This window comes from Lentihominibacter hominis (assembly GCF_014385065.1).
Taxonomy (GTDB): Bacteria; Bacillota; Clostridia; order Peptostreptococcales; family Anaerovoracaceae; genus Lentihominibacter; species Lentihominibacter hominis.
Map to the genome: position 1 here is coordinate 403,700 of NZ_JACRTA010000003.1, position 57,671 is coordinate 461,370.

Annotated in this window: 55 protein-coding genes (2 of these 55 running past the window's edge); 14 read left to right on the forward strand and 41 right to left on the reverse strand. The window is 38.9% G+C overall.

The genetic code is table 11. The features are described 5' to 3' along the window. From glnA to H8692_RS09995, 4 genes are all read right to left on the reverse strand, one after another. Nucleotides 1–1,228: the 5' portion of a type I glutamate--ammonia ligase gene (gene glnA, locus H8692_RS09980; protein WP_177270720.1), read on the reverse strand. 203 nt of this gene lie to the left of the window's left edge; the window shows 1,228 of its 1,431 coding nt (coding positions 1–1,228); the start codon lies at nt 1,226–1,228; the stop codon falls past the left edge of the window. A 157-nt stretch (nt 1,229–1,385) separates the two neighbouring features. Next, a complete protein-coding gene (gene nrdG, locus H8692_RS09985; protein ID WP_177270719.1) occupies nt 1,386–1,898 on the reverse strand; it encodes an anaerobic ribonucleoside-triphosphate reductase activating protein in 513 nt (170 codons plus the stop codon). Continuing rightward, the gene (locus H8692_RS09990) at nt 1,898–4,243 is read right to left on the reverse strand and encodes an anaerobic ribonucleoside triphosphate reductase (RefSeq protein WP_177270718.1); all 2,346 of its coding nucleotides are present in this window, start codon (nt 4,241–4,243) and stop codon (nt 1,898–1,900) included. Before H8692_RS09990 ends, nrdG begins: the two co-directional genes overlap by 1 nt. 262 nt (nt 4,244–4,505) lie before the next feature. Next, entirely contained in the window at nt 4,506–5,039 is a 534-nt protein-coding gene (locus H8692_RS09995) for a GNAT family N-acetyltransferase (protein ID WP_177270717.1), read from the reverse strand. Between the two features lie 118 nt (nt 5,040–5,157). Between H8692_RS09995 and H8692_RS10000 the strand changes: the two genes are divergently transcribed. Next, nucleotides 5,158–6,546 (forward strand): zinc-binding metallopeptidase family protein, encoded by a 1,389-nt coding sequence (locus H8692_RS10000; protein ID WP_177270716.1) that lies wholly within the window; start codon nt 5,158–5,160, stop codon nt 6,544–6,546. Nucleotides 6,547–6,654: 108 nt separating this feature from the next. On the opposite strand, the gene H8692_RS10005 is transcribed toward H8692_RS10000, so the two are convergent. The 9 genes from H8692_RS10005 to cls all read right to left on the reverse strand — a co-directional run bounded on the left by H8692_RS10005 (nt 6,655) and on the right by cls (nt 15,447). Beyond that, nucleotides 6,655–7,092: a PaaI family thioesterase gene (locus H8692_RS10005; protein WP_177270715.1), complete on the reverse strand. Its 438-nt coding sequence runs from the start codon at nt 7,090–7,092 to the stop codon at nt 6,655–6,657. Between the two features lie 62 nt (nt 7,093–7,154). Next, nucleotides 7,155–8,099, reverse strand: coding sequence for an acyl-CoA dehydratase activase (locus tag H8692_RS10010; protein ID WP_177270714.1), 945 nt, complete (start codon nt 8,097–8,099; stop codon nt 7,155–7,157). After that, a complete protein-coding gene (locus H8692_RS10015) occupies nt 8,041–9,183 on the reverse strand; it encodes an acyl-CoA dehydratase activase-related protein (RefSeq protein WP_187525623.1) in 1,143 nt (380 codons plus the stop codon). The genes H8692_RS10010 and H8692_RS10015 overlap by 59 nt, the downstream gene beginning before the upstream one ends. Then, complete coding sequence (locus H8692_RS10020) at nt 9,180–10,136, reverse strand: acyl-CoA dehydratase activase-related protein (protein ID WP_187525624.1); 957 nt, start codon at nt 10,134–10,136, stop codon at nt 9,180–9,182. The genes H8692_RS10015 and H8692_RS10020 overlap by 4 nt, the downstream gene beginning before the upstream one ends. 53 nt (nt 10,137–10,189) lie before the next feature. Further along, nucleotides 10,190–10,432: an RNA-binding S4 domain-containing protein gene (locus tag H8692_RS10025; protein WP_177270711.1), complete on the reverse strand. Its 243-nt coding sequence runs from the start codon at nt 10,430–10,432 to the stop codon at nt 10,190–10,192. 59 nt (nt 10,433–10,491) lie between these two features. Beyond that, complete coding sequence (locus H8692_RS10030) at nt 10,492–10,770, reverse strand: HU family DNA-binding protein (protein ID WP_177270710.1); 279 nt, start codon at nt 10,768–10,770, stop codon at nt 10,492–10,494. Between the two features lie 185 nt (nt 10,771–10,955). Further along, the gene (locus H8692_RS10035) at nt 10,956–12,584 is read right to left on the reverse strand and encodes a putative polysaccharide biosynthesis protein (protein WP_177270709.1); all 1,629 of its coding nucleotides are present in this window, start codon (nt 12,582–12,584) and stop codon (nt 10,956–10,958) included. 2 nt (nt 12,585–12,586) lie between these two features. Continuing rightward, entirely contained in the window at nt 12,587–13,876 is a 1,290-nt protein-coding gene (locus H8692_RS10040) for an amidohydrolase (RefSeq protein WP_177270708.1), read from the reverse strand. A 20-nt stretch (nt 13,877–13,896) separates the two neighbouring features. Continuing rightward, nucleotides 13,897–15,447 carry a cardiolipin synthase gene (gene cls / locus H8692_RS10045; protein ID WP_177270707.1) on the reverse strand — a complete coding sequence of 517 codons (1,551 nt, stop codon included), beginning with the start codon at nt 15,445–15,447 and terminating at the stop codon, nt 13,897–13,899. 164 nt (nt 15,448–15,611) lie between these two features. Here cls and H8692_RS10050 point away from each other — a divergent pair, with 164 nt between their 5' ends. After that, the gene (locus H8692_RS10050) at nt 15,612–16,103 is read left to right on the forward strand and encodes a stage V sporulation T C-terminal domain-containing protein (protein ID WP_177270706.1); all 492 of its coding nucleotides are present in this window, start codon (nt 15,612–15,614) and stop codon (nt 16,101–16,103) included. 84 nt (nt 16,104–16,187) lie between these two features. Here H8692_RS10050 and hpt read toward each other — a convergent pair whose 3' ends face one another. The 9 genes from hpt to H8692_RS10095 all read right to left on the reverse strand — a co-directional run bounded on the left by hpt (nt 16,188) and on the right by H8692_RS10095 (nt 25,765). After that, nucleotides 16,188–16,715 carry a hypoxanthine phosphoribosyltransferase gene (gene hpt, locus H8692_RS10055; RefSeq protein ID WP_177270705.1) on the reverse strand — a complete coding sequence of 176 codons (528 nt, stop codon included), beginning with the start codon at nt 16,713–16,715 and terminating at the stop codon, nt 16,188–16,190. Beyond that, complete coding sequence (locus H8692_RS10060) at nt 16,705–17,064, reverse strand: YkvA family protein (protein ID WP_177270704.1); 360 nt, start codon at nt 17,062–17,064, stop codon at nt 16,705–16,707. The genes hpt and H8692_RS10060 overlap by 11 nt, the downstream gene beginning before the upstream one ends. Before the next feature lie 7 nt (nt 17,065–17,071). Next, nucleotides 17,072–17,659, reverse strand: a complete 588-nt coding sequence (gene yihA / locus H8692_RS10065; RefSeq protein WP_177270703.1) for a ribosome biogenesis GTP-binding protein YihA/YsxC — start codon at nt 17,657–17,659, stop codon at nt 17,072–17,074. Then, a complete protein-coding gene (gene lon / locus H8692_RS10070) occupies nt 17,640–19,970 on the reverse strand; it encodes an endopeptidase La (RefSeq protein WP_187525669.1) in 2,331 nt (776 codons plus the stop codon). Before lon ends, yihA begins: the two co-directional genes overlap by 20 nt. Nucleotides 19,971–20,209: 239 nt before the next feature. Then, complete coding sequence (gene clpX / locus H8692_RS10075; RefSeq protein ID WP_177270702.1) at nt 20,210–21,499, reverse strand: ATP-dependent protease ATP-binding subunit ClpX; 1,290 nt, start codon at nt 21,497–21,499, stop codon at nt 20,210–20,212. Nucleotides 21,500–21,515: 16 nt separating this feature from the next. Beyond that, nucleotides 21,516–22,097 (reverse strand): ATP-dependent Clp endopeptidase proteolytic subunit ClpP, encoded by a 582-nt coding sequence (gene clpP, locus H8692_RS10080; protein WP_187525625.1) that lies wholly within the window; start codon nt 22,095–22,097, stop codon nt 21,516–21,518. 24 nt (nt 22,098–22,121) lie between these two features. Next, nucleotides 22,122–23,405 carry a trigger factor gene (gene tig, locus H8692_RS10085; RefSeq protein ID WP_177267783.1) on the reverse strand — a complete coding sequence of 428 codons (1,284 nt, stop codon included), beginning with the start codon at nt 23,403–23,405 and terminating at the stop codon, nt 22,122–22,124. Between the two features lie 139 nt (nt 23,406–23,544). Further along, complete coding sequence (locus tag H8692_RS10090; protein ID WP_187525626.1) at nt 23,545–24,441, reverse strand: YitT family protein; 897 nt, start codon at nt 24,439–24,441, stop codon at nt 23,545–23,547. 121 nt (nt 24,442–24,562) lie between these two features. After that, the gene (locus tag H8692_RS10095) at nt 24,563–25,765 is read right to left on the reverse strand and encodes a PucR family transcriptional regulator (RefSeq protein WP_177267781.1); all 1,203 of its coding nucleotides are present in this window, start codon (nt 25,763–25,765) and stop codon (nt 24,563–24,565) included. Between the two features lie 187 nt (nt 25,766–25,952). Here H8692_RS10095 and H8692_RS10100 point away from each other — a divergent pair, with 187 nt between their 5' ends. The 4 genes from H8692_RS10100 to mnmM all read left to right on the forward strand — a co-directional run bounded on the left by H8692_RS10100 (nt 25,953) and on the right by mnmM (nt 30,609). Then, entirely contained in the window at nt 25,953–27,239 is a 1,287-nt protein-coding gene (locus H8692_RS10100; protein WP_177267780.1) for a cysteine desulfurase-like protein, read from the forward strand. A 2-nt stretch (nt 27,240–27,241) separates the two neighbouring features. Further along, nucleotides 27,242–28,357, forward strand: a complete 1,116-nt coding sequence (locus H8692_RS10105) for an alanine racemase (protein WP_187525627.1) — start codon at nt 27,242–27,244, stop codon at nt 28,355–28,357. A 22-nt stretch (nt 28,358–28,379) separates the two neighbouring features. After that, on the forward strand, nt 28,380–29,885 hold the full coding sequence (locus H8692_RS10110; protein ID WP_177267779.1) for a Na+/H+ antiporter NhaC family protein: 1,506 nt from the start codon (nt 28,380–28,382) through the stop codon (nt 29,883–29,885). Nucleotides 29,886–30,030: 145 nt separating this feature from the next. Further along, nucleotides 30,031–30,609 carry a tRNA 5-(aminomethyl)-2-thiouridylate-methyltransferase MnmM gene (gene mnmM, locus H8692_RS10115; RefSeq protein WP_177267778.1) on the forward strand — a complete coding sequence of 193 codons (579 nt, stop codon included), beginning with the start codon at nt 30,031–30,033 and terminating at the stop codon, nt 30,607–30,609. A 67-nt stretch (nt 30,610–30,676) separates the two neighbouring features. On the opposite strand, the gene H8692_RS10120 is transcribed toward mnmM, so the two are convergent. The 6 genes from H8692_RS10120 to mreB all read right to left on the reverse strand — a co-directional run bounded on the left by H8692_RS10120 (nt 30,677) and on the right by mreB (nt 36,962). Continuing rightward, nucleotides 30,677–31,294 carry a CYTH domain-containing protein gene (locus H8692_RS10120; protein ID WP_177267777.1) on the reverse strand — a complete coding sequence of 206 codons (618 nt, stop codon included), beginning with the start codon at nt 31,292–31,294 and terminating at the stop codon, nt 30,677–30,679. Between the two features lie 134 nt (nt 31,295–31,428). Further along, entirely contained in the window at nt 31,429–32,376 is a 948-nt protein-coding gene (gene arcC, locus H8692_RS10125) for a carbamate kinase (protein WP_177267776.1), read from the reverse strand. Nucleotides 32,377–32,387: 11 nt separating this feature from the next. Next, the gene (gene arcA / locus H8692_RS10130) at nt 32,388–33,605 is read right to left on the reverse strand and encodes an arginine deiminase (RefSeq protein WP_177267775.1); all 1,218 of its coding nucleotides are present in this window, start codon (nt 33,603–33,605) and stop codon (nt 32,388–32,390) included. Between the two features lie 92 nt (nt 33,606–33,697). Next, entirely contained in the window at nt 33,698–34,693 is a 996-nt protein-coding gene (gene argF, locus H8692_RS10135; protein WP_177267774.1) for an ornithine carbamoyltransferase, read from the reverse strand. A 122-nt stretch (nt 34,694–34,815) separates the two neighbouring features. Next, complete coding sequence (locus tag H8692_RS10140; RefSeq protein ID WP_177267773.1) at nt 34,816–35,943, reverse strand: THUMP domain-containing class I SAM-dependent RNA methyltransferase; 1,128 nt, start codon at nt 35,941–35,943, stop codon at nt 34,816–34,818. Then, nucleotides 35,940–36,962 carry a rod shape-determining protein gene (gene mreB, locus H8692_RS10145; protein WP_177267772.1) on the reverse strand — a complete coding sequence of 341 codons (1,023 nt, stop codon included), beginning with the start codon at nt 36,960–36,962 and terminating at the stop codon, nt 35,940–35,942. Before mreB ends, H8692_RS10140 begins: the two co-directional genes overlap by 4 nt. A 242-nt stretch (nt 36,963–37,204) precedes the next feature. Here mreB and spoIIID point away from each other — a divergent pair, with 242 nt between their 5' ends. Then, complete coding sequence (spoIIID, locus tag H8692_RS10150; RefSeq protein ID WP_177267771.1) at nt 37,205–37,462, forward strand: sporulation transcriptional regulator SpoIIID; 258 nt, start codon at nt 37,205–37,207, stop codon at nt 37,460–37,462. 65 nt (nt 37,463–37,527) lie between these two features. Here the strand turns inward: spoIIID and H8692_RS10155 are convergent, their stop codons facing one another. The 8 genes from H8692_RS10155 to rpsU all read right to left on the reverse strand — a co-directional run bounded on the left by H8692_RS10155 (nt 37,528) and on the right by rpsU (nt 45,513). Continuing rightward, on the reverse strand, nt 37,528–38,115 hold the full coding sequence (locus H8692_RS10155) for a hypothetical protein (protein ID WP_187525628.1): 588 nt from the start codon (nt 38,113–38,115) through the stop codon (nt 37,528–37,530). 29 nt (nt 38,116–38,144) lie between these two features. Beyond that, entirely contained in the window at nt 38,145–39,743 is a 1,599-nt protein-coding gene (locus H8692_RS10160) for a CTP synthase (RefSeq protein WP_177270171.1), read from the reverse strand. Between the two features lie 190 nt (nt 39,744–39,933). Continuing rightward, nucleotides 39,934–41,244, reverse strand: coding sequence for a DNA methyltransferase (locus H8692_RS10165; protein WP_177270169.1), 1,311 nt, complete (start codon nt 41,242–41,244; stop codon nt 39,934–39,936). After that, nucleotides 41,241–43,010: a YgiQ family radical SAM protein gene (locus H8692_RS10170; protein ID WP_177270167.1), complete on the reverse strand. Its 1,770-nt coding sequence runs from the start codon at nt 43,008–43,010 to the stop codon at nt 41,241–41,243. The genes H8692_RS10165 and H8692_RS10170 overlap by 4 nt, the downstream gene beginning before the upstream one ends. Before the next feature lie 79 nt (nt 43,011–43,089). Further along, entirely contained in the window at nt 43,090–44,487 is a 1,398-nt protein-coding gene (locus tag H8692_RS10175; protein WP_177270165.1) for a CHAP domain-containing protein, read from the reverse strand. Beyond that, the gene (locus tag H8692_RS10180) at nt 44,484–44,690 is read right to left on the reverse strand and encodes an AbrB/MazE/SpoVT family DNA-binding domain-containing protein (RefSeq protein ID WP_243206965.1); all 207 of its coding nucleotides are present in this window, start codon (nt 44,688–44,690) and stop codon (nt 44,484–44,486) included. Before H8692_RS10180 ends, H8692_RS10175 begins: the two co-directional genes overlap by 4 nt. Before the next feature lie 157 nt (nt 44,691–44,847). Continuing rightward, nucleotides 44,848–45,300 carry a GatB/YqeY domain-containing protein gene (locus tag H8692_RS10185; RefSeq protein ID WP_177270163.1) on the reverse strand — a complete coding sequence of 151 codons (453 nt, stop codon included), beginning with the start codon at nt 45,298–45,300 and terminating at the stop codon, nt 44,848–44,850. A gap of 33 nt (nt 45,301–45,333) precedes the next feature. Then, nucleotides 45,334–45,513 carry a 30S ribosomal protein S21 gene (rpsU, locus tag H8692_RS10190; protein WP_022146591.1) on the reverse strand — a complete coding sequence of 60 codons (180 nt, stop codon included), beginning with the start codon at nt 45,511–45,513 and terminating at the stop codon, nt 45,334–45,336. 359 nt (nt 45,514–45,872) lie between these two features. Between rpsU and nadA the strand changes: the two genes are divergently transcribed. From nadA to nadC, 3 genes are all read left to right on the forward strand, one after another. Beyond that, on the forward strand, nt 45,873–46,781 hold the full coding sequence (gene nadA / locus H8692_RS10195) for a quinolinate synthase NadA (RefSeq protein ID WP_177270161.1): 909 nt from the start codon (nt 45,873–45,875) through the stop codon (nt 46,779–46,781). Between the two features lie 104 nt (nt 46,782–46,885). After that, a complete protein-coding gene (locus H8692_RS10200) occupies nt 46,886–48,214 on the forward strand; it encodes an L-aspartate oxidase (RefSeq protein ID WP_187525629.1) in 1,329 nt (442 codons plus the stop codon). Further along, on the forward strand, nt 48,214–49,065 hold the full coding sequence (gene nadC, locus H8692_RS10205; RefSeq protein WP_187525630.1) for a carboxylating nicotinate-nucleotide diphosphorylase: 852 nt from the start codon (nt 48,214–48,216) through the stop codon (nt 49,063–49,065). Before H8692_RS10200 ends, nadC begins: the two co-directional genes overlap by 1 nt. 30 nt (nt 49,066–49,095) lie before the next feature. Here the strand turns inward: nadC and H8692_RS10210 are convergent, their stop codons facing one another. From H8692_RS10210 to mtaB, 4 genes are all read right to left on the reverse strand, one after another. Next, nucleotides 49,096–49,806: a TIGR01906 family membrane protein gene (locus H8692_RS10210; RefSeq protein WP_187525631.1), complete on the reverse strand. Its 711-nt coding sequence runs from the start codon at nt 49,804–49,806 to the stop codon at nt 49,096–49,098. Between the two features lie 18 nt (nt 49,807–49,824). After that, nucleotides 49,825–50,304, reverse strand: a complete 480-nt coding sequence (locus H8692_RS10215) for a CBS domain-containing protein (protein WP_187525632.1) — start codon at nt 50,302–50,304, stop codon at nt 49,825–49,827. A gap of 90 nt (nt 50,305–50,394) precedes the next feature. Further along, complete coding sequence (locus tag H8692_RS10220; protein ID WP_177270151.1) at nt 50,395–50,736, reverse strand: histidine triad nucleotide-binding protein; 342 nt, start codon at nt 50,734–50,736, stop codon at nt 50,395–50,397. Nucleotides 50,737–50,819: 83 nt separating this feature from the next. Beyond that, nucleotides 50,820–52,154: a tRNA (N(6)-L-threonylcarbamoyladenosine(37)-C(2))-methylthiotransferase MtaB gene (gene mtaB, locus H8692_RS10225; protein WP_187525633.1), complete on the reverse strand. Its 1,335-nt coding sequence runs from the start codon at nt 52,152–52,154 to the stop codon at nt 50,820–50,822. An 86-nt stretch (nt 52,155–52,240) separates the two neighbouring features. Between mtaB and H8692_RS10230 the strand changes: the two genes are divergently transcribed. The 4 genes from H8692_RS10230 to H8692_RS10245 all read left to right on the forward strand — a co-directional run bounded on the left by H8692_RS10230 (nt 52,241) and on the right by H8692_RS10245 (nt 56,940). Further along, entirely contained in the window at nt 52,241–54,055 is a 1,815-nt protein-coding gene (locus H8692_RS10230) for a polysaccharide deacetylase family protein (protein WP_187525634.1), read from the forward strand. Between the two features lie 196 nt (nt 54,056–54,251). Then, nucleotides 54,252–54,872: a DUF4342 domain-containing protein gene (locus tag H8692_RS10235; protein WP_187525635.1), complete on the forward strand. Its 621-nt coding sequence runs from the start codon at nt 54,252–54,254 to the stop codon at nt 54,870–54,872. A gap of 29 nt (nt 54,873–54,901) precedes the next feature. Then, a complete protein-coding gene (locus H8692_RS10240; protein ID WP_177270143.1) occupies nt 54,902–55,576 on the forward strand; it encodes a response regulator transcription factor in 675 nt (224 codons plus the stop codon). Next, nucleotides 55,573–56,940 (forward strand): sensor histidine kinase, encoded by a 1,368-nt coding sequence (locus tag H8692_RS10245; RefSeq protein ID WP_243206968.1) that lies wholly within the window; start codon nt 55,573–55,575, stop codon nt 56,938–56,940. Before H8692_RS10240 ends, H8692_RS10245 begins: the two co-directional genes overlap by 4 nt. Nucleotides 56,941–56,952: 12 nt before the next feature. On the opposite strand, the gene H8692_RS10250 is transcribed toward H8692_RS10245, so the two are convergent. Then, nucleotides 56,953–57,671 carry the 3' portion of an NAD(P)-dependent oxidoreductase gene (locus H8692_RS10250; RefSeq protein WP_177270141.1) on the reverse strand. It continues 193 nt past the right edge of the window, so the window shows 719 of its 912 coding nt (coding positions 194–912); the start codon falls outside the window, past its right edge; its stop codon occupies nt 56,953–56,955.

Sequence of the window (57,671 nt, forward strand, 5' to 3'; positions counted from 1 at the left end):
GATCGCTTAAAGTATACAGATTAAAGTCATACGGACCAAATCCTGCTTCAACAGGATCCATCTTATTCTTAATACCATCAATACCCGCCATTAGGATAGCTGCATATGCATAATACGGATTACATGTTCCATCGGGATTTCTGACCTCAAATCTTTTCTTGTCAGGGTCCTTGGCATATGCAGGTATACGGATAACGGAGCTTCTGTTAGCTGTGGCAAAACCTATGGTAACAGGAGCCTCATATCCCGGCACAAGTCTTTTGAAAGAGTTGGTGCTTGGATTTGTAAATGCACAGAGAGCCTTTATATGCTTGAGGATACCGCCCATGAAATACATCGCTGTATCCGAAAGCTGCGAATACCCGTTTTCATCATAAAACAGTGGCTTTCCATCTTTAAAAAGCTGCATGTGGATATGCATTCCATTTCCAGCTTCATCATAAAGCGGCTTCGGCATAAATGTAGCTGTTCTTCCCTCAGCTATAGCCTGATTCTTTATTAAATATTTAGTCATCATGGTCTTGTCGGCCATTTCAGTAACGCTGCCGAACTCGACTTCGATTTCCAGCTGTCCCGGACCGCCTACCTCGTGATGGTGATATTTTACCTTGATTCCCTGATTTTCCATCAGCATAGTGACTCTGCTTCTAAAATCATAAAGAACATCCTGAGGGGGCGCCATATGATAACCTCCTTTATGAGGCATTTTATACCCCAGATTATCTTCTTCATCATTCTTGTTCCAGTCTGCCTGACCTGCGTCAATTTTAAACCCCGACTGATGAGGCTCCGTCGAATAACTTATATGGTCGAATACGTGAAACTCAAATTCCGGTCCGATAATCATTTCGTCTGCAATTCCTGTGTTTTTAAGGTACTCCTCGGCATGCTTAGCAACATTTCTCGGGTCCTGGTCAAAACGATAATTTTCAGGAACACTGATAACGTATACGTCTCCGATCATTGCCAGTGTAGGAATCTCCATAAACGGATCTATATATGCAGTGGAAAGGTCCGGCACGAATACCATATCGCTCTTTTCAACAGGCGCGAATCCATAATTGCTTCCGTCAAAGCCTATACCGTTTCTCAAGGTATCCTCATCGAATCTATCTGCCGGTATCGTAAGATGTCTCCATCTTCCGTTAAGATCGATCATCATAAAATCAACCATTTTGATATCTTCTTCCTCAATAAATTTCTTGGCTTCCTCTAATGATTTAAACATTTATTTTCTCCTTTTTAAAATTAGTCTGAATCTTCAGTAAAACATATCTACATTAGAGTATATATTTGTTCTTAAAGTCTTGTCAATCATTAATATTCTTCATCTGTCAACAAAAAAATACAGTCCGCATATCTAAACTAATGCGAACTGTATTTTTTCATTTCCATAAAACGATCCTGCCGGCTGCTTTGGTTTTATTCATATCAATTATCCGTTGATTGCTGCTTCCTCTGAACTGAAGAGTAAGATCTTTAAGTTCATTTATAAATGGTCCATCTATAAGTATATCCGTAAGCTCCAAAAGCCTTCTGATATGCTCATCTTCCACAGCCATTTCCATCAGTCTCTCATATGTGTATCCACTGAAAACCGTCAGAGAAAGATCTCTTTCCTTTACTCGCTTTGCCATATGTCCGAAAGCCTCGGCCTGACAGAACGGTTCTCCTCCCGAAAAAGTAATTCCTGCAAGAAGAGGATCCTTGTCAATTTCATCCATAAGTCTGTCGATATTACACAGAAACCCTCCCGAAAAATCATGAGTCTCAGGATTATGACAATAAGGACAGTTATGAGGACATCCCTGACAAAATACAGTAAACCGTATTCCAGGGCCGTCAACTATAGACTCTCTGACTATACCTGCCAGTTTAAGAGAATAAGAACTGCTCATTAAAGAGTCTCCATTTCCGAATCCAGACTGTGCTTCACCCGATCTTTTTCCTCAGAAGTTTTGGCATCATTCCAATTATCCATAGTTCCTACCAAATATCCTGTAATACGTCTGATTCTCTCAAAGCCCTGATCACCATCATCCTCAGTTCTATGACAGCAAGGGCATTCATTATCTATAATTCCGGTATATCCGCATACCGGATCTCTATCCACAGGATGATTTATCGAGCCATATCCTACCCCGCTTTCCTTCATACATCTTACAACCTGCTCAAAAGCATCCAAGTTTTTGCATGGATCACCATCAAGTTCTACATACGTTATATGTCCGGCATTAGTAAGTGCGTGATATGGAGCTTCAAGCTTTATTTTATCAAAAGCATTTATATGGTAATAAACAGGTATATGGAACGAATTGGTATAATAATCCCTGTCTGTTACGCCTTCTATAACACCATATTTGGCTCTGTCTATTCTCACAAATCTTCCCGACAGGCCTTCTGCGGGCGTGGCGATAAGTGTATAATTAAATCCTGTTTTCTGTGACTCTTCATCCATTTTTTTTCTCATAAAGCCTATTATTTCAAGTCCCAGACTCTGAGCCTCCTGACTTTCTCCGTGATGAACGCCTAAAAGTGCTTTGAGACATTCCGCCAATCCTATGAATCCTACAGTAAGAGTACCGTGCTTAAGAACTTCAGCTACAGAATCTTCAGGCTTAAGATTATCAGAATCTATCCAGATGCCTTGACCCATCAAGAAAGGATAATTTTTTACCTTCTTTGAAGCCTGTATCTTATATCTCTCCATAAGCTGGTCTATACACAAATCCACTTTTCTCTCAAGTTCATCAAAAAACCAATCTATATCTCCATGTGCTTTTATGGCTATTCTCGGAAGATTAACAGATGTAAAACTTAAATTGCCTCTTCCTCCTACGATCTGCCTTGAAGGATCATGAACATTTCCGATAACTCTCGTTCTGCAGCCCATATAAGCCACCTCTGTATTAGGATCTCCCTCATGATAGTACTGAAGATTATACGGAGCATCAATAAATGAAAAATTAGGAAAAAGCCTTTTAGCTGAAACTCTGCACGCCAGCTTGAACATGTCATAATTAGGATCTCCGGGATTATAGTTGATACCTTCTTTTATCTTAAAAATATGTATAGGGAATATTGCAGTCTCGCCATTTCCCAAACCAGCCTCCGTGGCAAGCATTATATTTTCAATGATCATCCTGCCTTCAGGAGATGTATCAGTACCATAATTGATGGACGAAAACGGTATCTGCGCTCCGGCCCTTGAATGCATAGTATTAAGATTATGTACGAAAGCTTCCATAGCTTGATATGTGGCTCTCTTTATCTCTTCATTAGCATACTTTGTGGCCTTTTTCTGAAGCTTGTCTATAAATTTTTCATCTATTATTTCTTTGAGATGTTCACGTTCTGTTTCTTTATATCCGTTATCATCAGCCAATATAGGGAAAATATCATTTTCTTCCATTATTTTGGCACCTATGGCTTTTGCCTGTTCCACTCCATCTTCTATATCAAAAAGAAGATTCAGCATTTTCCCCAGGTTTGTCCAGTAAAGTTTTCTGAATGTTTTCTTTACACCGTTGGCCATACCGTAATCAAAATCAGGTATACTCTGACCTCCGTGCTGATCATTCTGGTTCGACTGTATTGCTATACAAGCAAGTGCAGCATAACTCTGAATATCATTAGGCTCTCTTAAAAATCCATGGCCTGTGGAAAAGCCTCCTTTAAAAAGTTTTTCTATATCTATCTGACAACATGTAGTGGTCAAGGTGAGAAAATCCATATCGTGAATATGTATATCTCCTTCTCTGTGAGCTTTGGCATGTTCAGGTTTAAGTACGAACATTTCATAAAACTGCTTGGCGCCCTCCGAACCGTATTTAAGCATGGTTCCCATAGCAGTATCACCATCTATATTAGCATTTTCTCGTTTCGTATCATTATCTTTGGCTTCTTTAAAAGTAAGATCCTCATAGATTTTCATAAGCCTCGTATTCATATCTCTTACTCTTGTACGCTCTGCCCTGTAAAGGATAAACTCTTTAGCCGTTCTTGCATGACCGTTTTCGATCAGTACTTTCTCTACGGCATCCTGTATCTGCTCCACCGTAGGTATCTCATTATGACATATCTCCACAAGATAGACTTCCACCTGTCTGGCAAGAAATCTGGCCATATCATGATCTCTTCCTCCCAGTACCTGAGCAGCCTTATATATGGCATCGGCAATCTTGTCTACATCAAAATCAACTGTCCTCCCGTCTCTTTTGATTATCTGTTTTATCTGTTCCATTATGCTCCCCCTCACTAACCACTATATATTGTTGTTGTTTAATTCCAAGAATAAATTATACACAAAATACAGAATCAGTCAATATGAAATCAAATAATTTTATTGTACTTTTTCAAAGCCAAGAAAATTTCTAAAAATCAATTTTTTGCCTTAAACGGCAAATCCATTGCACTGAAAAGCCTCCGCTGTTAGGCAGAGGCTTTTAATTTACATAAAACAAATTTAAGAAAACCCGTATTATTTACCCATTCCCTTTTTCATATCAATCCTTATCCCCGAAAAATTCAGAACGAAGCATAGACATGAGATGAAGATCATAATATTTTCCGTCTTTTTTCGTAGCATTTCTTGCAACGCCTTCTTTCTCAAAGCCAAGACTCTCATATAAAGTATACGCTCTCTTATTACCCGTATAATAATCCAACGTGACACGTTCCATATGAAGGAAAGTGAAACAATATTCAAGCAGTTCATTCATAATCTCTCTGGCAACGCCTTTTCCCCAGAACTGCGTCTCCCCTATATAAAATTTAGTAATATCCAGCGAATCAGAATGAGTATCAATCTTAGAAATAAATATTCTGCCTATAGGTTTGCCGCTCTCGCGGTCTACTATCGTAAAGTCCAGTTTCTCCCTGCTGAATTTATTATAAATAGCCTCAGTCACCACATCCTCATAGCTTCGATTTTCATCAAAAGTAAGATATTTTGTTACTTCAGGATCATTCTCCCATTTTACAAAATATTCGTAATCATCAAATTCAGTTTCTCTTATCAAGAAATTCTCAGTTTCCATTCTTCTCTCCTTTAACAGGTTTTTAAAGATTCATCGAATCTCTACAATTTATTTTTCTCATGTGTTATTATATTATTATATTAGAAATGATAATAACAAACAAGGAGAAATATAGGCCATGAAAAGATATTTATTGCTGATGATACCATTAATTTTAATTTTAACTTTATTTTTAGGCAGCTGTTCATTGGGAGAAATGACAAGAGAAAATGAACTCAAAACTGCGATGGAAAGTACATATGAAGAACTTGATTCAACATTCTCCGGCGATTCAGGAAAATATTCCTTAGTTGCCGAATATCTGAAATCGTGGGCAAACAAAAATGATATAGAAATCACCGAAAACAATAAGAATCATATGGTAATGATCAATCCTGCCACTGATGGATATAAAGATGCGCAAACAACAGTATTTCAATGCGCGGTAAAAACAAATGATTTTAATAATTCAATGCAGACTCTCTCTACTGCGCTAACTGCCCTTTTAGGTCCTGAAAAGCATGGCAAACTGACATTGATCATAACAGAAAACAACGACGGGCAGTTTACAGGAGCTGAATCGGTAGATTCCAAATATTACAAATGTGATAATTTTATAAATTTGGAACGAAGTGATGATATTCAGCTTTACACCTCAGGAGCTTATGAGATGAGCAGTACTATGACTTCATCTATAGAAACTGCATCTCCTTCCTACTCTCATGCTTACGCGATAACTATGTCTATATCCGGATACCACGACCCCTTCGATTTTGACAGACATTATCCTAATCCCATTGAAACAATAGGAAGTCTTTTGGCAACAGAAAAAAGCTCGGGTCAGCTTTTTCATCTGGCATCTTTTGAATGCGAGTCCACAAGCAGCTATACCCCTACTTCAGCAACTGCTGTAGTAGTAATAGACAGCAATGACATCGAAAGCTTTGAAAAAAAATTTGATAAATCCTATAACAGTGTAAAAAACAAATTGGAAAAGCTCAATGATAATTTCGTATATACATTTACAGAAACATCAATGCCGGAAACTGTAATGAGCAGTCAAACCAGCGACAGCATTATAAGTCTCATGTATACCCTTCAAACAGGTACATATCTACAGGATGAAGAAAGCGGCGAAATCATTTCTGCATCAGATATATCTTCTGTAACTACAGCAGAAGGAACATTTAAGCTCACTATGATTTCACGAAGCCTTGAAGAAAACGTCCTCAGCGATATGTCATCTGAATTTCTTACTACTTCAGGGTTATGTAATATATCATATGAAGCATCTGAACCTCAAAAAACATGGTCCTCTGACAGCAAAAAAGGACCCGCTGCCTTTTTATCTAAAGCATTAGGTTCCGAAGACTCAATAATTCCTGCTACTCTCGAAAACAGTGAATGTGGTGTTTTCGCATCAAAACAGGATCTCAACATGGTATCATACAGATTCAACGTGCATCACAGCGATGCTGCACTTATGAATATAATACATTTTGTCGAAAGTTTAACAGAACTTTCATAATCAAAAAATGCAAAAGTATCCTTTACTGTCTTTATCCTATTCCAAATGACACAAAAAATACCGGGTATATTTCATGCCCGGTATTTTTCATCAATATCAAATTTCCTGCTATTTCACATGTACAAAATTGGATGTAGCGGATGCAAGAGCCTTGCCGTTGCCTTCATCATAAGCAGTCGCTCTAACCCTTACAAGAGATCTTCCTAAATGTATTATTTCTGTTTTCACTATATATGAATCTCCCAAAAACGGTCTGATAAAACTAACGCTTAAATCTGCTGTAGACACTCCTTCAGAATCCGAATAAGCAAGGACAGTCATCCCCATCGCCGTATCAAACATCGCCGATATTGCTCCTCCGTGTATCTCCCCGCGTTCATTCCTCTCCCAATCTTTTCTGACGAATCTTATTTGAGCTGATAAATTATCTTCATCATATCCGTAAGGTTCAGGAGACAGTAATGAATTCATATTTACTGTTTTATTATTTCTTATCTCTTTTGTTATGTCTTCCATTCTTTCCCGTACTTTATCTTTTGATTGCATAACTTTACCTCCATTCCTATATATTCTACAACGTTAAAGACAAATTGTCTCTATATAATATTTTAAAAAACGAAGGAATATTTTCCGCATATATCCCCAAAATATCCGTGAGCTTCACCACATGCTTCTATACGTGTGACTGTACAGCTATTACTACATCCTCGGCATTCTATTTCCTTAAGCTCAATATCAGCGGATCCTGTCTCAAAGCCTTTGAAACATGTAATGCCTCTGTCCTTATCCTTTGCTAAAAGAGCTGCTCCGAAAGCTCCCATTATTTTATGTTCCCAAGGTACGAAAATCTCACATCCAAGTATTTCTTCAAATGCTCTTTTCATTCCTCTATTGGCAGCTACACCTCCCTGGAAACAGATTTTGGGCTTTATTTTCTTTCCTTTAGCAACATTTGACATATATGAAACAGCTAAAGCTTTGCACATTCCTGCCATAAGCTCTCCATCCCTTATCCCCATCTGTTGTTTATGGATTATATCAGATTCAGCAAATACTGCGCAGCGTCCCGCTATAGAAACGCTTTTTTCGGCATCTGCAGCCATATCTCCCAGTTCTTCTATGGTCACTCCCATCCGCCCGGCTTGTCTGTCAAGAAAAGATCCTGTTCCGGCAGCACACACAGTATTCATAGCAAAATCAGAAACCATGCCATCTTCCATAATTATGATTTTGGAATCTTGCCCTCCTATTTCTATCACTGTTCTGATTTCAGGGTCTACTTGAGCTACAGCCCTTGCATGTGATGTTATCTCATTTTTTACTACATCTCCTCCTGCCAAAGCAGACCCGAGATATCGCCCGCTACCTGTAACCCCCACACCCGCTATATCATTCGAAACATATTTTTTTCCCAGTCTGCGAAGTCCGTCCTTAACGGCTTCCACCGGCCTGCTTTTAGTCTTAAGATACAGCGATTCTGCAACTGATGAATTCTCATCCACCAATACCAGATCGGTACTTATTGAACCTATGTCTATTCCCAGCCAGTACATGTTTTCTCCTTTCCAGCATATCAACAAAAGCCTCTATTCTAGTTTGATACCCTGCATCTGCTTTCATTTCATCATATATAAGATGGAGTATCTTATTATCCTGTTTATCCTGAATTCCTTCACAAAAAGCTTTCGCCACTATTTCAGGCATACAGCCCGCAGGCATTATCTTTATCACTCCGTCAAAGGAACCGCTGTTCATTATCTTTGATACAGTCTGCCTTCCATATCCTCCGATATTACATGGGATCCCATATTTTTTCCCGAATATTGATGATACTGAATCAGGAAAAATAATATCTGACAATGTGTGTCGTATCCACCATGAAATATTTAAATGTCTTTTTACACTGCATCCCAACCTGATAAGCCTTTCCTCAAGCCTTCCATTTGCTTCTTCTTCTATAGAAGTATATATCTCACCTGTTATCAAAACCTTCACAGGATCAGCTTCAGGATTTTTCTTCAGACCTTTCAGACGTCTGTATGAATTTTCTATGATACGAAAACCATCATAAAAGTTCTCGGCATTTTTCATTTTCTCCTCTATTTCACGTAGAAGTTCCGCAGCTTCATAAGGTTTGTCAAGATATCCCGCGGTCTTTTCTATTTTTGTTCTCAGAGTGTCAAGTTTAAAGATCAATTTAAGACCGCAGAAAATATTCCTTGCCAATTTAATAGCAGTAAACTCTGAAGATTCCAAAACACTATATTCTTTCAGCGCAGAAAGCCGCTTTAAAAATTCACGTCTTCCTATTACAGCCGGCGAATCTAGGAGAATCCATTTACACAGATAACCATTCTTATCAAGGGTATCCATCATCAGCTGACAGTATTCTCCCAATCTGCATGGCCCGCATGTGGCTGCCATCACTACAGTATCAGCTCCCATATCATAAGCTCTCTTCAAATTTCCCACCATATATTTAAAGGGAAGACACATTTCTTCCGGGGATATTTCTATACCGGCCTGCAGTGTTTCTTCATCATTATCAGGCGGAACTATATGGGAAATACCAAACTCATTGAAAAGCAATTTGACAATGCAGGACATCGGCCCCATATGAGGAAACGTTATCATCATGCAGACCTCCTTTTCTCAAGAAGATCAGAAAATGCCTCCAGCCTTGTCTGTAAACCTGCCTGACCTCTGTGCTCATCCAGCTTCAACATCATCATTGGGATTTCCTTTAAGTGCGTTTTCAATATCTCTGAGATCAATGAATCTATCCCACAAGAAAAAGAAGATAGATATATTATACCGTCTACATTGTTTTTCAGCTCCATAGCAGTACCTACGATTCTTACAAAAGCTTCCCAGAAAGGTTTTTTCTCAAGATCTAAACGTTTTACTGCTTCTTCACGTCTGCTCTGAGTCAGTTCACTTCCCGTAACTGCACTGATAGCCAGATCGTCCAGTTTTTTCATAATGTCACAATTTGCAAATTTATCATATACATTATAACAATGCCCTAGAACTAAAACTTTTTTAGTATTAGGCAGCAGTATCTCTCCTTCTCTGGGAGGATCAGGCATAAATTCCCATGCAGCTTCTACATGACTTTTTTTGACACCGAGTGTTACTTTCATCTGATCTCCATAGGCTTTCTCAAAATTACGTTCAAATATATCTCTTTTTATGCCGAGCTTTTTAAACATATGACGAAGAGCTTTCTTAGCCTTATTCTTATTATTAAAATATATCGGTTCTGTTACAAGTAGTTTTTTCCCTTCAGTTATCCGGGACGAAAGCTCCGGCAATCCCAGCAGCTTAGGACACAGCCAGCCACCGCTATGATCCTTCATCACTCTTAAAATAAGTACTTTGTCGCACTGACTGCATAAAGTTTCCACTTGCCCGACAAAAAGTTTTACAGGAAGGCACGCCTCATCAACAGTCAAACGTCCTCCTATTTTCAGCGTACTCTCATTATTTTCCTGTCCTGAGATAATAGTGACATCAGTATCCTGAAACAGTTTGTTTATAAAAGAAACATACTCATAATAAAAAAAACCTCTTGGTATTCCCAATAACATAAAAAAACCTCCTGCCAAATCTATACAAATAGTTTTGACAAAAGAGGTATTTTCTATTCTATCACCTGATACATAGTTGCTGCATCTTCTTTTCTGCACGAGTCTTTTAGCTCTGCCACCTTTATCCTCAGACTTCCGTTTCCGAACTGTATATAAATCTCATCGCCTATCTTTACCTCTGTTCCCGGTTTAGCTATCTTTCCGTTGACTGTTATCCTGCCTTGCTCACATGCTTCTTTGGCAACCGTTCGTCTTTTGATGACCCGTGAGTTTTTTAAAAATTTATCTACTCTCATGAATCCTCCTTAATACAAAAGAAAAGGGTAAATAACTTTACCCTTTGTAACTTTCTGTTCTATTTATTTACTGCGTCCTTAAGAGCCTTTCCTGCTTTGAATACAGGCGCTTTTGAAGCAGCAATTTTTATAACTTCTCCCGGTTTTCTCGGATTTCTTCCCTGTCTTGCTTTTCTCTCACGGACTTCAAAAGTTCCGAAACCTATAAGCTGAACCTTTTCGCCTTTTACTAAAGAGCTCTCTACACTTGAAACAAAAGCATTAACGGCTAATTCAGCATCCTTTTTCGTAAAACCAGTCTTCTCTGCCACTGCAGCTACTAATTCCGCTTTATTCATCAATAAATCCTCCTTAAAATTAATAACATATCACATTTTAGTATTCCAAATACTCATTCAGGCACACATAATAATTACCATTAATCTTTGCCTGTGTTCTATTGTCCCATCTTTCAATAGTTTTGTCAAGCCGTTTTGACGCAAAGAACTCTGTTTTTTGTTTAAATATCAACGTTTTTATGGATCTACCACAACCTGAGTTTATCGCATATGGAAACTAATTTTCTTCCCATTGAAATATTCATCATTTCTTCTCTGAGGATAGTTTTTGTCCTTAATACCATAAGTCCATAAACCACTACTCCAACCAATATGGCTACTAACGTAGACAACCCGTTGCTTGATGTTACTGCATACAGCCCTTTATATCCCAATACAACTATCACACCCATAACAACGGCGGATATCAAAGGTTTTAAAACAGTCAGACTCAAAGAGAATCTCACTCCGCTGTACTTCTTCACAGCTATGAGATCCAATATCATAGCTATCAAATAGGCTGCTGCAGAGCCTATTGCCGCACCTTTGACATTTACAGACGGAACTGCAGTCAGCGTCCACGTAACGATAAATTTTACGACTACTCCAATAAAAAGGTTTATAACAGGTAAATGTTGTTTTCCTATTCCCTGAAGAGCACCTGTCATAGTTGTTATTATAGCCAAAAATACGAAGCCTATCGAAAATATTTGCAAACATGGCGCTGCTCCCACAGCACTTGCCTTTTGTGATGAATAAAGCAATGTAAGAATAGGTTCTGAAAGAACAAACATTCCTATAGCCGCAGGAAAAGCTATAATGGTAGTCATTCTGAGCCCCAATGAGATGTGGCTATGAAGCTCCTTTTTATTGCCAACTCTGTTTGCGGCGGAAACCATCGGCACCAGACTCATTACTATAGCTGTCATAAATACCTGAGGGAACTGTGTTATAGGTGAAGCAAACCCAGTAAGCTGCCCATAAAGGCTCTCTGCGGCAACTTCATCCCATCCAGATGACAAAAGCCGTGTCTGTACTATTCCCGCATCTATAAGATTTACTATTGGCATTATAGCCGCACCTATGGTGATAGGAATTGCTATAACAGCAATCTTTTTCAAAATAGCTCTCGCAGACTCTCTCTCAGTCGTCCTGTCATTTCTTATCCTTCTTTTTATATTCTTTCTTGAAATCACATAGACAATCAACATTACAGCAAGACCTCCTATAGATCCTGCAGAGGCTCCGAAACATCCTCCCGCAGCGCCTCTCTGTTCAGGAGTGAACCCAAGCATTCCATACTCGCTACCCATAAGAATCCAAGCCAAAGCTAAACCGAAACATACTCTGAAAGTCTGTTCCGCTACTTCTGATATGGCTGTAGGAGCCATTTCCTGCATTCCTTGAAAGTATCCTCTGTAAGATGACATTATAGGAACAAGAAGCAGAGCTACAGAAGTTGCTCTCATAGACAGTGCTGATCCGGGAATATTTATAAGATCAGCTATCAGATCGCTGAAAAAGAACAGTATAAGAAATCCTATAATTCCCATTATCATCATCAGTGCTCTCGATAATCTGAATACACGTTCAGCTTCTCTGAACTGTCCGACTGCGTACCGTTCAGACACCATCTTCGAAATAGCCACAGGAAGCCCTGCCGTAGCAAATACCAACAGAAAACTGTATAATGAATAAGCCGGAGAATAATTGGCCATTCCCACAGAACCAATGAAGTTAGCTAATGGTATTCTGAAAACAGCGCCCAGTATCTTAACCACAATTCCCGCAACAGCCATAACTGCTGCGCCTCTTAATAACGATTTTTTAGTCATAATCAAAGCCTTTCAAGTATTCTTTCAGTTGCTTTTTCAACCTGAGATATGGTTTTCTCTATATCTATCGTACTGTATTCACCTTTTTCATACAATACTTTACCGTCTACTAATGTCATGATGACATCACTTCCTGAATTAGAATATACCAAATTGTTGATGAGATTGTGAACAGGATGCATATTAGGCCCGGAAATATCGACAACAATAAGATCTGCCTTGTTTCCAAGCTTCAAAGCTCCGCTGTCCATTCTTCCCTGAGCCCGGGCCCCTCCTAAAGTTGCAGCTTTCAAAGCATCTTCGGCAGTAACTGCGGTAGGATCATTTGATATTGTCTTACATCCTATTGCCATAGTCTTTATCTCTTCCATAAAATTCAGACTGTTATTACTGGCAACACTATCTGTTCCTATAGCAAGATTTATTCCCTTATCTATAACTTTCTGTACATTACATATGCCGCTGGCCAGTTTCATGTTACTTACAGGATTAGTGGCCACTGTAACACCTTTTTTTCTGAATATATCAAGATCATCATCATCTGAATAAACACAATGCGCGGCTACTGCAGGCACATTAAATATTCCCATCTTCTCAAGATACGCCGCTGGCGTCATACCATGACGTTTTATACATTCTTCATGCTCAATCTTAGTCTCAGATACATGCACCTGCATATTGACATTCTGCAAAGATCCGGCATAATCAGCCAGCGCCGCAGCAGTATCAGGGTTAGATGTATACTCAGCATGGAGACTCATATCCACCTTTATTCTTCCATCAGCAGCATTATTAAAATCCCTGAAAAAGCGTTTCATCTCTTCAAAGCTTTCAAGCTCATTTACACTAATACCTGCCGGATTAGCTATTGAACGAGATATATTATTTTTTGTCTGACTGTCCATCACAGCCTTCGCCATATCATCGCAGAAATAATACATATCGCTTGTAGAAACTATTCCGAATCTGAGGGATTCAGCCATAGCAAGCATTGTTCCCCAATATACGGCCTCTCCGTAAAGCTTATCTTCAAAAGGAAATATTTTCTTTGTCAACCAATCCTGCAAAATCATATTCTCCCCATACCCTCGCATAAGCGTCATTGGAGAATGTGCATGAGCATTAAAAAAGCCGCTCATAAGAAGTTTTCCTTTTCCATCCACCTCACGCCCGTGATATTCCTGCGGTGGCTCACTTCCAATATACGATATTCTATCTTCTGTTATTAACACATATCGGTTTTTTTCTATCTTTAATTTCTCATTCAATACAGTAATATTATTGAATAACATAACTGATATTCCTTTCCTGTTTACATAAGCGGCGCAACTAATCTTAAAGCCCGTCCCAATATTTTATAAAACAAATTATATTCTCTGCAGTTTTGAGGAGATATCCTTTCACATTTTTCTAATGTCACCTGAAAATCAGCCTCTATATCTCTTATCACCGGATTTCTCCAAATATATGCCGCACATTCAAAATGAAGATAAAGACTTCTGAAATCAAGATTTATCGTACCTACTACACCCTTCTCATCATCACTTGTAAAAACTTTAGCATGAACAAATCCCGGCGTATACTCATATATTTCCACACCCTCTGCAATCAATTCCATATAATGAGTCCTTGCAAGCCAGTATGCGTATTTTTTATCCGGTATATGAGGAAGAACTATCTTCACATCTACCCCTCTCTGGGCAGCAAATATTATAGCGTTTAACAATTCCTCATCAAGAATCAGATACGGTGTCATGATATGCACATAATCCTTTGCTGTATTCAATATATCCAGATAAACCTTCTCTCCCACCTCTTCGTTATCAAAAGGGCTGTCACCATAAGGAACTATATATCCCCCGTTTCTCATAGAAGGTTCCAAACGATCATTTCCCATATACATATATCGCCCGTAATTCTCACATTCAGTCTCTGTTATATTCCACATCTGCAGGAACATAAGAGTAAAATTATTGACCGCTTTGCCCTTCACCATAATAGCAGTATCTTTCCAGTGACCGAAACGCACTTTTTCATTTATATATTCATCTGCCAGATTTATCCCGCCTGTGAAGGCTGTATGACCATCTATTACCAATATTTTTCTATGATCTCTGTTATTCTGATGAGTAGTAAGAAACGGCATCATCGGCGAGAAAATCTTACATTTTATTCCCAGCGCTTCCATCCTTTTATTATAATTCTTGGGTAACAGCGATAACGTACAGGTACCGTCATACATAAATCTTACTTCTACACCTTCTCGAACTTTACGTGTTAAAATCTCTAAAACAGTGTTCCACATATGACCGCGCTCTACGATAAAATACTCAAGAAAAATAAAGTCTTTTGCTCTCTCCAGCTGATATATCATCTCTTTAAACTTATCCTCTCCCAAAGGAAAATATTTTACACTCGCATTGCCATATGCCGGATAATTCCCTTTATCATGTATATATCTCAGCAAGCCCGCTTCCGGCTTTGATGTCTCATACACTCTCTCCAACACCGCCGCATCAGGACTCAGAAAAACTTTCTCTTCCTCTATCAGCTCGCGTACACGTCTGGAAATAAATCTCGTGCCCGGCTGAAGTTTAGTATATATATAAAAAGCAACTCCCACTATTGGTACTACCAATATAAAAATTATCCACATCAGCTTAAAACTGCTATTCTGTTTTACATTCAAAATATACATTAATATCATAACAGCTAAAAAGCCTGACATATAGTTCAGCATCAACACTTGTCTGCCGAGTATAACGAACCCGCCAAAAAGTACCAATGCCTGTATGAAAAGCAACAATACCAACATTGTTGTCCGCCCGAATACGATTTTCCACAAGCCTCTCAATTTACGCATAAATTTCCTGATTTCTCCTATTTTTTATCTAAAACATATTCTCAAAAAAACACAGCTATTAAAATGTTACTTCATGAAACACTAAAAGTCAAAGACTTTCACATGTATATTTAACCAACTTTTACAAACAATATCCTTATAGAAAACATATTGGAGGAAATTAAATGAAAGCAACCGGAATAGTAAGAAGAATAGATGATCTGGGAAGAGTAGTCGTTCCAAAGGAAATAAGAAAAATACTCAGAATACGCGAAGGTGATCCTCTTGAGATCTACACCGGCACTACAGGAGAAGTGATTTTAAAGAAATATTCTCCCATCAGTGAACTGGGACAGATCGCGGAAGGCTTCGCAGAATCTGCTGCTTCTGTTTTAGGACTTCCTGTTTTGGTCTCTGATACAGATCGTTTTGTAGCCGTTTCAGGACTGAAGCAAAAGGACTATATAAACAAAGCTATCGATGAAGATCTGGACGATATAATACAGAAAAAAAGCAAATATGAAACCAATACAAAGGTAGTGATCCCGATACTGTCAAACGGTGATCCTATCGGATCGGTTACTATCCTTCCGCCTGAAGGCAAAGTTCTAAGTGATCTTGAGATAAAAACTGCCGAGCTTGGCGCAGGCTTTCTTGCAAAACAAATGGAGAACTGATATAAAAAACACATTCAGTTAAAAACGGGGCTTACGCAGTTTCAGATCTTACTGCGAAGCCCCGTTCGTACATTCTATAAAAAACTATTCTTCAAGATAAGATATATACGGAAGATTCCTGTATTTTTGATCATAATCCAGACCATATCCTACAATAAATCTATCATCTACTGTAAAACCTATGTAATCAACATCTATCTCAACTCGTCTCCCCTCGGGTTTATCCAGCAGTGTACATATTTTTACTGTCTTGGCATCACGGTTTTCAAAATATCCTTTTAAATAGTTAAGTGTAGTTCCCGAATCGACAATATCTTCTATTATTATCACATTCTTGCCTTCTATATCAGTGTCCAGATCCTTGTTGATCTTAACGATTCCCGATGATTTGGTTGATGATCCGTAACTGCTGACAGACATAAAATCTATAACCATATCCAAATCAACATTTTTCATTATATCTACCATCCACATGACAGCACCTCTCAGTATTCCTACCAAAACAATCTGCTGTCCGCAGAAATCTTTTTCTATCTCTCTCGCTATTTCTGCCGCTCTTTTACTGATCTGTTCCTGCGTTATCATAACATTCCCTACAGTATCATTTGACATCTGAATTATCTCCTTTATGTTTCTCCGCTTTGCCTTCGTTTACTTCATATTCTACATCATCAACAAATGTTTTTCCACGATATTTTTTTGACAGATCCTTTGATTTTCCTCCAAGCCAGTATTTATCAAGTTCACTTCTAAGATACCACAGTATGAATATCCAAAGAGCCAGATCGTCCACCCATGCTATGGGAAACAGTACGATAGGTATCAGATCTATAGGCAGAAATAAATATATTATCCCGAAAACTATCAAAGCTTTTTTTCTCTTTGGCACGGATTTATCAGCCATCATGAATTTAATAGCTTTTATCCTTTTAATAAGCACTCTGATTCCAAAATAATGCATCTGCCGCCTACTCCCCCAAAACACTTTCCAGCTCGTCAAGCAATTCCTGATATCCCGTCTTCTTAAGAGCTGATACCGGTATAACTTTATCTTCCGAGGACAACTTTAATGTCTGTCTTATAATCTTTATATGTTTCATTGTCTGATTTCTCGAAATCTTGTCAGCTTTAGTCGCAACGACCAATCCATCCAGTCCATAATATTTGAGATATTCATACATTTCCACATCCTGTTTCGACGGAGCATGTCTTATATCTACAAGCTGTACAACTTTTACAAGATTTTCTCTTCCCGCAAGATACATTTCCATCATATCTCCCCAGTTCTGCGAAACAGACTTAGAAACTTTAGCGTATCCATAGCCCGGAAGATCCACTATCCTGAATTCATCATTTATCAGATAAAAATTTATGGTTCTTGTCTTTCCCGGATTTCCGCTGACGCGAGCAAGATTGCGCCGTTTTGTCAGCAGGTTGAGCAGAGAGGATTTGCCTACGTTAGATCTACCGGCAAAGGCAATCTCTTTCAGATTGCCTTCCGGATACTGCTGCGGCTTGACTGCAATGGTTTCTATATCAGCCTTTTTTATTATCATCCTTTTTATCCTTTACGAGAACTTCTTTCAAAGCGTCATTAACATCTTTAAGAAGAACAAATTCCATATCATTTCTCACTACTTCAGGGATATCCTGAATATCAACATCATTATCCTTAGGGAGAAGTACTTTTCTTATGCCGGCTCGGTGCGCTGCCATAACTTTTTCTCTTATGCCTCCTACAGGAAGAACCTTTCCTCTGAGGGTTATCTCTCCTGTCATAGCCACATCTTTCCTTACCGGTATACCGGTCAATGTAGAAATAATAGCAGTACACATTGTCACACCTGCTGACGGACCATCTTTAGGAATAGCTCCCTCAGGGATATGAATATGCAAATCGTATTTTTTGTAAAAGTCCTCATCAATCCCCAGTTTCTTACACATGGATCTTATATAGCTGACACCTGCTTTGGCAGATTCCTGCATAACATCTCCCATCTGTCCTGTCAGCACAAGTTTCCCTGTTCCCGGAACAGCAGTGGTTTCGATAAAAAGAGTATCTCCGCCGACTATGGTCCATGCCAGTCCTGTAGTTACGCCGACTTCCTTTTCTCCCTTGATCATATCAAACCGATACTTTTTCTTACCCAGCATATCTTCAACTTTCTTGCCTGTTATACTGACTTTCTTCGTATCTCCAGAAACAACATTCTTAGCCACTTTCCTGCAAAGATTGCCTATCTCTCGCTCTAAATTTCTTACTCCTGATTCTCTGGTGTAATAATTTATAAGTGTCCTTATTCCCTTTTCCGTAAATGATATATTACTTCTTGTTAACCCATTTTCTTTCATCTGCTTAGGAACCAAATATTTCTCAGCAATATTGAGTTTGTCTTCTTCAGTATATCCGCTTACTTCTATGACTTCCATCCTGTCAAGAAGTGGCCTCGGTATAGTGCTGGTTGTATTAGCTGTTGTGACAAACATAACCTTCGACAAGTCAAAAGGCACTTCAAGATAATGATCTGTAAAATCTTTATTCTGCTCCGGATCCAATACTTCGAGCAAGGCTGATGCCGGATCACCTTTGTAGTCGGCTCCTATCTTGTCCACTTCATCAAAAAGAAAAACAGGATTCTTTGTTCCAACATCCTTTATTGAACTTATTATCCTTCCCGGTATCGCTCCTATATACGTCCTTCTATGACCTCTGATCTCAGCCTCATCTCTCACGCCTCCCAGAGACATCCTTACAAATTCTCTTCCTATAGATCTCGCAATACTTCTTGCGATAGAAGTCTTGCCTACTCCCGGAGGCCCAACCAGACAGAGAATAGGTCCTTTAAGACCATCCGAAAGCTGCATTACAGCCAGATATTCAAGTACTCGCTCTTTAACCTTATCCAGTCCGTAATGATCTTCATTCAGAATATCCTCTGCTTTTTTCAGATCTATATTATCCTTGCTTTCTTTGTTCCATGGAAGAGCAAGAATAGTCTCGATATAATTCCTGCTTACATTAGCCTCGGCAGATGACGACTGCATCTTTGAAAACCTGTTTATTTCTTTTGCAATCTTTTCCTTTGTCTTTTCCTCAAGCTCCAGTGCCTCAAGCTGCTCTGTGAAACCTGCCACCTCATCCTCTACATCCTCGGCAACGCCCAGTTCTTCCTGGATAGCTCTCATCTGTTCCCTCAGATAATACTCTCTCTGGTTCTTATTTATCTGAGATTTAACTTTACTTGAAATGTCCTGTTCTATATTAAGGATCTCGATTTCCTTTATCAAAATAGAGTTAAGCTTTTCAAGTCTTTCCTTAGGATCCAATGTCTCAAGCAACTGCTGTTTATCTTCCAGCTTTATCTCCAGATGGGATGCAATCATATCAGCCATCCTTCCCGGATCTTCGATAGTCACTACTGTGGCAAATATTTCAGGAGCCAAGTTTTTATTAATATTTATATATTCATCAAAATTGGAAAGAACCGTTCTCATTAAAGCTTCTGCCTCAGTATCCTCAGCAGAATATACCGGCTCTTCGATCTTTTTTATTTTACATTTAAAATAAGGATCCTCGAACATTACTTCCTCGATAGCTCCTCTGCATACGCCTTCCACCAAAACTCTTATAGAATCTCCGGGAAGTTTAAGCATCTGCTTTATTTTTCCAACAGTACCTATATGATAAAAATCTTCCGGTACAGGCAAATCAGTATTGTCATCTTTCTGTGACGCCAGAAAGATATGCTGATTTAGCACCATTGCCTTTTCAAGCGCATTTATGGATTTTTCTCTGCCTATATCAAAATGAAGCACCATATTAGGGAATATCGATAATCCCCTCAGCGGAATCATAGGCAGTTCCATGACACTATCGTCTAAAACATCGCTATCTATCTGCTCCGCATTTTTCTCCGCATTCAGATCAATATTTTCTTTATTATTCTCTTCCATACACAACCTCCGTTTTTAAACAAAGTCCTATTATGCTGTTTTTCATCGGACTATGCTGATATTCCCGTCTGAACGGGATAAACGAGAAATATCAGAACAATATTTCTCCGTTTAAAGAAGGCGACTTACAAAAGCCGCCCGTCATTTTTCTTTTACGCCGTTTCTGCTGTCGCTTCCTTTGCGTTAGCGTTTTTAGGCTCTGCTAATACAAGTTCAGGATCCTTTTCCGCTTCTACGGTTTCCCTAGTTATTATACATTTCTCGACATCATCTCTTGAAGGCAGTTCATACATTATGTTGTTCATTATTTTTTCCATAATGCCTCTCAGCCCTCTGGCTCCTGTCTTGCGCTCCAAAGCCTTTTCAGCGATAGCCTCTACAGCATCATCTCTGACTTCAAGATCGACATCATCCATTGCGAACAGTTTTTTGTACTGTTTTATTAAAGCATTTTTAGGTTCTGTTATTATCTCTATAAGAGCATCCTTCGACAATTCCTTAAGAGTTACAAGAACCGGGAGTCTTCCTATAAATTCAGGAATTAATCCATATTTCAACAGATCTTCCGGCTGAACGTGATTAAGAACATCTTTCTGCTGCATCTTATTGTTTTCGATACTGGAATTGAAACCGATAGTCTTTTCTCCTATCCTTCTCTGAACCACCTTGTCGAGTCCGTCAAATGCTCCTCCGCATATGAACAGCACATTAGTAGTATCAAACTGCAGAAAATCCTGATGCGGATGCTTTCTTCCTCCCTGTGGAGGTACATTAGCCACAGTTCCTTCCAGTATTTTCAAAAGAGCCTGCTGGACACCTTCTCCGCTCACATCTCTTGTAATGGACGGATTCTCCGACTTTCTCGAAATCTTATCTATTTCATCAACGTATATTATTCCACGCTGAGCTTTTTCTATGTCATAATCTGCGGCCTGAATCAGCTTTAAGAGTATATTCTCCACATCTTCACCCACATAACCGGCTTCTGTAAGAGCTGTTGCATCGGCAATGGCGAAAGGAACATTTAGTATTCTGGCAAGAGTCTGGGCAAGCAAGGTTTTGCCGGATCCCGTAGGCCCTACCATTATAATATTGCTTTTCTGTATTTCAACATCATCATCTCCATCCGGCACACAGTTTATTCTCTTGTAGTGATTGTACACCGCTACCGAAAGAGCCTTTTTCGCATCTTCCTGACCTATAACATATTCTGAAAGAATATCATATATTTCCTTAGGTTTTGGCAGTTTCTCAGGGCTACCTGTAATAGCGCTTTCTTCTCCGGAAACTCTGCTCTCTTCCGCAGCCAATATATCCTGGCACAAATCTATACACTCATTACAGATATATACCCCTGATCCGCTTATTAATCTCTTTACCTGACTTTGAGGTTTTCCGCAGAAAGAACACCTCAATTCATTGTTTTCATCATATTTACTCATAAATGTACACCCCCGTCTATCTGTCCTTTATCACCCTATCGATAAGGCCATACCTCATCGCTTCTTCTGCCGACATGAAATTATCTCTGTCTGTATCTCTGGCAATAATGTTTAAGGGCTGTCCGGTATTTTCACTTAATATACTGTTCAGTTTTTCTCTTGTCTTCAATATCCACTCGGCATGGATTTTGATATCTTCAGCCTGCCCCTGCACTCCTCCGAGAGGCTGATGTATCATTATTTCTGCATTAGGCAATGCAAAACGTTTTCCTTTTTCTCCTGCTGAAAGCAGGAAAGCCCCCATACTTGCGGCCATACCCACACATATAGTTGATACCTGCGGCTTAACATACTGCATGGTATCATATATAGCCATTCCGGCGGTTACAGAACCGCCGGGGCTGTTTATATATATATTTATATCCTTATCCGGATCTTCCGCTTCCAAAAACAACAGCTGAGCAACCACCAGACTGGCTACATGCTCGTCTATGGCTTCGCCTAAAAATATTATCCTATCTTTCAAAAGCCTCGAATAAATATCATAAGACCTTTCTCCTCTGCTGGTTTGTTCAATAACATATGGTACTAATGCCATAATCCGGACCTCCTTATATTCTGTTTATTTTTTTACAGCACTGTCATACATAAGATCGACAGCCTTTCTTACCTTAATATCGCCTGCTATCATGCCAAGATTCTGCACACCCAATGTTTCTTTCATCTTATCTGCTTCGAATCCATACTGTTTAGCGATATTCTCAAGTTCCTGATCGATTTCTTCGTCTGTAACCTCAAATTTTTCCTGATCAGCCACTGCTGTTACGATCATTCTTGTTTTAACTTTCTTATGTGCCTCTTCCTTCAGCTCATCTCTAAAATCTTTAGGCTCTTTGCCAAGATACTGCATATAAGTGTTAAGATCTAATCCCTGACTTCTCAGCTGCTGGTCAAACTCTGACATCATATTGTCGATCTCACTTTCCACCATAACATCCGGAACATCTATATCATTAGCTTCAAACACCTTGGCCAAGACACTGTTTTTCATAGCATTCTCAGCCCTTGCCGCCTTAGTCTTAGCAAGTTCTTCCTTTATGTCAGCCTTAAATTCATCCAATGTATCAAATTCACTTATATCCTTTACAAATTCATCATTGATTTCAGGAATCTCTTCTTCTTTTACTTCATGTACTTTACACTTGAATACAGCTTCTTTGCCGGCCAGATCCTCTGCATGGTATTCTTCAGGGAAAGTAACTTTCACATCTTTGTCCTCGCCTGTGCTTACACCAACCAGCTGCTCTTCAAACCCCGGAATGAACGTACCCGAACCTAATTTAAGAGGCTGTCTTTCTGCAGTGCCGCCTTCAAACTGATTATCTCCAACCCAGCCTTCATAATCGATGAGAACAGTATCGCCTTCCTTTGCAGGTCTGTCGACAGTCACCATCCTTGCGTTCCTCTTAGCTCTGGCTTTAAGCTCGTTATCTATATCCTCATCTGTAACTTCAGAACTTATAGTTTCTATCTCCACACCTTTGTAATCCTTTACTTCTATTTCAGGATAGCATGCAACAGTAATAGTTACTGTAAAGCCTTCACCTTTTTTGATCTGGCTGAATTCTGCTCTCGGACTGTCTATAACATCCAAAGACAATTCCTCTAATGCAGCAGGATAGTTCATCGAGAAAAGATCATTGATGGCATCTTCAAAGAACACACCCTCCCCATATTTCTTTTCTATAATGCTTCTTGGGGCTTTGCCTTTTCTGAAGCCATCGATATTGAATTTATCTTTCTGAGCTTTATAGACTTTTATTATGGCATTTTCAAATTCCTCTGCCGTAAAGTCCATAGTGAATTTTGCCTCATTGTTCTCTTTTGAAATTAATGTTGCTTTCATGAATATATATCCTCCTCGATTATAAACACATAGTTCATATTATTATACATCTGCTCGCTTGAAAAGTAAAGACAATTGCAATTCAAACTTTATCTTTTCAGTATTATATCACGGTTCTCCTTCATTTCAGACAATTATATCACAGTCGTTTTTCAAAATTACCGCTGACATGCGTTCCCTCAAAAAATATAAGAAAAGCATTCCTGTCACTTTTTCTGACGACGTTCTTTATCTGATTTTTTTCATATTTGCTTATAACAACTGCCATAATATAAGTCTCCTCTCCTGTATATGCCCCAGATCCTCGCCAGATCGTTATTCCTCTGTGCATTTTTGACATTATTTCTTGCTGTATCTCATCATTCTTTTCCTTTGAAAATATGAGACAAGTTACATTTATATTCTGAACATGTGTCTTATCGACTGCCAAAGTAAAGCAGGCTGTGTATATTACAGAATATATAGCCGTGGGTACATCAAACAGTACTGCGCAAATCAGATATAATCCGGCATTTACCATAATCCCCAGCTTTCCCACAGAAAAATTTTCATATTTCTTGGTAAAATAAACACCAAGAATATCAAGACCTCCTCCGCAGCCTGATGCACGAAGGGTAAATCCCATTGCAGCTCCTCCCAAGAGGCCTCCTATCAGGCAGTTGGCAAGTACATCTTCAAGTATAGGTTCCGAAGGTATATGTATTACCGTCATAAAAGCCATCTGACAAATAACCGACAGCAATGTCTTAAAAAAGAAATTCTTTGATATTGTTCTAAAGGCTATAAAAAACAATGGTATATTGATAATAAAGTTTATTATACCGGCTATGTCAACACTGTGAGGAATACAGCTACCCGCCGCATCATCTATGAGACTTCTCAATATTTGGGCTATGCCCAATACCCCTGAGCTGTAAAGACCAAGAGGCACTATAAACAGATTGATACTCAAAGCAAAAATAAAAGCACATATACAGATAGTTCCATATTTACCAAACTCTTTTCTAATTATATCTTTCTCTATTTTCTTTCCCATACTCTCGCCTCCCAGACCTTAAATACTTTTATATCCACCCTTACATTATTTTATATTATGAATACCCGGAGGCTTCAATATCATTAAAAAGAAAAAACTCGACAGGCTATATTGATATTTTCTACATATTAAAAAACATTTTGAGATAAGGAAAAGAAAGATATATCCTGGTAAAAAAGTAAAGTCTGCCGTAAAGAACCATATTATTTTCGGCATCAAAAATTTCTCCTATCCGTTCTATTCTGTAACGTATCGTATTTTTATGCTGGCAGAGGATATTTGACGCCTGTTCCACATTTCCTCCACATCTGGCCAATGTCAAAACCGTTTCCAAAAGAGGAATATGTTTTGCCGCCGGAGACAACAACGCTGTCTCTGTTTTTTTGCACCATCTTTGCACAGAACCTTCATTTGCGGCCGCAAACATACTGTAATCACTGTCGGACTCATCAAAACATAGAAATGGTTTGTCATTTATTATACAATTCACATTAGCAAAAATAGAATTTCTTACTGCAAAAGAAAATTCCCGTTCGGAGTATCCGCATCCCACTCCTATCCTTGTATGTTTAAAATTATTATCAGCGAGAAAACGTTTCAGCAAAGCTCTTTCATATTCTTCTATTTTCACATTCTCATCGGAATCAAAGGATATTATAATCAATATTCCTCTTTTATATATAAGACGTGAATATACTGTATGAAGACCCTCTCTCTTTATATTCTCAAGCAAATTACGATTATTATGTATATATTCATACAGCGAATTTATCCTGCCGGAACATTTCTTATCGTCATCTGATACATACACAGAAATAAAAGCCTTTCTGTAAAAGTAGGGATTTATCTGGCCTATAAGCGGTCTCAGTTCGTCAGCAGACATTTTAGGCCGATTAAAAATATCATCCAGCACAGATTCATAATTTGCCGATTCACTGTCGATCTCAAGCTGTTTCTTCACTTCATGGATCATATCATCTATATAAACATCACTAAAAAAGAATATCGGAACATGCTTTTCCTCAGCAAACTCCTCTATTTCTTTTGAAATTTCTTTATAATAAATATCTTTTATTAAAATAGCTGAACTATTATTTATTATAAGCGCCTTTAAATAATTCTCCGCTTTCTGCCTGTCATCCTTTGCCTTGAGCAAAGTCGTAATGACTATTTCTCCCGCATTGAAATATTGAGGTATCTGCTCAGAATCTTCCCAATCCAGAAAACCTATATAAAGTACATTATTACTCAGCCCACTTTTACCCGCAGCAAGCCTTACAGTGGAAAAAAGCGGCGACAGCATCAAATCCGAAACAGTTAACATAAGAATATCCTCCTATATTATTTATTATACCATTCTCTCGATATTTTTAAAAACTATTTGCTTTTTATATTTGTACAAAGTCCAAATGTAAGATTGCAAATTATAGAGTTTAAACAATAGAAATATTCTGAAAACTATATATAATAAAAACTATACTTTATAACTGAATTCCAGGAGGTAACTGAAAATGAGTTTTAAATTTGATGTAGAAGAAGTACGCAGGCAATTTCCGGCATGCAGCCTCGAAATTGACGGAATCCCTATCGCATATCTGGACGGCCCCGGAGGTACCCAAGTTCCCCATCAGGTATTAAATGCAATCACAGGATATTTAATAAACGATAATGCTAATGAAGACGGTAACTTTAAAGCAGGGCTTCAAGCAAGAAATATTGAAGCATCCGCAAGAGAAGCTGCAGCCGATTTTCTGGGATGTGAACCAGAAGAAATCGGATTTAACTGTTCTTCAACGCAAAACTGCTACAATCTGGCCATTAACCTTTCAAAAGAGTTTAAACCAGGCGATGAACTTATAATCACTGAGATAGACCACAGATGCAACAGTGCTCCGTGGAAATCTTTAGAAAGGTTAGGCTGTATCGTGAAAACAGTCCGCCTCGATACTGATACACAACAACTGGATTTCCAAGACTTTGAATCCAAACTTTCAGAAAAAACTAAAGTTGTTGCCATAAATTGGGCTTCAAATGCTCTTGGAACCATCACAGATGTAAAAAAATTTATCGATGCTGCTCACCGTTATGGCGCAATAACTGTCGTAGATGCAGTACATTATGCAGCTCATCTTCCGATAGATGTAAAAGACATAGATACAGATGCCCTTCTCTGCTCACCGTATAAATGGTTTGGCCCTCACATGGGAGTCATCTATCTAAAAAAAGAAATCATCGCAAGACTTGATTTTAACAATGCAAAAGCAGATGACATCAAAGAAGGAGCAAGAAAATTCCATATGGGAACGCCTCAATATGAACAGCTTTGCGGTATCCGGGAGGCCGTCAATTTCATCGCTTCTCTGGGTGAAAAATATGCCGATGAATTCATCGATGAATTACGAGGCCTTGACGGCCGGCGCAAGAATATAGTTGCAGGTATGCTTGCTATAGACACCTATGAAGCTCCTCTTGCTGAAAAACTTAGAAAAGGCCTCCGCCGAATCGAAGGGGTAAATGTTTACGGACCTGCAGAAGGCGAACCGAGAACTCCGACAGTGGTATTCACAATGGATAAATACAATCCTGATTTTGTTACAAGAATATTCGGATCAAAAGCCATAAACTCATGGAACGGTGATTTTTACGCAGTAGAAGCTATCGAAGCTATGGGACTTTCTGAAAGCGGAGGAGTCATCAGACTCGGACTTGCACCTTACTGCACTGAAGCGGACATAGACAGAGTGTTAAGTACCGTAAACTCAATTGCAGCAGGAGAATACAATTCCTTTGGAGAATAAAAATGACTATACAGACAAATTGTATCAACAAAACTCAATATCCTATGGTGACAGTAAATCTAAAAAAGCTATACCATAATGCAAAAATAACAGTAGACAATTGCAAAAAATCTTCAATCAAAATCGCAGGAATAATCAAAGGCTGCAACGGTATTGCCGAAGTAGGCCGAACTATGCTTGATGCCGGCTGCATACAGCTGGGCACATCCAGAATTGATCAGATAATAGATCTGAAGAATTCAGGCATGACTGATACAGAATTCCTTCTTGTGAGGATACCTATGATATCAGAAGCAGAAGAGGTGGCCATGTACGCAGATCTCAGTCTTGAAAGCGAAATATCTGTGATAAAAGCCATAAATAAAGCCTGTAGTAAATTCAAAAAACGACATGGGGTAATCCTGATGGCAGATCTCGGAGATCTAAGAGAAGGTTTTTGGAATAAACACGAATTGACGAAAGCCGCAATCTATATCGAAAACGAGCTGGAAAACATTGACCTTAAAGGAGTCGGTACAAATCTGGGATGTTACGGATCTATTAAACCCAATACAAAAAAAATGGAAGAACTTTCAGATATCGCTCAAATAGTAGAATCCAAAATCGGAAGAAAACTGGAGATCATTTCAGGAGGAGCCACAAGTTCCTATCCTCTCGTATTAAACGGTACAATGCCCTGCCGTATCAATCATTTGAGGATCGGAGAAGGGATACTTCTATCTTACGATCTCAAGGAAATATGGGGACTTGATATGAATTCTATGTACCAAGACGTCTTTACTCTGAAAGCAGAAGTCATAGAGGTAAAAGAAAAGCCAACACATCCAGTAGGGGAAATTTTTATCGACTGTTTTGGCAGAAAACCTCAATACGAAGATCTGGGCGTACGGAAGAGAGCTCTCGTTGCGATGGGAAAACTTGATTTTGCCCTTGACGATAAAATATTCCCAAGGACTTGCGGCGTACGTGTGATCGGAAGCAGCAGCGATCACTGTATTGTAGATATTGAAGACTGCTCCGAAAATATAGCAGTAGGCGATATCCTTGAATTCGACCTCAGTTATCCGTCTCTCATGTATCTTACAGGTAATCGATATGTAAACATCCGAACAATCTAATGATTTTATAAGGAGAGGAAAAATGAAAGCACTAATTATGTTGTTTAAACTGTCGCCTATCTTCGTCCTCTGTGGGCTGGTCATGTCAGGATTTGACATGCTGATGGCTGCTCCGATGGCATTCCTATACGCTGTCATAGTATGCAAGATAACTACTAAACGCAAAGTCATGGATGTCATGGACAGTGCGATGGTCAATGTCAAAAATGCGATTATGGTATTTTTTATCTTTATGCTGGCCTATGGAGTAGCAGCTTTCTTCATGACCACAGGCGTAGGGGCAAGTGTTATAATGGCTGCTTTAAAAATAGGAATCAGTGGAAGTAATGTTGCTGTGATAGCATTTATAGTAACATGTATATTATCTGTAGGAACCGGTACATCATGGGGAACATATGCAGCCACTATACCGATTTTCATGTGGATGAGCCACATTGTAGGCGGAGATCCTGTACTTACTATGTGCGCATGTGCAGGAGGTGCAGCTTTTGGCGACAATGTAGCTCTTATTTCAGACACTACTATTATGACATGTGCTATACAAGAAGTCCAAGTCGTTGACAGATTCCGAAAGCAGCTTGCTTGGTCTTTAGGCTGTGTAGCTATATCTTCGATATGCTTTTATGTTACTGGTTTGGTGATGAAGCTTCCTTCTGAAACTGCAAACGCATCCCAAGCTATATCAAACATACCTCAGAATGCTTGGACAGCCCTGGAAGAAGAAAGACCTGCTGCAGTGGATCTGCTCAATCAGGTTCAGGACGGAAATATACCTCTGTGGATGATGATACCTATCGCCATAATAATTCTCCTTGCAGTGCTGCGGCTTCCGACTCTTACTTGCTTAGCTGCCGGTATTGTAAGCGCCACGGTAATGGGTGCCTTTATAGGAACTATAACATCCTTCGGCGATTTCATGCAGCAGATATATGATTCCTTTGCTGATGCAGGCAGCTGGATAGTTATCATGGTAATGTGGGTCATAGCCTTCGGAGGAGTCATGAGAGAAATGGATGCTTTCAGGCCATTGGCATTATTCTGCCTCAAAGCCTCCAAAAAAGTCCGCCACTTGATGTTCTGGAACGCAGTTTTATGTATCATAGGTAATATGCTTTTGTCTGACGATCAAGCGCAGATGGCTACGATGGGACCTGTTATAAAAGAAGTGGTAGACGATAATGTAGAAGGAAATGAAAAAGACCTGTATGAGCTCCGATGCAGAAACGCCATGTATGGCGATGCCATAGGAGTTCTGGCAGGCGAACTTATACCTTGGCATGTGTGTAATATTTATTACGTCGGTCTTTGCGCAGCAGTTTATCCTCTGGCTTCGTTTACTGCAATGGATCTATTGAGCCTGAACTTCTTTGCATGGATTTCAATAGGCTCCCTTCTCATCCTCACATTGACAGGATGGGACCGCTTTATCCCTAAATTTGCTATCCCGGCAGAACCACAGGTACATCTCAAGAAAAATCTTTCAGCAGCTAATATCCCCAATAACAGTCAGCCTGCTGATAAAATATGAAGCATACAATACTGTTGAAATCATCTTAAACATCAATTACAATAAATTATACAATACATAAAACTCATAAATTCTCCTATATATGCTTTAATAAGCATATATAGGAGACAATTTACTATCGCAATCATAAGGATGTGAAACATAAATGTCGAATATAATACAAACCACTACACAGCTAGCCATGTATATCACATCAGGTTATATAGAAGAAGGAGATATTTTAGTGGATGCCACGTGCGGAAACGGATATGATACTCTTAATCTGGCAAAAAAATGCCCCGCAAAACTTTATGCCTTCGATATCATGGATCAGGCAATATTAAACACCCGTCAGCTGCTTATGGCAAACGGATATCAAAGTCGCCTGGATGACGGTTCCATTCAGCTTATCTGTGATTCACATGAAAATATAGATTTCTATATAAATCAACCTGTAAAAGCTTTCACATTTAACTTAGGATATCTTCCCGGCGGAAACAAGAACATTGCAACATCAAATAGCTCAACTGTAATTGCTGTAAAAAAAGCCTTAAATCTACTGGATACAAACGGCCTTATATGTATAACAATGTACAGCGGTCATGATGAAGGAAAGGACGAAAAAGAAACTCTTCTTAATATATCAGCTTCTCTTGACAGCAAAAAATACCATGCGGCATATATTAACATGATAAATCAGAAAAACAATCCTCCTGAAATACTTCTCATAACAAAAAAACGATAATTTACTATTTTGCATAATGTATACTTAAATAGAAAAAGGACATATTAAAATATGTCCTTTTATATTATTATACATTTGCTTTTATTATCGCTATTCCTCTTGAATATTTACTTCTCTCTTCCTTCTCAAGGTTGTACTTTTCACAGAGCGATTTTCCGAGAGCTTCAAGCTCCTTTGTTTCCCCGGAAAAAAGCTCTATCTCGACTTCAGAAATAGGTTCTTTGCCATAAGGCGTTACGATCTCGCCCTGATCTATGGATAATTCAAATATGCCTTTTTGAGTATCTATTCTGAAACGTCTTCTTTTAAATCTCGTCTCAAGCAAACTTTCCAAAGGCTTGTCTCCTATAAGCTTCATAAGCACCGTTCCCATTTCGCTTTCTTTGAAAACTTTAGGATCAGGAATATCATCATCTACAGGAACATTGATCTCCTCTCTTTTATGAAGAGCGCCTTCATTATATCCCTTCCACTTCAATGATGCTATCCATTTGCTGCCTTCTTTTCTGACTCTGTATACCAAGTCATGTTTCGCCAAATCACAATCAGATGTGTCAAAATACTTAGCGATAAAACATATCTCTTCTCTGGAATTCATTTCCTCAAAGTTGAAGAATAATTTATCTTTCCAAATATCATCCGCCACCTTCGGTGTCGGTATACTGTACTTTAATTCTATCTCCATGTATTACCTTCTCGATTCTTATTAATATATGTTTTGTCTATTCTATGAAAAGTTGACCTTATGATAATATCACTTAATATTCTTTAAAGCAAGTAAATAATTTTTTAACAAAAAGTTGAAAATCTACATAACTCTCAATTGAAAGTTATGGATGTTCCTGTTTTACCGTCCAGAGCTTCTACAGCTTTGTCAAGAGATGTAATTATAGCCCTTTTGTTAGGATAAGTTCTAACAAATTTCATGGCTGCCTCCACTTTAGGAAGCATACTTCCTGCCGGAAACTGGCCTTCCTGCACATATCGCGCAGCCTCAGCAAGAGTCATCCGGGACAAGTCCTGTTGATTTGGCTTTTTGAAATTAATAGATACTTTCTCTACTTCTGTGAGTATCATCAATATATCAGCATCAACTTTTTCCGCTAAAAGCTCTGCCGCAAAATCCTTATCTATGACTGCTGCTACACCTTCAAGTGTTCCATCCGGATTTTCTATCACAGGAATCCCCCCGCCTCCGCATGTTATAACTATAGAATGATCCCATAACTGCTTCACAGCCTCTATCTCAACGATCCTCTGAGGAAGCGGTGAGGCCACAACTCTTCTGTAGCCTCTCCCTGAATCCTCTTTCATAATATAACCTCTTTCCTGCTCAAGCACCTTGGCCTCTTCCTGTGTATAAAACGGACCTATAGGCTTTGTAGGATTACTGAAAGCAGGATCCTTGGCATCCACTATCATCTGCGTAGCCACTGTCACAACAGGAATGTTTCTGTTGCTTTTATTAAGGGCATATTTGAGACACTGTTGTATGTGATAGCCTATATATCCCTGAGACATAGCTCCGCAGACATCAAATGGCATCGCAGGCGTTACCTGGTCAGCAGCTTCTGATGCCATCACTATACGGCCTACCTGAGGCCCATTACCGTGAACCACCGCTATTTCGTACCCCATAGCGCTTATGGCAGCAATATGCTCACAAGTTTTTCTTACGACTTCAAGCTGAGATTGCGCCGTAGCCGGGCCATTCCCCGACTGCAAAGCATTACCGCCTAAAGCCACCACGATTTTCTCTGTACTCATATCATTTTCTCCTATAAATCATCTCTGTTTACAGGACAACTCATACATCTTGGACCGCCTCTTCCTCTTGACAGCTCAGAGCTTGGAATAGTAAGAACCTTAACGCCTTTTTTATCAAGAAGATCGTTTGTAACATAATTTCTCTCATATGTTACAACAGTTCCCGGAGCAATGGCTAAGGTATTGGATCCATCGTTCCATTGTTCTCTCTGAGCCGCCTGAGCGTCGTTTCCGCCGCATCTTATGAGATCAACAGCCGGAAGCCCCAACTCTATTTTGAGAATATTTTCAAGTTCGTCCTGTATGCTGTTGAAACGAGCGTTGCCGTCCTTTCCGAGGGTTATCTCAAAAAGCTGAAGCGGTCCTTCTATCTCCGGATGAATAGTAAACTTGTCAAAATCCACCATAGTGAATACAGTGTCAAGATGCATGAACGCTCTGCACTTCGGAATATCAAATACAAGTATCTTCTGGAAAGTAGATTCATCCAATATATTCTTGGCAAACTGCTCTATTCCCGCAACTGTTGTTCTCTGAGACAAGCCTATTGCCACTATCTCGTCAGACAGCACCAGTACATCTCCACCTTCGATGGAATAAGCCTGATCGTAATCATACCAGAGATTAGTTCCATCCGGAGCAAAAGACTTGCTGTACTTAAACATATACTGAAGCAATAAAGCTTCCCGTCTTCTTGCCATGGTACTCATATGATGAATACTGACTCCGTTTCCCACACAGGCCCCCTGATCCCTTGTAAAGTAAAGATTCGGCATAGGATCTGTATAATACGGATATCCCGACGAAATATAGTCAGCAAGAGAATTGGATTTTACGTCAAGCTCACTTTTCTTTACTCCCGATATTACCTTTTCCACCATCTCTTTTACAGTCATTCCCATAAGATATTCTTCAAGAGCTTCTTTTACCGCTTCCGAGTGTATATCACTTTCACTTACGAATTTTCTAATAAATTCCTGTCTGACCTTCCTGTCTTTCAGCGCTTTCACAGTTTCATCCACATAATAGATCACTTCAACATCATTCGCTCTCAGAAGATCAGCAAATTTATCATGTTCCTGCTGAGCAACTTTGAGATAAGGGATATCATCAAACAACAGGCGCTCAAAATTATCAGGGACCAAACCTTCTATTTCATTCCCTATCCTGTGAAGAAGTACCTTATTTAATTTGCCTATTTCTGAATAATTGTTTATTCCGGGTTTCATTAAAATTTTCCTTTCGTCTGTTTATTATCTCCGAAAGCAGATAAGCTCCGCCTCCTTGAGTTTTTTACCTAACTTAAGTCCGGAAAAAGGCTTTATCCTATTGTTGCAACAATAACCGCTTTTATTGTATGCATTCTGTTTTCTGCTTCATCAAATACTTTGGAATGTCTGCTTCTGAATACTTCATCTGTTACTTCTCTTATATCGTAGCCCTTTTCTTTTTGTTCTCTGGCCATATCAGTTTCAAAATCATGAAAAGACGGAAGGCAATGGAGGAAAATAACATCGGGATTTTCCGTTTTATCAAGCATTTCCATAGTCACCTTATATGGAGTGAGCAGCTTTACTCTCTCAGGTATCTCCTCTTCTTCACCCATAGAAGCCCATATATCGGTATAGATAACATCTGCATCTTTCAGGCAGTTCTCTGAAGAAGATATCTCAATCACTGCACCTGTCTTTTCAGCAACTTTTTTAACTTCGGAGATTATCTTTTCATCCATCTGCTTTGCAAGTTCATCAGGACCGTAAGCTACAAAATGCATACCCATTTTAGCGCATCCGTACATCCATGCATAACTCATATTATTTCTCACATCCCCGCAGAATACCACTTTTACCTTATTGAGAGGCTTATCTATATGCTCCTCTATAGTAAGCATGTCCGCCAGTATCTGAGTAGGGTGATCAACATCTGTGAGACCATTCCATACAGGAACGCCCGAATATTTAGCAAGATCCTCAACAACACTCTGCTCATATCCTCTGTATTCTATTCCGTCAAAAAACCTTCCCAGAACCTTTGCCGAGTCTTCAAGACTTTCTTTTTTACCCATCTGAGAACTTTTTGAATCCAGAAACGTAACACATGCACCTTCATCATGACAAGCCACTTCAAATGAACATCTTGTTCTGGTGGATGTCTTCTCAAAAAGAAGAACAATATTCTTGCCTTTTAAAACTTCATTTTTTATCCCAGCTCTTTTCTTTGCTTTAAGATCTCTTGACAAGTCCAACAGATACCTGATTTCCTCAGGTGTAAAATCCATAAGTGTTAAAAAACTTCTTCCTTTCAAATTAACAGCCATTTTTCATTCTCCTTTATTCTCAATCAAAATTTTTCGTCTGATATGCCACTATAATATCATATTATTAACCATCTAAGTAAAATTTATTATACTTTGGATATCAATCACACCACATCAGAAACTCATGCCTTTTTTCCATGAAACTGATAATAGCATGTTTCAAGCCTTCCATTATACAGCTTTCTGCGTCTGTCAGCTTTTCTCCCCATAACTTTTTCCTCAGCAGCCTTATCTGTAGTTATCATAAAAAGAGACCAATCAGGATTAATTTTAAAAAATTTGTTAAACGCCTGATAAACACTTTCTATCTGCTTCTGTTCGCCTATTCTTTCTCCATAAGGAGGATTTGTTACGATTATACCGTTTTTCCCTGCAGATCTCAGATTTGCCACATCGTTTTTTCCAAATACTATGCAGTCATCTACACCTGCCTCTTCAGCATTCTGTCTGGCTGCCAAAACAGCCTTTTTATCTATATCAAAGCCATATATTTGAAGTTTTATATCTGTCTTGATAGCACTAAAAGCTCGTTTTTTTTCTTCTTTCAATATAGTTTTATCTATTATTTCCCAATCTTCACATGCAAAAGATCTGTTGAGCCCCGGAGCAATATTCTTGCCTATCATAGCTGCTTCGATAGGTATAGTTCCCGATCCGCAGCATGGATCTATAAGAATCCTGCCGTCATTCCAAAAGGAAAGCTGTATAAGAGCTGCCGCCAGCGTCTCCTTTATAGGGGCAGCTACATCAGACTGCCTGTAGCCTCTTTTATGAAGTCCGATTCCGCTGGTATCAATGGTTACCGTTACCCGGTCTTTTAATAAAGTTGCTTTCACAGTATATTGAGCTCCGCTTTCCTCAAATACATCTACATCATAAAATTCTTTCAGTTTTTCTACGATTGCTTTTTTCACGATTTTCTGACATGCGGGTACGCTATGGAGTTTTGACTTGACTGACGAACCTGTCACTGTAAATTTTCCGTCCGCCGGTATAAACTGCTCCCATGCAAGCGCCTTAATCTGCTGAAAAAGCGATTCAAATTCATCTGCTTCAAATTCAGCAATTTTAAGCAGTACTCTGTCAGCGCTCCGAAGCCACAGATTAGACCGCACTATGGCCCTCTCATCCCCAAGATATGTTACTTTGCCATCCTCCGTCTTTATTACCTTATACCCCAAAGCTTCTACTTCTCTTCTTACTACCGCTTCTAATCCAAATGTTGCTGTCGCTATAAGTTCCAATCTCATATATAAGTTTCTCTCCTATTTAAACTGTTTCTGCTTATCACATCTATAAATTTAAGTGATTCACCGGTACCTCTGACAACACAGAAATCTGCATCATCCGCTACAACCGTTTTTATGCCTGTACGTTCTTCTATACGCCTGTCAAGGCCCCTTAAGTGAGCTCCTCCGCCTGTTATTACAATACCTCTTTCTCCTACATCGGCAGCCAGCTCAGGAGGAGTTTTTTCCAAGACTCCGTGAGTAGCCTCACATATGACATCCAAAGGTTCCTCTAATGCTTCAAGTATCTCTTCTGATCTTACCTCCACAGTTCTCGGAAGCCCGGTAACAAGATCACGGCCCTTACACAATGTTGTTAAAGATTCTTCCTGCGAAAAAGCCATTCCTATCTCACGCTTAAGTTTTTCTGCCATACGCTCTCCGATAAAAAGATTATATTTCTTGCGCATATATTTGATTATATAATCATCAAATTTATCTCCTGCTATTTTTACAGATGAACTTGTAACTATACCTCCCATGGAAATAACTGCTATATCAGTAGTTCCTCCTCCTATATCTATTATCATAATTCCTTCCGGCGCAGTAATATCTATGCCAGCCCCTATGGCAGCGGCTACAGGCTCCTCTATAAGGTATACCGCCCGTCCGCCTGCTTGAAGCGCAGCTTCTTTCACTGCCCTCTTTTCTACTTCAGTCACTCCGCTTGGCACACATACCACAAGTCTGGGTTTAAAAAATCTATTTCCTCCACACGTTTTTTTTATAAAATACTGCAGCATCTTCTCAGTAATATCATAATCGGAAATAACACCTTCTCTGAGAGGTCTTACAGCAGCAATATTGCCCGGAGTTCTTCCTATCATCCGCTTGGCCTCGCTTCCCACTGCAAGAATCTCTTTAGTATCTTTATTAACAGCCACTACAGACGGCTCTTCCAACACGATGCCTTTACCGTCTACATATATCAAAACATTTGCCGTTCCCAGATCTATTCCGACTTCTTCGTTAAATACCATATTAACACCCGTTCCTTTCATTTTATCAGTTATTGATTAGTTTTGCCATACAAATAAAATTTACACTAAAAATCTGTTCTTATATGTATATAACTAAAAACATCAGCTTGATGTGTGCAGCTTGCCACGCAAATACCTATTCTTTAACAAAAAATCTAAAGCAAGTATATTTTTAAAATTGAAACATATATTGTTTTGACTGCTAAAGTTAATAAATTATAGGGTGGTGAACTGTCAATACTATGAAAGATTATATCGAGGAGCGGGTGCTGGAGCTTGCCCATTATATCATTGAGACCGGCGCAACGGTGAGAAGCACAGCCGCCAAATTCAGGGTTTCGAAATCCACGGTACACAAAGATATTACCGAAAGGCTTCATGAAATAAATCCCGGGCTTGCCGCCGAAGTAAAGGAAGTCTTGGATAATAACAAAGCCGAACGTCACATCAGAGGCGGTCTTGCTACCAAAGAAAAATACTTACATATTCATCAGAGATAAAAACAGGAGGCTGCCTCAACATAAAATTTGAGACTGCCTCCTTGAAATATCAAACAACATTACATCTATTTTCGTCTTCCCGCCATCATATTATCCACAACAAACAAAAGGTAACTTATCCCCAAAAACATAAACAGCGTCACGACCATATTCATTCCCATCAAATTAAAATAAGGCACCGGCTGAATATATAATCCGATCTTGTTTACAGCAAACACTAAAAAGTTAAACAGTACGGGAATCAACGTCCATATAGCAGGGCTGTATGCAGTAAATTCTCCCTTTCTGCAAAACAGAATATAGTCAAATACAGCCATAACGGGAGATACGAAATAAAGCAGATATCCCGCAACAGACAAACCGTACGGCTGTGATACAGAAGCCCCGAAATACACAAAATAATACACTATGAAAATTACTATCATATATATTGTGACAGCACCCCGAAGAGCTCCCCGTTCATATCCGGGCCTTGCGATTATCAAATATGCAAAATATACAAGTGCCAGAGTATTAACTACAAGAGCGAAATCACTCAGTACAGTATTGAAGGCAAAACCAATGCTCATTAATTTCATTACAATGCCAGCCCCACACACTATTATAAAAATTACTCTGAAAATAACCGCAAGAGTATTGTTTCTGATATACATATTTTCTTATGTTTCCTCCTGTATTTATTCTATCTATTCTCGTACGCAGCTTTTATGAATTCTCTGAACAGAGGATGCGCTTTGTTCGGTCTGCTTTTGAATTCCGGATGATACTGTACGCCTACATAATAAGGATGCTTTGTTATCTCCACCGCCTCTACGAGCCGTCCGTCCGGTGATGTGCCGGATATTTTCATACCCGCCTCTTCAAAATCTTTTCTGTAATCATTGTTGAATTCATATCTATGTCTGTGCCTCTCAGATATATTTTTTGTTCCGTAAGCTTTCTCAATTATGCTGCCTTCGGCCGCCACACATGGATATGCACCCAGACGCATGGTGCCGCCTTTATGAATATCTGCCGACTGATCAGGCATAAAATCTATAACCTTATGAGAACAGCTTTCATTAAACTCACCGGAATCGGCATCTTTTATTCCCAGTATATTCCTCGCAAATTCTATTACGGCAATCTGCATACCCAGACATATACCAAAATACGGTATATAATTCTCACGCGCATATCTGGCTGCGTTTATCTTCCCCTCTATACCTCTGTCTCCAAATCCTCCCGGAACCAGTATCCCATCTATATCTTTGAAAATATCCTTCACAGAATTTTCTGTTACATCCTCTGCTTCAACCCATTTTATGTTTATATGGCATCCGTTTTCATAACCTCCGTGTTTAAGAGCTTCCGCCACAGAAAGATATGCATCATGAAGCTTGACATATTTGCCTACGACAGCTATTTTCACATACTCTGTTCTGGCTTTTATTCTTTCTATCATACTCTTCCATTCTGTCATTTCACATGGTCCTGCATTAATTCCCAGCTCTCTTAAAACGATCTGTGAAAACCCTGATTTCTCAAGCATAATAGGAGCTTCGTACAAAACAGGCAAAGTCATATTCTCTATTACACAATCAGGTTTAACATTACAGAACAAAGATATTTTTTCTCTGATGCTTTTATCTATAGGTTCATCTGACCTCATAACTATTATATCAGGAGAAATACCCATTGTCTGCAACTCTTTTACTGAATGCTGAGTAGGTTTGGACTTATGTTCGCCGGAACTTTTAAGATACGGAACCAGAGTAACATGAATAAAAAGGCAATTTTCCTTTCCTTGCTCCAAAGATATCTGCCTTATGGCTTCCAAAAATGGCTGGCTTTCTATATCACCCACAGTTCCGCCAATTTCTGTTATCATCACCTCGGCATCGCTTCTTTTTCCTGCACTATATATGAATTCTTTTATTTCGTTGGTTATATGGGGTATCACCTGAACAGTACTCCCAAGATACTGCCCCTCTCTTTCCTTATTCAAAACATTCCAGTATACTTTACCGGTAGTCAGATTAGAGTATTTATTAAGATTCTCATCTATGAATCTTTCATAATGGCCAAGATCAAGATCAGTCTCTGCTCCGTCCTCAGTAACGTATACTTCACCATGCTGATAAGGGCTCATTGTTCCGGGATCTACATTTATATACGGATCCAGCTTTTGAGCAGAAACACGGATTCCTCTATCCTTAAGCAGACGTCCCAGAGATGCCGCTGTTATTCCTTTTCCCAATCCTGAAACTACACCACCTGTAACAAAAATATATTTCTTCACATTCCCCACCTTCCTTTAATTCACATTAAAAATGCACAAAAAAGAAAAAAGATAAGGTTTCTGGCTTTTTCGGGTGAGAAGGATAATCCAGACCCCAAAACATTGCCGTCTTCCTTATTCTTATATATCTCTTTGTGCACAAAATTACTCTGATATTATACATCAGAGTATTCTTTCACGCAACTTTTTTTTAATCAGCCCTAATTACTGCAAAAAACCTGTTTCCCATCACATCATATCCGCAAACGCTTATTTTATCTCCCGCTGAAAATTCATCTGTCTCACAGCTTGTTTCACCGCGCTTCATAATCTTATCAGCTCTGTGAACCCTGCCATCATAATCAAAATCCACGCTCCAGAATTTCACCAGACTGAGGCTGTCTCCCTCCAAATATTTTTTTATAAGCTCGATAGCCTTCACATCAAGACATTCGCCTTTTTTATCATCCATGATTTTCACAGTATACTGTTCAAGCGCTATCCTGTTATCTTTAAATGACAGAATAATCTCTCCTCTGTTCTCACATATTTCAGGCTCAAATCTTTCAACATCAAAGCATTCACCCTGACGTCCCAGTCTTTCAATCTGACAGGATACCGAAAGTCTGCTTTCATCACACATTATCCATTTTCTTCCCAGCTTCCGGCACACAGCTCCCAATGTACCTGAGCCTGCAAAAAAATCAGCACACAAGTCTCCTTCATCGCTGCATGATTTTATTATGCGTTCCAGTAACTTCTCCGGTTTCTGAGTAGCATATCCACTCCTCTCTACAGACGTTCTTCCTACCATATCTATACTCCACACATCTTTCATATTGACCAAGGTGTACCAGCCCATATCATCGCAAAATTCTTCTATACCTTTGAATCTGTACGGCTTATACTCCCTGTTATATGACTTCTCTTTCTGAGTTTTAAAAAGATATTCCTTTCCCTTTGCATAAAAAAGAAGATTGTCATGTTTTCTTGCAAAACTTCGTTTATTGGCACCCCCGGATTTATATGTCCACACCACCTCATTGATAAAATTATCGGCGCCAAAAATCTCGTCCATTATTATCTTAACATAATGTACTACATGCCAGTCCAGATGAACCCACAAACACCCTCTGTCAGAGAGAAGTTCCCTCATCAAAAGAAACCTAACAGTCAACATCGTAAGGTACTCTCTAAGCCCCCGGCTCCAGCGGTCATCATAAGCACCTATCCTCAAAATATCAGCAGCGCCTATCCGCTCTGATATAATCCTGACAGATGCCTGATATTTCTCATTAGAAAAAAACGGCGGATCTACATATATCAACTGTAAGCTGCCGCTCATCCCCTGTCTTATCATATTTATCATCAGTGACAGATTATCTCCATGTATCACTTTTCCGATTCCGCCCCCATTATAAACTTCAGAAATATGATATTCTTCCTCATTTTCTGCCATGATAAGCTCAAACTGTCTGAGCCCTTCATTAAAAGCAGCCTTAACATCTTCAAACAGCGTCATCTGAGCAATACCTCCGTCAAATCTTCTCTCCCCGCTTTCTTTAACGCTTTCTTTACAAGACTATAGTTTTCCTTTTTATTGAAATGTAGCAGTGCTCTCTGCATTTTCTTCTCTTCTTCTGTTTTAGCTACATATATTTTTTCCATAGTAAAAGGATCTCTTTCTGTGTAATACATACAGGTTGCCAATGTTCCCGGAGTAGGATAAAAGTCCTGCACCTGATCCGGTATGAATCCTGTCTTTTTCATATATATAGCAAGCTCCACCGCATCCTTGAGACTGCTCCCCGGGTGAGATGATATAAAATAGGGTACCATATATTGTTTCATGCCCAAACTTTTATTAATAGCTTTATACTTGTCACTGAACTGTTCAAACACTTCTTTGGCAGGTTTTCTCATGTTCTTGAGGACACCTGGTGAAATATGCTCCGGAGCTACCTTCAGTATCCCGCTTACATGATGCCGGCATAACTCCTTAAGAAAACTCTGATCTTTATCTGCCAGAAGATAATCATATCTTATGCCCGAACGAATGAAAACCTTTTTTATGCCGTCCATCTCTCTTACTGTTTTCAGAATATCCATATATTCACTGTGATCTACCTCCAGCTGGCTACATGGCTCAGGATAAAGACAGTCCTTTTGCTGACACATACCGTGTCTTTCCTGTTTTCGGCATGAAGGCTTTCTAAAATTAGCTGTAGGTCCACCTATATCATGTATATACCCTTTAAAACCTTTCTGCTGTTTCAGCAGCCCAGCCTCCTTCACAACAGATTCTTTGCTTCTTGCTCTGACTTCACGCCCCTGATGATATGTTATCGCACAGAAAGCACACCCTCCAAAACATCCTCTGTTAGCTGTTATGCTGAACTTGACCTCTTCTATAGCAGGAACGCCTCCCTCTTTTTCATAAGAAGGGTGATAATCACGCATATAAGGCAAATCATAGAGCATGTCCAACTCCTCTTGTTCAAGAGGTTCCTGAGGGGGATTCTGGACTACATAATTGTTTTTATCGTACTTCTCAATAAGACGAATTCCGAGTACAGAGTCATTACTTCTGTACTGCTTTGCAAAGCTTCTGCAGTAGCTCTCTTTAGATAAGGCTATCTCAGAAAACTCAGGAAGAACTATATCACCTTCCTGTATGTCAGGAGACTTGCTTCTTACACACGTTCCCCTTATCCATCCTATCTCTGCGACAGGTATTCCTGCATCTAAAGCCTCAGCAATCTCCACAGCAGCTCTTTCACCCATGCCATATATCAGAATGTCTGCTCGCGAATCCATCAGTATGGACCTTCGAACCTTATCATCCCAATAATCATAATGCCCAAGTCTCCTAAGACTTGCTTCAAGACCCCCTATTATCACAGGAATATCTTTATACGCTTCTCTGGCTCTATTGCTGTATACTATAACAGCGCGGTCAGGTCGTTTTCCGGTTTTGCCTCCCGGAGAATACACATCCCTTTTTCTTCTGTGTTTGAATACAGAATAATGGTTCACCATGGAATCCACATTTCCGCTGTTTATAAGAAAACCGAGCCTTGGTTTTCCAAATCGTTTAAAATCCTCTGTACTCTTCCAGTCAGGCTGCGAAAGTATAGCCACCTTAAATCCGTGTGATTCCAAAATCCTGCTTATAATCGCCGTTCCAAAAGAAGGGTGATCTACATAAGCATCACCCGTTATCAGCACAAAATCAGCCTGCGCCCATCCTCTGTCTTCCATATCCTTTTTATTCACCGGCAAAAACATTCAATCACCCAAATCTGATAAAATAGCTGTTCAAAAAAATCAATAGCCTGCTTACTAAAGCAGGCTATATTATAACATACTATATCTTTGTAGTATATGATAACTTTATCCAGTAACCGTTGCTCTTTACTTTACCCCAACCTCCGTCTGTTTCAACTATAGTATGAGTACCCGGTTTTATATAACCTTTTCTGGTATAAAAAATTCCGGGACCTGTTCTCATATTGAGGTCTTTCGCCGTTACCTTTACATTATATTCACCATCTACGGGAACGGTATACGAAAGTTTGATCCAGTAGCCATTCTCCGCCAACTGTCCCCAGCCGTTTTTATTAGCTTTTATAGTGCACTGTGTCCCTATAAGAAGCAGACCTTTCATGCTGTACTCAGTCCCCGGACCCGTCCTCATTCTGAGCGCCAGCGTGTTTATCTCCACTTTATATGTACCGCTGGAAGAAGATGATCCGTTTCCGGAACTTTCAGAAGAAGATGAATTTATCTTTGAAGTATACTTAAGAGCTACCCAGTAACCCGTTTCCTTAACTTTTCCCCAATCGCCTGATGTCTTGATTATCGTATAATTTCCCGGGGTTATATATCCTTTGCTCTTATAGCTTGTACTCGGACCAAGTCTCATATTGAGATTTACCGCAGAGATTTTTACTCGATAATTAGCATCTGTTCCTGTATCAACAACGTTTTCAGAAGAAGTATTCACCTTGGTTACATAACTCATACAAACCCAATAGCCACTGTCAGCCAATTTAACCCAGTTTCCGCACTCCTGACTGGCTTTATAAGTCCCCTTCTTAACATAGCCTATACGGCTGTATTCAGTTCCAGGTCCCGTCCTCATATTAAGATCTTTGGCCGTTATTTTAACACTGTAATCTACATTTTTAACTTCCGAAGACGATGAAGAATCCGTATCTGTGATATAGATGTAACCTTTAAGAGAATTGCTCCATGGAGAACCATAATGAAAGACCAGCTGATCGGCAGTCGTAGGCTTAGATGCCGACAAAGTCCAGCTTGATTCCGATACATAAGGTTTACCATTAACAACTTTTTCAACTATGGCTACATGAGAATCATAACAGGCTATAGCGCCCACTTTAGGCGTGCTGCCATATGGATAATAATTTCCCTGTTTATTTATGTCCCACCACCTGGATGCATCCCACCTGAAGTTTGTATTGAGATTTTTTCCCAATATCTCACTGGCTCTGCCATAGGCATACCAAGTACAGTTACCGGTGACATACTTTCCGTCAGACCTTTTAACCTGATTAGGACCGTATCCTGAACTGTAAAATATATTATTATTCGTATAATAATAAGTCTTTCCCGCTGCAGAACTATATGACGGAACGGTTGTCCTTGCACTGAACGCCGCATTGCTTTCTGTCGTTGTCAGCGGCATTACGATAGAAACGGCAATTATGAATGATATTATCAGTGAAAATAATTTCTTCATCTGTGATCCTTTCTCAAGCGTTCGATTTCCCTTTTCAATCCTTCAATATAACCTACCGGATATACACAAACAGGAACGATCCTTATCTCACCGTCCTTTTCATATATTTCCAGACTATCCCCTTCCTTTAAATTGAGCTTTGTTACAATTCCTTTGGGAATGGTTATCTGAGACTTTCTTCTCAATTCAGTTATCATTTTCATTGGTAGGAAATTCCTACTTTCTTAATTTCTTACTGAAATGAATTGTACCATCTTTTTACATAAAAAAACAAGAAAAAATGTCATAAAAAGAAAAAAATCGGTGATGATATTTATTCATATCATCACCGATTTTTAAACAATATCTATATGTTGTATGTTATCCAAGAAACTGCTCTACGGCATCTTTCACGTTATTACCGTCAGCAACCCCTTTTACCTTAGGCATCGTAGCTCCCATAAGTTTACCCATGAAGGCTTTTCCGCTGCCTTTTTCTACGCCTAATGTGGCTGCCGTATCCGCTACAATATCCAGTATTTCATCCGGCGTAAGCTGTTTAGGCATATACTCTGTAAGAACTTCGATTTCTGCGTTATAAGCTTCCACAAGATCCGTTCTTCCGGCCGATTCAAAATCAGCGAGGGCATCTTTTCTCATCTTAACCTGCTTGGCTAAGATGGACGCAATCCCTGCATCGTCGATTTCTTCCCTATTGTCTACTTCAAACTGCTTAATAGCAGCTCTCACAAAGCTTATGGTATCTTTTCGTACCGTCTGCTTATTTTTCATCGCTTCCTTAAAGTCAGCGTTCAATCTTTCTTTCAAGGTCAATTAAAACACCTCTAATCTGCAATTTGTCTAAAACTAATACTTTTTAGCCTTTTTTCTCGCAGCTTCAGACTTCTTCTTTCTCTTTACGCTAGGTTTCTCGTAATGTTCTCTCTTTCTGAGTTCGGACATAACTCCGTCTCTTGCGCAAGACCTCTTAAATCTCTTTAAAGCGCTTTCCAAGCTTTCGTTTTCTCTTACTATCACCTGTGCCATTTCCCGTTTCACCTCCTGACTTTACAGAAATCTTTGTAAACCTAAGAACGGCTTGCCTATAACGTTGCTATTATACTATTTTATACGGATTTATGCAAGATTTTTTTGTATAAGCCGATTATTTTGTTCCCAAACTGCATCGGGCCTTTATACTTTGAAAAACATTGCCGGTCCTGCTTTTAAGTATATACTTACAAATCAACTTTATTAAAACTTTTCAGTTGCCCCACTATTGTCTTGACACAGTTAAAGACATTTGTCTTGTTAAAACTCTTAAAACATGTTATACTCAAGACAATTTGACATGCAGATTATTAACGCGTCTGTCATCATCAGACGCCGACAAAGGAGTTAATGTTATGAATGAAAAGATCCATAGGATACAGGATTTGAAGAAAGAAAAAAACGCAGTAATAATGGCACACTATTACGTAAACGATGAGGTTCAAGATCTGGCTGATTTTGTCGGAGATTCATATTATCTGAGTGAAACAGCCTCTAAGGTTGACGCAGACATAATCTTACTCTGCGGAGTCTCTTTCATGGGAGAAAGCGCAAAAATACTCAACCCCCATAAAAAGGTACTGATACCCGACATAACTGCCGACTGCCCTATGGCTCATATGGCCGATACAGACAAGATCAAAGCTGTGCGTGAAAAATATGATGACGTAGCCGTAGTTTGCTATGTTAATTCTACAGCAGAACTTAAGGCAAACAGTGACGTTTGTGTTACCTCTTCAAATGCTCTGAAAATAGTGAAAGCTCTGTCTAACAAAAATATATATTTCATACCTGATCAAAATCTTGCCCATTTTATCGCAGACAGAATTCCCGAAAAAAATTTTATATTCAACGACGGTTTCTGCTACGTACATCACGAAATAACAGCTGATGACATTATGGCGGTAAAGAAAAAACATCCTAATGCTCCTGTTCTGGTACATCCGGAATCGAAGCCTGAGGTAGTTGCTCTTGCAGATTACACCGGAAGTACATCGGGAATAATAAATTATGCCACAGAAAACGATAGTAAAGAATACATAATCATTACTGAATCGGGCGTTTTATATGAACTGAAAAAGAAAAATCCCAACAAGACATTCTTTACTGTCAAAACTCCTCAAGTCTGTTCCAATATGAAAAAAATCAACATAGATAATATTATCGAAGCACTCGAAAAAGAATCTCCGGAAATAAATATGGACGAGACTCTTATTAAAAACTCATACGCACCTATGAAAAAAATGCTTGAATTATCAAGATAATCTAAAAATCATATCTTACCAATTATTTTAAATTTTAAAATTTTTTGGGATATAAAAAATCATGTCCCTTTAAACAATTTATAAGAAAGAAGGATTGACTCATCATGAAAAACAAATATGATGTGATCATTGTAGGTACAGGAGTTGCCGGTTGTTTTACGGCATTGCATCTCCCTTCAGATATGGATATTTTAATGATCACAAAAGGCGGTCTGGAAGAAAGCGACTCTTTTCTGGCACAAGGTGGCATCTGCGTATTAAAAGGCGATGATGATTACGATAGTTTTTTCGAAGATACAATGAAAGCCGGACATTATGAAAACAGCGTAGAATCTGTAGACTTTATGATCAGAGAATCTCAAACAGTAATAAATGAACTTATTGAATATGGCGTAGAATTCGAAAAAAACTCTGGCAAGCTTGCTTTTACACGTGAAGGAGCCCACTCTACCAACAGAATATTATATCACGATGATATTACAGGTGAAGAAATCACCAGTAAGCTTTTATCACACGTAAAAGAAAAAAAGAACATAACCATCATGACTCATACAACCATGCTGGATGTATTATGCAAAAACCAGAACTGTGACGGAATTCTTATGACCGATCCGTCAGGCAGTATAATTCCCGTGTTTGCAGAGAATGTGATGTGGGCATGCGGAGGGATCGGAGGCATATATAACAACTCCACAAACTTTTCTCATCTTACAGGAGATGCCCTTGCTATATCTCTAAAACGAAATATCAAACTGAAAAATATCAGCTATATACAAATACATCCTACCACTCTTTTTTCAAAAGCTGACGACAGAAGATTTCTGATATCGGAATCTGTACGCGGCGAAGGAGCACATTTATACGATAAAAACGGAAACCGTTTTGTCAATGAACTCCTTCCGCGTGACGTAGTTTCCAATGCGATTTTCCAACAGATGAAAAAAGATGGTACAGAACACGTATGGCTATCTTTCCTGCCTATAAAAAATATAAATATAAAAGACAGGTTTCCGAATATATACAGAAAATGTCTGGAACATGGCTATAATATAACAAAAGATTTGATACCTGTAGTACCCGCTCAGCATTACTTTATGGGCGGAGTTGATGTCGATCTGAACAGCCGCACCTCTATGAATCATCTGTATGCATCAGGAGAAACATGCTGTAACGGAGTCCATGGAGCCAACAGGCTTGCAAGCAACTCACTTCTGGAAAGTCTTGTTTTCGCAAAAAGTGCAGCCATGCATATAAGCAGCAGCCCCTCCTTAGGATCACAGAGATTCAGCAAAAATATCGGAATGCCTCTGGAATCACTGTCAGAAATATATAATCTTACATTGACAGAATATGAAGACACGCAAAAATATACTGAAAACAACAAAAAACAGATACTTGAAGCTATCCGAAAAGATAAGAAGGAGTCGGCATAATGGACAATATTACAATGAAAAACAATGCAGATCATTTAATTTTAATGGCACTGCATGAGGATATATCTTCAGAAGATGTATCCACAAATTCTGTAGTCAGAAAAAAAACTTACGGTTCTGCTCAGCTTTTATGCAAAGAGAACGGAATCATTGCAGGCCTTGATGTATTCAAACGTGTTTTCGAACTTCTTGATGATGACATACGAATGGAAACTTCAGTTTCCGACGGTGATATGATAAAAAACGGACAGCTTATAGCTACCATTATCGGCGATGTAAAAGCCATATTGTCAGGTGAACGAACAGCTCTCAATTTTTTACAGAGAATGAGCGGCATCGCCACATATACAAAAAATATGTCCGATATCCTCAAGAACAGCAAAACAAAACTTCTCGATACCCGAAAGACTACGCCTAATATGAGAATATTCGAAAAATACGCTGTAAGAACAGGCGGCGGATATAACCACAGATATAACCTTTCAGATGGTGTTATGCTTAAAGATAATCACATAAATGCAGCCGGAGGCGTTGCTAATGCAATAAAAATGGCGAAGGAATATGCCCCTTTTATAAGAAAAATAGAAGTGGAAGTGGAGAACCTAAAAATGCTGCAGGAAGCCCTTGAAGCAGGAGCGGATATAATTATGCTGGACAACATGTCTGAGGAAGATATGAAAACAGCTGTTGAAATGGTTAAAGGCAAAGCGGAAACAGAATGTTCGGGAAACGTTACGGCAGAAAACCTGAAAAAGCTTGTAGATATAGGTGTCGACTACATATCAAGCGGAGCTCTTACCCACTCTGCTCCTATCCTTGATCTTTCCCTTAAAAACCTTAAATTGCTTTGATCCTGAACTCAAAAAGAGATACGATATCTGCTAAAACTTTCGTATCTCTTCTTTATTATGTTTCTTTTTATATTTAAAAAGAAACATACTCAAAATGAAAATCACCGCCAAAGAGACAGCAAACACAAAAACTATCCTTACAGCCATATCAGCAAAAAATCCTTCCGGAAATAATCTTATCATATAATCTTCAGCAGGATCAAACAGCCACAGATCATTATTAAAAAATATCCGGTGAAAAATCTCAAACACCTTATTGAAATCTATAAATGATACAACCGCTATTACAGCAGAAAATAACACCGTTACAGATAATACTGCCTGATAAGACCTCGCAAAAATTCTTATTATATTTGCCTTCGTGATAAAGAGAAAAATAAGGCAGACTGCCATTACTATACATGATCCCATCCTTATCCGTATTCCTGCAGCAAACAAAGCTCTTACTTCCTCCATATGAAATCTATCCTGCTGGTTGAAAAATTCCTGCTCTTTTCCCTCTATATCTGTTACAACTGATAATACATCCGTATCACCCCTCAGGTATGTCATTACCTCCTCTGTAACATACATGACATCATCCATTGTCATATCAAGCTCCGACAGCACATCGTATTTCCTGTATTCCTCTTCATATACGCTGAAATCAGAATATAAAACAATATCTATGCTTATAAATAATAACATAACAATCAATGAAAACGCAAAAATTACTCCTGCCGTCCAATGCGCAAATCTCATTTATTAAGAATCATCCTTTCAATCAGCAATTTCATCATAGACAGTGATCATATTCTGCATTATGTGCCTTATTATCATTGATCTGCTGACAACGCCGACTAACGTTCCGTTGCTGACAACAGGAACCTTTTTTATCTTCTGCACTGAAAGCACCTGCGCCGCTTCATCGACACTGTCTTCTGAATCCATGCAGACAACATCCTTTGTAGCAATCTCTGCAGCCTTCATTTCCATGAGGTCCTGAACCTTGTCCTCAAAAGAAGTATTATCAATAACAGTAACAGATATATCACAATAATCAAAAATAATCGGTTTATGTTTCGACACATATTTCATTATATCGCCGTCACTTATAAAACCGACTACTTTCAAATCGCCATCAACAAGAGGAACTCCTCCGATCCCCTTTTCATACAGATACTCCATGACCTCTTTTACATTAACATTTTCGTGGCATGTATAAACGTTTTCTTCCATGATATCTTTTACTTTGATCATAGCCTTCCTCCCCGCCCACACGGCAGCAGTCAACTGTATTGCGTCTATCCCTGTATGTATATGTATATTGATATTTATTTTATCTTCCTATCAGCCCGGAGGCCATGTCATCTTTCTCTTTCCCAAAAGATGAAAGTGTATATGTTTGACTGTCTGAAACCCATCTTCTCCGCAGTTGTTTACCAGTCTGTACCCGTTTTCCAGACCCAGTGTCTTCGCAATATCTTTCACTTTAGTCATTATATGTCCCAAAAGCTCTTTATCCTCTTCACCAACATCATCAAGCGAAGCTATATGTTTCTTGGGTATGATTAGTACATGAACCGGTGCCTGAGGGTCCAAATCATGAAAACATAAAATCTTATCATCTTCATATACCTTGTTTGAAGGTATCTCTCCCTTAGATATCCTGCAAAATATACAATCGTTCATATCTTCATCTCCTTTCTATTTTTGTTCATTATACCACATTATTCCATTTATAGACTTTCTTTTTTAGCTATATTTACTGCTCCTTAAACCAGTTCTCCCATCATGCCATCATTGTAAGGTTCTGTCAGCTTTACTTCTACGATGGTATTGAGCATCTCCTCCGCCTTCTCCATATGTTCTGTTTTTATATATGTCTTAATATAGTTGCCTGTATACCCTGTGATCATTATTTTCTCCTCATATACCTCCTCAAGAAGAACTTTTTCAATATTGCCTTTATTACGTCTGAAAAATTCTGCCGCCGCCATCCTTCCCGCTTTATGCAACTTATCGCTTCTCCTGTTTTTTACCTGAGGCGCTATATGTCCCTTCATTTCGGCCGCTTTTGTAAACGGCCTCTTGGAATATTTAAAAATATGGGTTTTACAAAATCCGCACTGCTCCACGAGACTGCAGCTTTCTTCAAAATCCTTCTCCTTTTCTCCCGGAAACCCTACTATAATATCAGTTGATATCCCATATAACGGATCAAATTCTTTCAGAACCTTCACTATATCCATATATCCTTTTCTGTCATATGGTCTGTTCATGGCACAAAGGATATCGTCGCTGCCACTCTGAGCAGAAAGATGCAGATGGTGACATAATTTTTCATATTTCAAAAGTCTTTTGACATAATCGGCATTAACTACAGCAGGTTCAAGTGAACTTAAACGTACCCTAAAGTCTCCCTGCATTTTATCAAGAGCTGCAATTATCTTTTCGACTCCATAAAGCTGTGGCTTTCGCTCATTCTTATTTTCCATATCATAAAGTGCAGTATTTATTCCTGTCAAAACAAGTTCCTTATAACCGGCCTTTATAAGCTGCTCTGCCTCACTTATGATCTCGTCAAAATCTCTGCTTCTCACCTTGCCTCTGGCATATGGGATAACACAATATGTACAAAATCTGTTACATCCCTCCTGGATCTTTATATAAGCTCTCGTCCTGTTTTCAGAATCGCTGATGATCCCTATATCATCATACACGTCGAGTTCTTCATACCCTTTTATATGTATCTGCTTTATCCTCTCCTGCATGAATCTGGATACATACTGTGTAAGGCGGCTCTTTTCATTGGTTCCTGCAACGATATCCACACCTTCCACTGCTGATACTTCCTCCGGCTTTATCTGAGCATAGCAGCCTGTTACTGCAACTATACTATGGGGATTTACCTTTTTCATCTTCCGTATATACTGTCTTGACTTCTTATCAGCCACAGCAGTAACCGTACATGTATTTATGACATAAACATCGGCAAACTCTCTTTCATTCACGACCTCATACCCTGCTGCCCTGAATTTTTCAGAAATTGCCTCTGTCTCATATCTGTTAACTTTACATCCTAATGTATGAAACGCAACCTTCATCATATGCCCTCCTAATTCATTATAACACAGCTGCTATACACATAAAACAAAGGATACGTTCATATTTTTAAATAGTCAAGGAGGTTTTTATGGAAAAGAAAAAAGCCAAAGCCATGGTAATAAGCATATTAGCCATATGTACCGCTTTATCATTATGTTTTTCTGTACTTTTATCAGACCCTGCTGCTCTTACAGGCAAAAAAGTAAAAGACAATCAGAACCCCATAAAATGGGTGGAATTCAATATACCTTATGAAGTCCTCAAGCGTGCTATGGATATCGACATAGATACATATGATGAACAAACACACATAGACTGGGTAGATATTCTGGCCTATCTGGGTGCCAAATACGGCGGTAATTTTGATAATTACAAAAAACAGGACATGGACAGCTTCGTCTCTGAGGTAAAAAAAGGCAAATCAACAGCAACCATAACCAAAGACATGGAATACTTCAACTACTACAGCAGAGCTTATGGAGCTGTGCTGAATGGCTTTCTTGGAGAATATCAGATAAAGATACCAGACAAAGAATCAGGAGAGGAAACATGGAAAAAGGCTTATGGACTCAAAGCTTTCTCTCCCATCGCTGATGGATTTTATTATTCCGATTTTGATGATTTCGGAGAAAACAGAAGTTACGGATACAGCAGAAGACATTTAGGACATGATATGATGGCTTCTGTCGGCACTCCTGTTATCGCTGTTGAAAGCGGTACAATCGAAGCTCTCGGATGGAATCAGTACGGAGGCTGGAGGCTTGGTATAAGAAGTTATGACAAACAGCGATATTATTATTATGCTCACCTTCAAAAGGACGATCCTTACGCCGATAATCTATATGTTGGAGCAACCGTCACAGCCGGTGATGTCATAGGATATACCGGACAGACCGGTTACAGCCTCAAAGAAAACACCAATAATATCGACACTCCACATCTTCATTTCGGCATGCAGCTTGTATTTGATGAAGAAGCAAAAGACAGCCCCACTCAAATATGGATAGATCTTTACTCTATAACCAAGCTCCTGTCATCTCACCGCTGCACTGTAATAAAAAATGAAACCACAGGAAAATATGAAAGAAAATATCCTTTTATCGAAAAAAACCACTATCTTGAAGAAATGCAGGCCTCTGCAGAAACGTCAAACGCTAACGAAATACAGCTCCCCATAATTATGTATCACTCTATATTAAAAGAAAACAAAAATAATAATAAATATATCGTTTCTCCCAAGCTTTTTGAGGAAGATCTCAAATATCTGAAAGAACAAGGATATACTCCTGTTTTCATGAAAGATGTAATATCCTTCGTAGAAGGGAAAAGCAAACTTCCCAAAAAGCCTATCGTTATCACCTTCGATGACGGATATTACAATAATTATTATTACGCTTATCCACTCCTCAAAAAGTATAATATGAAGGCAGTTATCTCAGTAGTGGGAAAAATGTCTGACGAGTTTTCAAACAGTAATGATAAAAACCCCAATTATGCTCACGTAACATGGGACGATATCCTGGAAATGCATCTTTCAGGATACTGGGAAATACAAAACCATTCCTATGACTGTCATACATATGACCAAAGAAATGGAGTTTCCCAGGTATCAAATGAAAGCGACAGCCATTATAAATCGTTTCTTACCTCTGATATATGTCATCTGCAGGACAAAATAGCCTATGTAACAGGTGTTGCTCCCAATACCTTTACATATCCATTCGGCGCTTTTAATGAAAATACAGACACTGTACTGAAAGATATCGGCTTCAAGGCAACCTTGAGTTGTACAGAAGGAGTAAGTACCGTAAAAAAAGGAGACCCACAATGCCTTTATAAACTAAAGCGACATTTGAGACCTCCCGATATTCCTGCAAAAGAATTCTTTACATTCCTTCAATAATATACGCAGTATAAAAATCCCACTGTTTCCTCAGAAATATGATAAAATATATTTCTAATGAAATTCTAATCTTTCTTAAATAATTATCTAATATCTGTTGTTTATCATTATCTCATATCAAACAACAGCCGGCAGTGTTGATATCGCAGAAACACAAAAAGATATTTCGCATGAATCAAAGGAAGAAAGGGAAAATATGGATAATATAGAAAAAGCAGAAAAACTGAAAAGAAGAGCTAATATTTCTTATGAAGAGGCAAAAGAGATTTTGGAACAATGTGACTGGGATCTTCTGGATGCAGTTATCGAACTCGAAGCAAGAGGCAAGATAAAAAGTGAAAACTCCGGTTCGTATACTGCTCCTTCCAACACTCATCAAGAAGTACCGAAAAATCCGAAACAAGTTGCGGAAACTTACCAGAATTACGACAAAAACAAGAAAAAAGAGAGAAGTTTTTTCAAAATTATATGGGATGGCATAGTCTTTCTTCTCAAAAAGGGGTGTGAAAATACATTTATCGTATCTAAAAACGGCAGAAATATCATGGATATTCCCGTTATACTTCTTGTAATACTGATGGTAATATCTTTATGCACAGTACTCATAATAATGCTGATAGCCCTATTCTGCGGCTACAGGTACAGTTTTTCGGGACCTGATCTTGGCAATGATAAAGTAAACTCAGTCATGAACAAAGCCGGAGACGCTGCTGAAAATATAAAAGATGAATTTTCCTGCAAAGATGCCTATCCGAACAGTTCTGAAAATCGTGAAAAAGATACCGAAAACAATAAAAATGAAACACAGGAAAATTAATATACGAGTAAAAAGGAAATTAGATATACATGTCAGAAAAAATACTTATCATTGAAGATGAAGAAAAAATTGCAAGATTTATAGAGCTGGAGCTTTCCCATGAAGGATATGAAACAACAAAAGTATTCAATGGAAGAAACGGACTCGAAATGGCCCAGTCAGGCCATTTCGATCTTATCCTTTTGGATATAATGCTTCCCCAAATAAGCGGTCTTGAGGTGCTTCGCCGGTTGAGAAGATCTTCCCATGTCCCGGTCATACTGCTGACAGCACGTGACGCAGTTATGGACAAAGTATCAGGCCTTGATATGGGTGCCGACGACTACATAACAAAACCTTTCGCTATAGAAGAGCTTCTGGCCCGTATAAGGGTCTGCCTCAAACACAGAAAAACAGCCGGTTTTGAGGACAACATGCTGACAGCAGGAAAATTATGTCTTGATACCTCATCAAGACGCGTAACATATGATAATAATGATATACAGCTTACCAACAGAGAATTTATTCTTCTAAGAACCCTCATGGAAAACAAATCAATAGTTTTATCAAGAGACACCCTGCTCAACAAAGTCTGGGGATATGATTACATGGGAGAAACCAACATTGTCGATGTGTATATCTATTATCTGAGAAATAAGATAGATGATGTATTCAACGATAAGATAATACGAACCGTACGAGGCGTGGGGTATATAATAAAATGAGTGACAATAAGCATACAAAATCCATATCAAGAAAAATAAACGCTGGCAACTTTTCTCAGCTGCTGTCATCTTTTATACTAATAGACATTCTGATTATAGTCATCTCTGTCTCTATGTGGTGTTACAGCGCAGAAAAAAAAAGCAGCAGTACTCTTAAAGTATTTTCTGACAGAAAATTCTCATCAGTTACATCGCTGAAAATAGAAGAAAACGATCGATCATCAGATGAATATAAAGCCACAATTCAATACAAAGAAACCGATAAAAACCGTTTCACTTTCATATTTCCTAAAAAATTTGAAAAATTTTTAATGAAAACCGTATATGTATATAAAGATAGCAACGATTTTGAACATTTTCTTTACAGCGGAGACTTTCTTGTAAATCTAACATCCTGTCTCTATGTACTAATTTTTACAGAAATGATCACTCTATTTTCCTGTGCAGTTTCAGGGGCCTCTAAAATAAGACGTCATCTGGCGCCCCTAGATGAGTTGGCCTTTAAAGCACATATCCTGGGAAACACTACTGACTTTGACCAGCAAGCATTCGCTGAACTGGAAAATGCCATAAATGCCATAAGTCCTGCCAAAGAAGGAGTTAGGCTCCGCACCGGCAATGCTGAAATGATACAGCTCGAAAACTCTATCAACAATTTGCTGGACAGAATGAGAGACAGCTACAGACAGCAGTCCAGATTCGTTTCAGACGCCTCTCACGAGCTGCGCACACCGCTTTCAGTATTACAGGGTTATGTAAATATGCTGGACAGATGGGGAAAAAATGATGAGAAAATACTAGATGAATCTATAGATGCCATAAAAAGTGAAACCCAACATATGCAAAAACTTGTAGAACAGCTGCTTTTCCTTGCAAGAAGTGACAGTGGAAAGACAAAACTCAATATACAAGCCATATCACTCAATGACATGATGCAGGAAGTATATGAAGAATCAACAATGATAGATCACAAACATAAATATATTTTTAAACCGGCAAAAGAGGACATACAGGCATACGGTGATATATCAATGCTTAAGCAGACAGTCCGCATACTGTTGGATAATGCTGTCAAATATACTCCTGAAGGATCATCCATCATATTAAAAACTATGCTGACCAATAATACGCCTTCCTTTATAGTCCAAGACGAAGGCATAGGTATCAGAGGAAACGATATTCCTCACGTCTTCGAACGTTTTTTCCGTTCTGATCCGGCAAGAAGAAAAGACAACGGAGGAACAGGTCTGGGTCTTTCCATCGCAAAATGGATAATAGACAAACATGGCGGATATTTCAGCATACTGTCGCGTGAAGACATAGGAACCAGAATAACAGTCAGTCTGCCGCAAAAGAATTTATAGCAACTGCATTCCTTATACTATCCTGTTAAGACGCCCTCCTTTAAGAAAACTTTTAAGATTTTCTGCACATGTTTCTATTACGATTCTCCTCGTTTCTAAAGGAGAAAAACCTATATGAGGAGTGATAAAACAATTTTCAAGAGATAAAAGCGGATTGTCTTTTTCAGGTGGTTCCAAAGCCATCACATCTATCGCAGCTGCCGAAATCTTCCTTGATTTCAAAGCCCGGGCCAGAGCATTTTCATCTATAAGCCCGCCTCTGGCCGTATTGATAAGTACAGCGCCATCTTTCATATTGTTTATAAAATCTTCGTTAACAATTCCGGCGTTGTCTTCTGTTAGGGGGCAGCTCAGTGATACCACATCAGAAGATATGGCGGCGCTCGGATTGCGACTGTATATGTTCACCTTCATTCCAAGAGCCTTTGCGATCTCTGCTATCCTCTTTCCGATAGCCCCATAACCTATTATTCCGATAGATTTTCCGCAAAGCAGGGTTATAGATACATCAGAAAATCCACCGTCACTTTTACTGTTCCATTTACCGTTTTTCACTGCGTCATCATATATATGTATCTTGTTAGTTACATACAGCAGAAGAGCTGCCGCATGCTGTGCAACAGCATCCGACGCATATGCGGGAACATTGGTAACTGCTATTCCCAGCTCTTCTGCTGCTTCTGTATCAACGTTGTCAAATCCTGTAGCTGCTATTCCTATATACTTCAGAT

Excerpts from the sequence above, each read along its gene's own strand:
- nrdG (WP_177270719.1), bottom strand. The coding sequence starts at position 1,898 with ATGAGCAGTTCTTATTCTCTTAAACTGGCAGGTATAGTCAGAGAGTCT.
- H8692_RS09990 (WP_177270718.1), bottom strand. The coding sequence starts at position 4,243 with ATGGAACAGATAAAACAGATAATCAAAAGAGACGGGAGGACAGTTGAT.
- H8692_RS09995 (WP_177270717.1), bottom strand. The coding sequence starts at position 5,039 with ATGGAAACTGAGAATTTCTTGATAAGAGAAACTGAATTTGATGATTAC.
- H8692_RS10000 (WP_177270716.1), top strand. The coding sequence starts at position 5,158 with ATGAAAAGATATTTATTGCTGATGATACCATTAATTTTAATTTTAACT.
- H8692_RS10005 (WP_177270715.1), bottom strand. The coding sequence starts at position 7,092 with ATGCAATCAAAAGATAAAGTACGGGAAAGAATGGAAGACATAACAAAA.
- H8692_RS10010 (WP_177270714.1), bottom strand. The coding sequence starts at position 8,099 with ATGTACTGGCTGGGAATAGACATAGGTTCAATAAGTACCGATCTGGTA.
- H8692_RS10015 (WP_187525623.1), bottom strand. The coding sequence starts at position 9,183 with ATGATGATAACGTTTCCTCATATGGGGCCGATGTCCTGCATTGTCAAA.
- H8692_RS10020 (WP_187525624.1), bottom strand. The coding sequence starts at position 10,136 with ATGTTATTGGGAATACCAAGAGGTTTTTTTTATTATGAGTATGTTTCT.
- H8692_RS10025 (WP_177270711.1), bottom strand. The coding sequence starts at position 10,432 with ATGAGAGTAGATAAATTTTTAAAAAACTCACGGGTCATCAAAAGACGA.
- H8692_RS10030 (WP_177270710.1), bottom strand. The coding sequence starts at position 10,770 with ATGAATAAAGCGGAATTAGTAGCTGCAGTGGCAGAGAAGACTGGTTTT.
- H8692_RS10035 (WP_177270709.1), bottom strand. The coding sequence starts at position 12,584 with ATGACTAAAAAATCGTTATTAAGAGGCGCAGCAGTTATGGCTGTTGCG.
- H8692_RS10040 (WP_177270708.1), bottom strand. The coding sequence starts at position 13,876 with ATGTTATTCAATAATATTACTGTATTGAATGAGAAATTAAAGATAGAA.
- cls (WP_177270707.1), bottom strand. The coding sequence starts at position 15,447 with ATGCGTAAATTGAGAGGCTTGTGGAAAATCGTATTCGGGCGGACAACA.
- H8692_RS10050 (WP_177270706.1), top strand. The coding sequence starts at position 15,612 with ATGAAAGCAACCGGAATAGTAAGAAGAATAGATGATCTGGGAAGAGTA.
- hpt (WP_177270705.1), bottom strand. The coding sequence starts at position 16,715 with ATGTCAAATGATACTGTAGGGAATGTTATGATAACGCAGGAACAGATC.
- H8692_RS10060 (WP_177270704.1), bottom strand. The coding sequence starts at position 17,064 with ATGCATTATTTTGGAATCAGAGTGCTTATTAAAAGGATAAAAGCTATT.
- yihA (WP_177270703.1), bottom strand. The coding sequence starts at position 17,659 with ATGATAATAAAAAAGGCTGATATAGAAACCATTGCAGTCAAGCCGCAG.
- lon (WP_187525669.1), bottom strand. The coding sequence starts at position 19,970 with ATGGAACTGCCTATGATTCCGCTGAGGGGATTATCGATATTCCCTAAT.
- clpX (WP_177270702.1), bottom strand. The coding sequence starts at position 21,499 with ATGAGTAAATATGATGAAAACAATGAATTGAGGTGTTCTTTCTGCGGA.
- clpP (WP_187525625.1), bottom strand. The coding sequence starts at position 22,097 with ATGGCATTAGTACCATATGTTATTGAACAAACCAGCAGAGGAGAAAGG.
- tig (WP_177267783.1), bottom strand. The coding sequence starts at position 23,405 with ATGAAAGCAACATTAATTTCAAAAGAGAACAATGAGGCAAAATTCACT.
- H8692_RS10090 (WP_187525626.1), bottom strand. The coding sequence starts at position 24,441 with ATGGGAAAGAAAATAGAGAAAGATATAATTAGAAAAGAGTTTGGTAAA.
- H8692_RS10095 (WP_177267781.1), bottom strand. The coding sequence starts at position 25,765 with ATGTTAACTGTTTCGGATTTGATGCTGTCGCCGCTTTTTTCCACTGTA.
- H8692_RS10100 (WP_177267780.1), top strand. The coding sequence starts at position 25,953 with ATGAGTTTTAAATTTGATGTAGAAGAAGTACGCAGGCAATTTCCGGCA.
- H8692_RS10105 (WP_187525627.1), top strand. The coding sequence starts at position 27,242 with ATGACTATACAGACAAATTGTATCAACAAAACTCAATATCCTATGGTG.
- H8692_RS10110 (WP_177267779.1), top strand. The coding sequence starts at position 28,380 with ATGAAAGCACTAATTATGTTGTTTAAACTGTCGCCTATCTTCGTCCTC.
- mnmM (WP_177267778.1), top strand. The coding sequence starts at position 30,031 with ATGTCGAATATAATACAAACCACTACACAGCTAGCCATGTATATCACA.
- H8692_RS10120 (WP_177267777.1), bottom strand. The coding sequence starts at position 31,294 with ATGGAGATAGAATTAAAGTACAGTATACCGACACCGAAGGTGGCGGAT.
- arcC (WP_177267776.1), bottom strand. The coding sequence starts at position 32,376 with ATGAGTACAGAGAAAATCGTGGTGGCTTTAGGCGGTAATGCTTTGCAG.
- arcA (WP_177267775.1), bottom strand. The coding sequence starts at position 33,605 with ATGAAACCCGGAATAAACAATTATTCAGAAATAGGCAAATTAAATAAG.
- argF (WP_177267774.1), bottom strand. The coding sequence starts at position 34,693 with ATGGCTGTTAATTTGAAAGGAAGAAGTTTTTTAACACTTATGGATTTT.
- H8692_RS10140 (WP_177267773.1), bottom strand. The coding sequence starts at position 35,943 with ATGAGATTGGAACTTATAGCGACAGCAACATTTGGATTAGAAGCGGTA.
- mreB (WP_177267772.1), bottom strand. The coding sequence starts at position 36,962 with ATGGTATTTAACGAAGAAGTCGGAATAGATCTGGGAACGGCAAATGTT.
- spoIIID (WP_177267771.1), top strand. The coding sequence starts at position 37,205 with ATGAAAGATTATATCGAGGAGCGGGTGCTGGAGCTTGCCCATTATATC.
- H8692_RS10155 (WP_187525628.1), bottom strand. The coding sequence starts at position 38,115 with ATGTATATCAGAAACAATACTCTTGCGGTTATTTTCAGAGTAATTTTT.
- H8692_RS10165 (WP_177270169.1), bottom strand. The coding sequence starts at position 41,244 with ATGACGCTGTTTGAAGATGTTAAGGCTGCTTTTAATGAAGGGCTCAGA.
- H8692_RS10170 (WP_177270167.1), bottom strand. The coding sequence starts at position 43,010 with ATGTTTTTGCCGGTGAATAAAAAGGATATGGAAGACAGAGGATGGGCG.
- H8692_RS10175 (WP_177270165.1), bottom strand. The coding sequence starts at position 44,487 with ATGAAGAAATTATTTTCACTGATAATATCATTCATAATTGCCGTTTCT.
- H8692_RS10180 (WP_243206965.1), bottom strand. The coding sequence starts at position 44,690 with ATGAAAATGATAACTGAATTGAGAAGAAAGTCTCAGATAACCATTCCC.
- rpsU (WP_022146591.1), bottom strand. The coding sequence starts at position 45,513 with ATGGCACAGGTGATAGTAAGAGAAAACGAAAGCTTGGAAAGCGCTTTA.
- nadA (WP_177270161.1), top strand. The coding sequence starts at position 45,873 with ATGAATGAAAAGATCCATAGGATACAGGATTTGAAGAAAGAAAAAAAC.
- H8692_RS10200 (WP_187525629.1), top strand. The coding sequence starts at position 46,886 with ATGAAAAACAAATATGATGTGATCATTGTAGGTACAGGAGTTGCCGGT.
- nadC (WP_187525630.1), top strand. The coding sequence starts at position 48,214 with ATGGACAATATTACAATGAAAAACAATGCAGATCATTTAATTTTAATG.
- H8692_RS10210 (WP_187525631.1), bottom strand. The coding sequence starts at position 49,806 with ATGAGATTTGCGCATTGGACGGCAGGAGTAATTTTTGCGTTTTCATTG.
- H8692_RS10215 (WP_187525632.1), bottom strand. The coding sequence starts at position 50,304 with ATGATCAAAGTAAAAGATATCATGGAAGAAAACGTTTATACATGCCAC.
- H8692_RS10220 (WP_177270151.1), bottom strand. The coding sequence starts at position 50,736 with ATGAACGATTGTATATTTTGCAGGATATCTAAGGGAGAGATACCTTCA.
- mtaB (WP_187525633.1), bottom strand. The coding sequence starts at position 52,154 with ATGATGAAGGTTGCGTTTCATACATTAGGATGTAAAGTTAACAGATAT.
- H8692_RS10230 (WP_187525634.1), top strand. The coding sequence starts at position 52,241 with ATGGAAAAGAAAAAAGCCAAAGCCATGGTAATAAGCATATTAGCCATA.
- H8692_RS10235 (WP_187525635.1), top strand. The coding sequence starts at position 54,252 with ATGGATAATATAGAAAAAGCAGAAAAACTGAAAAGAAGAGCTAATATT.
- H8692_RS10240 (WP_177270143.1), top strand. The coding sequence starts at position 54,902 with ATGTCAGAAAAAATACTTATCATTGAAGATGAAGAAAAAATTGCAAGA.
- H8692_RS10245 (WP_243206968.1), top strand. The coding sequence starts at position 55,573 with ATGAGTGACAATAAGCATACAAAATCCATATCAAGAAAAATAAACGCT.